The sequence below is a fragment of the Nocardia takedensis NBRC 100417 genome (assembly GCF_000308695.1).
Classification (GTDB): Bacteria; Actinomycetota; Actinomycetes; order Mycobacteriales; family Mycobacteriaceae; genus Nocardia; species Nocardia takedensis.
This window is the reverse complement of sequence record NZ_BAGG01000035.1, coordinates 1-56,969: the sequence shown is the minus strand read 5'-3', so window position 1 is coordinate 56,969 and position 56,969 is coordinate 1. Positions and strand designations below refer to the sequence as shown.

At 68.7% G+C, this 56,969-nt stretch carries 56 protein-coding genes and 1 tRNA gene (1 of these 57 running past the window's edge); 26 read left to right on the top strand and 31 right to left on the bottom strand.

Translation table 11 applies throughout. From position 1 onward, the window contains the following. The 5 genes in view from drmA to ON30_RS08450 are tightly spaced (at most 28 nt apart) and all read left to right on the top strand, a layout consistent with a single transcriptional unit that may run on beyond the window. Window positions 1-3,104, top strand: partial view of a DISARM system helicase DrmA gene (gene drmA, locus ON30_RS08470; protein ID WP_051029088.1) — the 3' portion only. Its footprint begins 712 nt before the window's first position; the window shows 3,104 of its 3,816 coding nt (coding positions 713-3,816); its start codon lies off the left edge, out of view; it ends in the stop codon at window positions 3,102-3,104. Further along, the gene (gene drmB / locus ON30_RS08465) at window positions 3,101-4,993 is read left to right on the top strand and encodes an MrfA Zn-binding domain-containing protein (RefSeq protein WP_040705559.1); all 1,893 of its coding nucleotides are present in this window, start codon (window positions 3,101-3,103) and stop codon (window positions 4,991-4,993) included. Before drmA ends, drmB begins: the two co-directional genes overlap by 4 nt. Continuing rightward, complete coding sequence (gene drmC / locus ON30_RS08460) at window positions 4,990-5,706, top strand: DISARM system phospholipase D-like protein DrmC (protein ID WP_218006242.1); 717 nt, start codon at window positions 4,990-4,992, stop codon at window positions 5,704-5,706. The genes drmB and drmC overlap by 4 nt, the downstream gene beginning before the upstream one ends. A gap of 28 nt (window positions 5,707-5,734) precedes the next feature. Then, window positions 5,735-7,249, top strand: coding sequence for a serine/threonine-protein kinase (locus ON30_RS08455; protein ID WP_157183662.1), 1,515 nt, complete (start codon window positions 5,735-5,737; stop codon window positions 7,247-7,249). Then, the gene (locus ON30_RS08450; RefSeq protein ID WP_306307341.1) at window positions 7,246-7,737 is read left to right on the top strand and encodes an alpha/beta hydrolase domain-containing protein; all 492 of its coding nucleotides are present in this window, start codon (window positions 7,246-7,248) and stop codon (window positions 7,735-7,737) included. The genes ON30_RS08455 and ON30_RS08450 overlap by 4 nt, the downstream gene beginning before the upstream one ends. 39 nt (window positions 7,738-7,776) lie before the next feature. Here ON30_RS08450 and ON30_RS37235 read toward each other — a convergent pair whose 3' ends face one another. Then, complete coding sequence (locus ON30_RS37235) at window positions 7,777-7,893, bottom strand: alkyl sulfatase C-terminal domain-containing protein (protein ID WP_083911240.1); 117 nt, start codon at window positions 7,891-7,893, stop codon at window positions 7,777-7,779. 181 nt (window positions 7,894-8,074) lie between these two features. Here ON30_RS37235 and ON30_RS08445 point away from each other — a divergent pair, with 181 nt between their 5' ends. From ON30_RS08445 to ON30_RS08415, 7 genes are all read left to right on the top strand, one after another. Beyond that, complete coding sequence (locus ON30_RS08445) at window positions 8,075-8,443, top strand: ArsR/SmtB family transcription factor (RefSeq protein WP_040705553.1); 369 nt, start codon at window positions 8,075-8,077, stop codon at window positions 8,441-8,443. Next, window positions 8,440-9,189, top strand: coding sequence for an aquaporin (locus ON30_RS08440; protein WP_040705551.1), 750 nt, complete (start codon window positions 8,440-8,442; stop codon window positions 9,187-9,189). The genes ON30_RS08445 and ON30_RS08440 overlap by 4 nt, the downstream gene beginning before the upstream one ends. After that, entirely contained in the window at window positions 9,186-9,596 is a 411-nt protein-coding gene (locus tag ON30_RS08435) for an arsenate reductase ArsC (protein WP_040705549.1), read from the top strand. The genes ON30_RS08440 and ON30_RS08435 overlap by 4 nt, the downstream gene beginning before the upstream one ends. A 70-nt stretch (window positions 9,597-9,666) precedes the next feature. Continuing rightward, window positions 9,667-10,005 carry a hypothetical protein gene (locus ON30_RS08430; RefSeq protein WP_040705547.1) on the top strand — a complete coding sequence of 113 codons (339 nt, stop codon included), beginning with the start codon at window positions 9,667-9,669 and terminating at the stop codon, window positions 10,003-10,005. Then, entirely contained in the window at window positions 10,002-10,502 is a 501-nt protein-coding gene (locus tag ON30_RS08425) for a MerR family transcriptional regulator (RefSeq protein ID WP_083911239.1), read from the top strand. Before ON30_RS08430 ends, ON30_RS08425 begins: the two co-directional genes overlap by 4 nt. Window positions 10,503-10,959: 457 nt before the next feature. Then, a complete protein-coding gene (locus tag ON30_RS08420) occupies window positions 10,960-11,292 on the top strand; it encodes a YnfA family protein (protein ID WP_040705545.1) in 333 nt (110 codons plus the stop codon). Between the two features lie 219 nt (window positions 11,293-11,511). After that, the gene (locus ON30_RS08415) at window positions 11,512-11,724 is read left to right on the top strand and encodes a hypothetical protein (protein ID WP_040705543.1); all 213 of its coding nucleotides are present in this window, start codon (window positions 11,512-11,514) and stop codon (window positions 11,722-11,724) included. Between the two features lie 779 nt (window positions 11,725-12,503). Here ON30_RS08415 and ON30_RS08410 read toward each other — a convergent pair. Continuing rightward, window positions 12,504-12,890 carry a YbaB/EbfC family nucleoid-associated protein gene (locus ON30_RS08410; protein WP_040705540.1) on the bottom strand — a complete coding sequence of 129 codons (387 nt, stop codon included), beginning with the start codon at window positions 12,888-12,890 and terminating at the stop codon, window positions 12,504-12,506. A 116-nt stretch (window positions 12,891-13,006) separates the two neighbouring features. On the opposite strand from ON30_RS08410, the gene ON30_RS08405 reads away from it, so the two are divergent. From ON30_RS08405 to ON30_RS42225, 4 genes are all read left to right on the top strand, one after another. Continuing rightward, window positions 13,007-13,330 carry a hypothetical protein gene (locus tag ON30_RS08405; protein ID WP_040705538.1) on the top strand — a complete coding sequence of 108 codons (324 nt, stop codon included), beginning with the start codon at window positions 13,007-13,009 and terminating at the stop codon, window positions 13,328-13,330. Beyond that, window positions 13,327-14,538 (top strand): WXG100 family type VII secretion target, encoded by a 1,212-nt coding sequence (locus ON30_RS35990; RefSeq protein ID WP_051029087.1) that lies wholly within the window; start codon window positions 13,327-13,329, stop codon window positions 14,536-14,538. Before ON30_RS08405 ends, ON30_RS35990 begins: the two co-directional genes overlap by 4 nt. A gap of 58 nt (window positions 14,539-14,596) precedes the next feature. Continuing rightward, complete coding sequence (locus ON30_RS38925; protein WP_157183661.1) at window positions 14,597-15,091, top strand: hypothetical protein; 495 nt, start codon at window positions 14,597-14,599, stop codon at window positions 15,089-15,091. Window positions 15,092-15,402: 311 nt separating this feature from the next. Beyond that, complete coding sequence (locus ON30_RS42225) at window positions 15,403-15,750, top strand: tetratricopeptide repeat protein (RefSeq protein WP_373282516.1); 348 nt, start codon at window positions 15,403-15,405, stop codon at window positions 15,748-15,750. Here the strand turns inward: ON30_RS42225 and ON30_RS08390 are convergent. Beyond that, a tRNA-Ile gene (locus ON30_RS08390) sits at window positions 15,710-15,783 on the bottom strand. The two genes, ON30_RS42225 and ON30_RS08390, sit on opposite strands and share 41 nt — an antisense overlap. 105 nt (window positions 15,784-15,888) lie before the next feature. Between ON30_RS08390 and ON30_RS08385 the strand changes: the two genes are divergently transcribed. Further along, on the top strand, window positions 15,889-16,320 hold the full coding sequence (locus tag ON30_RS08385) for a nitroreductase family deazaflavin-dependent oxidoreductase (protein ID WP_040705534.1): 432 nt from the start codon (window positions 15,889-15,891) through the stop codon (window positions 16,318-16,320). A 438-nt stretch (window positions 16,321-16,758) separates the two neighbouring features. On the opposite strand, the gene ON30_RS40495 is transcribed toward ON30_RS08385, so the two are convergent. Beyond that, window positions 16,759-17,154 (bottom strand): hypothetical protein, encoded by a 396-nt coding sequence (locus ON30_RS40495; RefSeq protein WP_083911238.1) that lies wholly within the window; start codon window positions 17,152-17,154, stop codon window positions 16,759-16,761. Between the two features lie 116 nt (window positions 17,155-17,270). Between ON30_RS40495 and ON30_RS08380 the strand changes: the two genes are divergently transcribed. Together ON30_RS08380 and ON30_RS08375 are read left to right on the top strand one after the other, a co-directional pair. Continuing rightward, window positions 17,271-17,777, top strand: coding sequence for a UCP032817 domain-containing protein (locus ON30_RS08380; RefSeq protein ID WP_051029086.1), 507 nt, complete (start codon window positions 17,271-17,273; stop codon window positions 17,775-17,777). Window positions 17,778-17,847: 70 nt separating this feature from the next. Next, window positions 17,848-18,288 (top strand): hypothetical protein, encoded by a 441-nt coding sequence (locus ON30_RS08375; RefSeq protein WP_040705531.1) that lies wholly within the window; start codon window positions 17,848-17,850, stop codon window positions 18,286-18,288. Window positions 18,289-18,356: 68 nt separating this feature from the next. Here ON30_RS08375 and ON30_RS08370 read toward each other — a convergent pair whose 3' ends face one another. The 3 genes from ON30_RS08370 to ON30_RS40920 are packed head-to-tail and all read right to left on the bottom strand — an operon-like array spanning window position 18,357 to window position 22,154. Beyond that, on the bottom strand, window positions 18,357-20,129 hold the full coding sequence (locus ON30_RS08370; RefSeq protein ID WP_040705529.1) for an SDR family oxidoreductase: 1,773 nt from the start codon (window positions 20,127-20,129) through the stop codon (window positions 18,357-18,359). 31 nt (window positions 20,130-20,160) lie between these two features. Continuing rightward, complete coding sequence (locus tag ON30_RS40925) at window positions 20,161-21,264, bottom strand: PDR/VanB family oxidoreductase (protein WP_040705527.1); 1,104 nt, start codon at window positions 21,262-21,264, stop codon at window positions 20,161-20,163. Further along, on the bottom strand, window positions 21,261-22,154 hold the full coding sequence (locus tag ON30_RS40920) for a metal-dependent hydrolase (RefSeq protein ID WP_040705525.1): 894 nt from the start codon (window positions 22,152-22,154) through the stop codon (window positions 21,261-21,263). The genes ON30_RS40925 and ON30_RS40920 overlap by 4 nt, the downstream gene beginning before the upstream one ends. Window positions 22,155-22,385: 231 nt before the next feature. Here ON30_RS40920 and ON30_RS08355 point away from each other — a divergent pair, with 231 nt between their 5' ends. After that, the gene (locus tag ON30_RS08355; protein WP_040705522.1) at window positions 22,386-23,789 is read left to right on the top strand and encodes a WS/DGAT/MGAT family O-acyltransferase; all 1,404 of its coding nucleotides are present in this window, start codon (window positions 22,386-22,388) and stop codon (window positions 23,787-23,789) included. A gap of 42 nt (window positions 23,790-23,831) precedes the next feature. After that, window positions 23,832-24,572, top strand: coding sequence for a glucose 1-dehydrogenase (locus ON30_RS08350; protein ID WP_040705520.1), 741 nt, complete (start codon window positions 23,832-23,834; stop codon window positions 24,570-24,572). Here ON30_RS08350 and ON30_RS08345 read toward each other — a convergent pair. Beyond that, window positions 24,569-25,585, bottom strand: coding sequence for a YdcF family protein (locus tag ON30_RS08345; protein ID WP_040705518.1), 1,017 nt, complete (start codon window positions 25,583-25,585; stop codon window positions 24,569-24,571). The two genes, ON30_RS08350 and ON30_RS08345, sit on opposite strands and share 4 nt — an antisense overlap. A 152-nt stretch (window positions 25,586-25,737) precedes the next feature. Between ON30_RS08345 and ON30_RS40915 the strand changes: the two genes are divergently transcribed. Both ON30_RS40915 and ON30_RS08335 read left to right on the top strand, forming a co-directional pair. Beyond that, window positions 25,738-26,943: a DUF6745 domain-containing protein gene (locus ON30_RS40915; protein WP_063719845.1), complete on the top strand. Its 1,206-nt coding sequence runs from the start codon at window positions 25,738-25,740 to the stop codon at window positions 26,941-26,943. 18 nt (window positions 26,944-26,961) lie between these two features. Further along, the gene (locus ON30_RS08335; RefSeq protein ID WP_040705516.1) at window positions 26,962-27,402 is read left to right on the top strand and encodes a DUF8820 family protein; all 441 of its coding nucleotides are present in this window, start codon (window positions 26,962-26,964) and stop codon (window positions 27,400-27,402) included. Between the two features lie 347 nt (window positions 27,403-27,749). Here the strand turns inward: ON30_RS08335 and ON30_RS08330 are convergent, their stop codons facing one another. The 23 genes from ON30_RS08330 to ON30_RS08220 all read right to left on the bottom strand — a co-directional run bounded on the left by ON30_RS08330 (window position 27,750) and on the right by ON30_RS08220 (window position 52,803). Beyond that, window positions 27,750-29,234, bottom strand: coding sequence for an MFS transporter (locus ON30_RS08330; RefSeq protein WP_157183660.1), 1,485 nt, complete (start codon window positions 29,232-29,234; stop codon window positions 27,750-27,752). A gap of 2 nt (window positions 29,235-29,236) precedes the next feature. Further along, window positions 29,237-30,160 (bottom strand): hypothetical protein, encoded by a 924-nt coding sequence (locus ON30_RS08325; protein WP_157183659.1) that lies wholly within the window; start codon window positions 30,158-30,160, stop codon window positions 29,237-29,239. Then, window positions 30,157-31,122: a transketolase family protein gene (locus tag ON30_RS08320; RefSeq protein WP_051029084.1), complete on the bottom strand. Its 966-nt coding sequence runs from the start codon at window positions 31,120-31,122 to the stop codon at window positions 30,157-30,159. Before ON30_RS08320 ends, ON30_RS08325 begins: the two co-directional genes overlap by 4 nt. Continuing rightward, window positions 31,119-31,976, bottom strand: coding sequence for a transketolase (locus tag ON30_RS08315; RefSeq protein ID WP_040705512.1), 858 nt, complete (start codon window positions 31,974-31,976; stop codon window positions 31,119-31,121). Before ON30_RS08315 ends, ON30_RS08320 begins: the two co-directional genes overlap by 4 nt. Continuing rightward, entirely contained in the window at window positions 31,976-32,818 is an 843-nt protein-coding gene (locus tag ON30_RS35985; protein ID WP_169334892.1) for an NUDIX hydrolase, read from the bottom strand. Before ON30_RS35985 ends, ON30_RS08315 begins: the two co-directional genes overlap by 1 nt. Before the next feature lie 14 nt (window positions 32,819-32,832). Further along, the gene (locus tag ON30_RS08305) at window positions 32,833-33,591 is read right to left on the bottom strand and encodes a guanylate kinase (protein WP_218006241.1); all 759 of its coding nucleotides are present in this window, start codon (window positions 33,589-33,591) and stop codon (window positions 32,833-32,835) included. A 17-nt stretch (window positions 33,592-33,608) separates the two neighbouring features. Continuing rightward, window positions 33,609-36,338 carry a PEP/pyruvate-binding domain-containing protein gene (locus tag ON30_RS08300; protein WP_040705510.1) on the bottom strand — a complete coding sequence of 910 codons (2,730 nt, stop codon included), beginning with the start codon at window positions 36,336-36,338 and terminating at the stop codon, window positions 33,609-33,611. Between the two features lie 2 nt (window positions 36,339-36,340). Further along, on the bottom strand, window positions 36,341-37,213 hold the full coding sequence (locus ON30_RS40065) for a hypothetical protein (RefSeq protein ID WP_040705508.1): 873 nt from the start codon (window positions 37,211-37,213) through the stop codon (window positions 36,341-36,343). A gap of 6 nt (window positions 37,214-37,219) precedes the next feature. Next, on the bottom strand, window positions 37,220-38,107 hold the full coding sequence (locus tag ON30_RS08290; protein ID WP_040705506.1) for an isocitrate lyase/phosphoenolpyruvate mutase family protein: 888 nt from the start codon (window positions 38,105-38,107) through the stop codon (window positions 37,220-37,222). Further along, window positions 38,104-39,108 carry an SDR family oxidoreductase gene (locus tag ON30_RS08285; protein ID WP_040705504.1) on the bottom strand — a complete coding sequence of 335 codons (1,005 nt, stop codon included), beginning with the start codon at window positions 39,106-39,108 and terminating at the stop codon, window positions 38,104-38,106. Before ON30_RS08285 ends, ON30_RS08290 begins: the two co-directional genes overlap by 4 nt. A 2-nt stretch (window positions 39,109-39,110) precedes the next feature. Continuing rightward, entirely contained in the window at window positions 39,111-41,078 is a 1,968-nt protein-coding gene (locus ON30_RS08280; protein ID WP_051029082.1) for an AMP-binding protein, read from the bottom strand. Between the two features lie 53 nt (window positions 41,079-41,131). Further along, window positions 41,132-41,620: a hypothetical protein gene (locus tag ON30_RS08275; RefSeq protein WP_040705502.1), complete on the bottom strand. Its 489-nt coding sequence runs from the start codon at window positions 41,618-41,620 to the stop codon at window positions 41,132-41,134. Continuing rightward, window positions 41,608-42,591, bottom strand: coding sequence for a nucleotidyltransferase domain-containing protein (locus ON30_RS08270; protein WP_040705500.1), 984 nt, complete (start codon window positions 42,589-42,591; stop codon window positions 41,608-41,610). The genes ON30_RS08275 and ON30_RS08270 overlap by 13 nt, the downstream gene beginning before the upstream one ends. Continuing rightward, a complete protein-coding gene (locus tag ON30_RS08265; protein ID WP_040705497.1) occupies window positions 42,588-43,046 on the bottom strand; it encodes a type II toxin-antitoxin system RatA family toxin in 459 nt (152 codons plus the stop codon). Before ON30_RS08265 ends, ON30_RS08270 begins: the two co-directional genes overlap by 4 nt. A gap of 37 nt (window positions 43,047-43,083) precedes the next feature. Next, complete coding sequence (locus ON30_RS08260; RefSeq protein WP_051029081.1) at window positions 43,084-44,241, bottom strand: acyl-CoA dehydrogenase family protein; 1,158 nt, start codon at window positions 44,239-44,241, stop codon at window positions 43,084-43,086. After that, complete coding sequence (locus ON30_RS08255; protein ID WP_218006240.1) at window positions 44,238-45,512, bottom strand: class-III pyridoxal-phosphate-dependent aminotransferase; 1,275 nt, start codon at window positions 45,510-45,512, stop codon at window positions 44,238-44,240. The genes ON30_RS08260 and ON30_RS08255 overlap by 4 nt, the downstream gene beginning before the upstream one ends. 437 nt (window positions 45,513-45,949) lie before the next feature. Continuing rightward, window positions 45,950-46,726 carry a thioesterase family protein gene (locus ON30_RS08250; protein WP_040705496.1) on the bottom strand — a complete coding sequence of 259 codons (777 nt, stop codon included), beginning with the start codon at window positions 46,724-46,726 and terminating at the stop codon, window positions 45,950-45,952. Window positions 46,727-46,864: 138 nt separating this feature from the next. After that, window positions 46,865-47,560 carry a lipase family protein gene (locus tag ON30_RS08245; RefSeq protein WP_040705494.1) on the bottom strand — a complete coding sequence of 232 codons (696 nt, stop codon included), beginning with the start codon at window positions 47,558-47,560 and terminating at the stop codon, window positions 46,865-46,867. Continuing rightward, window positions 47,557-48,774, bottom strand: a complete 1,218-nt coding sequence (locus tag ON30_RS08240; protein ID WP_040705493.1) for a class I SAM-dependent methyltransferase — start codon at window positions 48,772-48,774, stop codon at window positions 47,557-47,559. The genes ON30_RS08245 and ON30_RS08240 overlap by 4 nt, the downstream gene beginning before the upstream one ends. 76 nt (window positions 48,775-48,850) lie before the next feature. Beyond that, complete coding sequence (locus ON30_RS08235; protein ID WP_040705491.1) at window positions 48,851-49,696, bottom strand: fatty acid desaturase CarF family protein; 846 nt, start codon at window positions 49,694-49,696, stop codon at window positions 48,851-48,853. Between the two features lie 17 nt (window positions 49,697-49,713). Beyond that, complete coding sequence (locus ON30_RS08230) at window positions 49,714-50,496, bottom strand: acyl-CoA thioesterase domain-containing protein (RefSeq protein ID WP_040705489.1); 783 nt, start codon at window positions 50,494-50,496, stop codon at window positions 49,714-49,716. Window positions 50,497-50,528: 32 nt separating this feature from the next. Then, a complete protein-coding gene (locus tag ON30_RS08225; protein WP_083911231.1) occupies window positions 50,529-51,821 on the bottom strand; it encodes a fatty acid desaturase family protein in 1,293 nt (430 codons plus the stop codon). Window positions 51,822-51,861: 40 nt separating this feature from the next. Beyond that, complete coding sequence (locus ON30_RS08220) at window positions 51,862-52,803, bottom strand: ParB/RepB/Spo0J family partition protein (protein ID WP_373282513.1); 942 nt, start codon at window positions 52,801-52,803, stop codon at window positions 51,862-51,864. A gap of 682 nt (window positions 52,804-53,485) precedes the next feature. Here ON30_RS08220 and ON30_RS08215 point away from each other — a divergent pair. The 3 genes from ON30_RS08215 to ON30_RS08205 form a co-directional block, all read left to right on the top strand. Then, window positions 53,486-55,315, top strand: coding sequence for an acyl-CoA dehydrogenase (locus ON30_RS08215; RefSeq protein ID WP_040705487.1), 1,830 nt, complete (start codon window positions 53,486-53,488; stop codon window positions 55,313-55,315). Next, window positions 55,302-56,279, top strand: coding sequence for a hydroxyacid dehydrogenase (locus ON30_RS08210; protein ID WP_051029079.1), 978 nt, complete (start codon window positions 55,302-55,304; stop codon window positions 56,277-56,279). Before ON30_RS08215 ends, ON30_RS08210 begins: the two co-directional genes overlap by 14 nt. Further along, the coding region (locus tag ON30_RS08205) for a zinc-dependent alcohol dehydrogenase (protein ID WP_169334891.1) at window positions 56,273-56,969 on the top strand (697 nt) is incomplete at its 3' end. The genes ON30_RS08210 and ON30_RS08205, both read left to right, overlap by 7 nt.

The following is a 56,969-nucleotide window of genomic DNA, read 5'->3' as shown; positions in this document are numbered from 1 at the left end:
CCAACAAAGACACGGCGTGGATCTTCCAGGCGGAACTGGCCGTCACCGCCATGGACGGCAACCGAGCCGTCTTCCTGCCCATCGATGATCCCGAGGACCAGGCGCGGGCTTTCGAGGGCGATCTCGAGGAACTGCACCTGCGGCTGCTCTACCGGAAGGAACGCCGGTACGCGGCCGGCCGCAATATCGCGGTGCACGCCGAGGTCCGCGAGGGCGATCGTCTCGCGCACGCGCTAACCACCACCTGGGTGCCGACCTACGATGTGCCCGCCACGGTGGCCCCCTCGGGCAAGGGCACGCCGATGGAAGCCGTCGAGCTGTCCATGGACCGACTCGCCACCGCGACGCCGGAAGCGCTCGCCACCGGACTGCGTCCGCTGGTCGAGCGCTACACCGCGTGGCTCGACGAACGCGAACGCGAAATCGACGGGCTGCCGGAATCTTTGAAGCCGGCCGCCAGCAAAGCAATCCGCGACGCTCGGACGGCCTGTAACCGGATCGCCGAGGGCATCGGACTGCTCACCGACTCGAATCGGCCGCGCCACGCCGAAGCGCTCGCGGCCTTCCACTTCACCAACGAGGCGATGGCGCTACAGCGCCGCAACACCGCGCTGGCGCCGCTGCGTGAGCACGGACTCGACTACGCCGAGGCCAAGGCGCAGATCGACGGGGAGGGCGAGCGGGCGGCCAGCTGGCGTCCGTTCCAGCTCGCCTTCGTCCTGCTGAACCTGCCCTCGCTCACCGATCCAGGGCACCCCGAACGCGCGGCGGACCACACCGCGCTGGTCGACCTGCTGTTCTTCCCCACCGGCGGCGGCAAGACCGAAGCCTATCTGGGCTTGACCGCCTACACCTTCGCCATCCGTCGACTTCAGGGACAGCTCGGTGCGGGAGCGGAGGCCCGCAGCGGACTCGCCGGAGTCGCGGTGCTCATGCGATACACGCTGCGCTTGCTCACGGCCCAGCAGTTCCAGCGCGCCGCCGCGCTCGTCTGCGCCACCGAGGTGATCCGTCGTCGCGAGCCCGACACCTGGGGGCAGGAGCCGTTCCGCATCGGCTTGTGGGTCGGGGAAAGCGTGGCGCCCAACTGGTTCGAGGGCGCGAAGGAACAGATCATCGAGGCCAGGGACTCCGGTAACGGGCGGCGAGCCAACGTGCTGCAAACCCTGAACTGCCCGTGGTGCGGCACCCAGCTCAACGCTCAGCGTGATCTGGACGTCGATGACGAACGCCGCCGCATTTTGCTGTACTGCTCGCGCGGTGAGGGTGGTGACGCCTGCCCGTTCGCCCGCCGGACGGCCCACGGCGAAGGTCTGCCGATCATCACGGTCGATGAGGAGATCTACCGACTGCTGCCCACCCTGGTGATCGCCACCGTCGACAAACTCGCCCAGCTGCCTTGGAAAGGCCAGGCGGGCATGCTGTTCGGACGGGCCGCGTCGCGCTGCCCGCGCCACGGCTACCGACACGACGACATGGACGCCAGGACGGGCTGCGCGACACGCCACAACAAGACCCACCAATTGCCCGGCGTCAGTGCCGAACCCGTGGTGCGGTTGCGGCCGCCGGATCTGATCATCCAGGACGAGTTGCACCTGATCTCCGGTGCGCTGGGCACCACCGTCGGTCTGTTCGAGGCCGCCGTCGCCGAACTCACCACCTGGCGGTTCGCCGAGCGGCTCACCGCTCCGAAGGTCGTGGCCTCGACCGCCACCACCAAGCGTGCGCGCGAACAGGTGCTCGGCGTATTCGGGCGTGAACTCGCGGTTTTCCCGCCGCAGGTGCTCGATGTCGCCGACACGTTCTTCTCCGAGCAGCAGCCGATCACGAAGAAGCATCCGGGCCGCCGCTATCTGGGATTGTGCGCGCACGGTGTCCGCATGAAATCCGCCGAGATCCGGCTCGCCGAGATCCTGTTGCTCGCCGGCCAGACCCTGTTCGATCGCTACGGCGCGGCGGCCGACCCGTACATGACGATGGTCGGCTACTTCAACGCCACACGGGAATTGGCGGGCATGCGTCGCTACCTCGACGACGACGTGACGACGCGTGTCCGCCGCGGCCGGACCCGGCCGCGGCTCTCCGATCGGCTGCACGTGCGTTCGGCGATGCTGTCCATCCAGGAATTGACCTCGCGCATCTCCTCGGGCGACATCAGCGACGCGCTCAAACGCCTCGAGCACCAGTTCGACCCCGACCTCGACACCTCGGCGCGCCGCATTGCGGCGCCCGCCGAATACGGCAGACACCGCGAAGCGCTGCGCGCCGCGAGGTCCGGCGAGCGGGTGCCGCCGCCTCATCCCCTCGCGGAACGGTTCTCCCAGCGCGAACGCGATGGTCTGCGCCCGGTGGACGCGGTGCTGGCGACCTCCATGCTCCAAGTGGGCGTGGACGTCTCCCGGTTCGGTCTGATGGTGATGACCGGCCAGCCCAAGAACACCGCCGAATACATCCAGGCATCCTCGCGCGTCGGGCGTGATTCCGAACGGCCCGGACTCGTGGTGACCCTCTACAACTGGTCGCGGCCGCGGGATCTGGCCCACTACGAGGACTTCGAGCACTACCACGCCACCTTCTACCGGCAGGTCGAAGCGCTGTCGGTGACGCCGTACACACGCCGATCCATAGATCGCGGCGCGACCGGGATGTTCGTCGCCGCTGTCCGCAACGCGATCGAGAACTACTCGCGCAACCCCGACGCCTACGACGTCGATCTCGACGGTCCGGTCGTGCGGGACATCCGGGAGCGGATGCTCGCCCGTGCCGAGGCGGTGAACAGCGTGCGCGGTCGCAACTACCTGGACGAGCAGCTGAAGATGATCGGTGACCGCTGGGCAGGCCCGGAAGGACAGAACCACCCCTCCGTGCGCTTGGGCTACACCGACGGAACATCGAACAGACAGCAGCTCAAGGGACTGATCAGGCCCGCGGGCACCGGCGCGTGGGAACCGATGACGGTCGGCATGTCCATGCGGGAGACCGAGAACGAGATCAACCTGCTGTTCCCCCGCAAGGAGGCGCTGTTCGCGCCTCCGTTCGGTGCGCCCGGCTGGTTTCTGCCCGCGTCGTCGGAGGGTGAGGACACCGAGGAGAACGACCGATGACCGACAACTTCGACTACTTCCGGCGCGTCGGCAGCGTCCGGCCCAGTCATCTGATGTTCACCACCGGCGTCGGTGCGCTCGTGGATCTGCCGAACTTCTCGGTCCTGGTCAAGGGTCTCGACGAATGGGATCTGCGGAAATCGCCGCAGGAGCCGATCACCGAACCCCGGCTGTTGAAGAAGGCGAACGACATCCTGGGCCGATCGGTCAGAAGACTCGAGCCCGCGCCGTGGATGGAAGGGCTGGACAGCAACCCGAAAGGGCCCGCCTCGGCGGTAGGTGTTCCGGTGACGCCGTTCCCGGCCTGGTTCCGGTGCACCTACTGCAATGACCTGGCGTCGCTGGACGGGCACGCCTTCGACTTCGAGAACCTCAACCCGCGACGGCCGCACGAAGCGCGCTTCGTGCACGCGAGATGCGCGAAGCGGGGAAAGAAGCCGCTGGCGGTCACCGCACGCTTCCTTTTGTCCTGCGCCAACGGACATCTCGACGAATTCCCCTATCGCGAGTTCGTCCACCACGGGGTTCCGTGCCCGAATGCCACCCACCCTCGGCTCCAGATGGAGGACCGGGGCGGCAACCTCGGCGCGGACGTGAAGATCACCTGCAGGCATTGTCCGGCCAACCGCAATATTCGCGAAGCGATGGGATCTCGCGGCGAGCAGAATCTGCCGCCCTGCCGCGGCAGGCATCCGCATCTGAGCACCTTCGACGCCAATTGCGCCAAGCCGCTGAAGGTCATCGTGGTGGGCGCGTCGAATCAGTGGTTCGCCGAAACCCTGTCGGCGCTGGCGGTGCCGTCCACCGACAGCAGCAGGCTCGACGATCTGATCGAGAAGCATTGGGACGCGCTGAGCGGGCTGCCCCGCGCGATGTACCCCTACGGACGCACCCAGGTCCCCGCGTTCCGGGAACTCGTTGACTGGACCGACGACGAGGTCGAGCAGGCCGTGGAAAGACGGCGCGCGAAGCTCGCGGGCGACACCGGCGGCGACGAGGAGGACGGCGATCTGCGTGGCGCCGAATGGCGAGTCTTCGCAGCGGACAGGCTTCCCGAACCGAATGCCGATTTCGCGCTGTACCGCGACGTCGACGGGGTTCCGAAACCGCTCATCGGAATCTACGACGATGTCATCCAAGCCGAACGATTGCGCGAGGTCCGCGCATTGATCGGATTCACCCGCTTGGACGCTCCCGATCCCCAGGATCCGAATCTGGTGACCAGGGTGCCGCTGGCCAGGTCGAGGCCGGAATGGATTCCCGCCAGCGAAGTGCGCGGCGAAGGCATCTTCCTCAAACTCCCGGAAGACCTGCTGCGTGACTGGGAACGACGGGTCGAGAACTCCGAGACGATGGCACGCCACCGCGAAGCGTACGAACGCTACCGCGCGAACCGTTACTCCGATCGCATCGCCGGGGCGTTCGACCCCATGGCGAACTGGCCCGGCTTGCGCTTCTACGCCCTGCACACGCTGTCGCACCTGATGATTCGGACCATCGCCCTGGAATGCGGTTACAGCTCGGCCTCACTGTCGGAACGCATCTACTCCGGCGACTCCGACGGCGAACCCCGCAGCGGCATCCTCATCTACACCGCCGTTCCGGACGCCGAGGGCACACTCGGCGGCCTGGTGTCGCTGGCCGAACCGGATCAGCTGGTGCGGCTGACCCGGCGCGCTCTACTCGATGCCCGCAACTGCTCCTCCGATCCGCTGTGTGCGGAACGACTGCCCAGCTTCCCCTCCGATGTCCTGCACGGCGCCGCCTGTCACATCTGTCTGTTCGTCTCCGAGACGACCTGCGAACGCGGCAACAAGTTCCTGGATCGCCGATTCCTCGTCCCGCTCGGCGATCAGCCGGAATTGGCACTGTTCCCGGATCTGCCGTGAGTCTCGAGGACGCCGCCGCTCGCCTCGGTCCCGTGCGCCTGCGCACGATCGCGGACCGGATCGCCGAGGACGCGCCGCCGATCGTCGCCGTCGAGTCGGTGATCGGTTACCCGGCCGAGGCGCAGACCGTGATCGACGCGATGCAGGCGCACACCAACGCCGAAGCCGCCGCGTATCTGCGCGGTTTCGCCGCCGCGTTGGACCATCCACGGCAACGGGTGGAGTCCGTGTGGAGCGGTCCCTCGGCGCACGGCGTTCCGGTGCGTGCCACCGCGCGCGTCCTCGTCGAGGTGGTCGAACGCGCCGAAGCGGAGTTGTTCCTGACCACCTACTCGGCGAAACCCCACGAGCCACTGCGCGACGCGCTCACCGCCGCGACCGCTCGCGGCGTGCGTGGTGTGGTCGTCGTGGAAACCTTGCAGGGAGCCGCCGGAGCGATCAGCGGGGACGAACCGGCGATCGCTTTCCACGGCACGGGAATGCAGTTGTGGCACTGGCCCGCCGGTTCGAGGGAGCGGGGCGCGAAGATGCACGCCAAGCTGGCTGTCGCCGACCGACGCGAGTTGTTCGTCACCAGCGCCAATCTCACCCAGTCCGGCGTGGGCCAGAACATCGAGGCCGGTGTTCTCATCAGTGGCGGGTCGGCTCCCCGGCGCGCCGCTGAGCACTTGGCCGCTCTGAAAGCATCCGGAGTGCTGAAACGTTTGCTGTGAGGCGATCGTCTGTGTATGAGATGAACTGGTGCGTACACAGATGATCGCGGAGCGCTACCGCATCGACACGCCGCTGGGGCGCGGCGGAATGGGCGAGGTGTTTCGGGGAACCGATCTGCTGATGGACCGTCCGGTCGCGATCAAACTCGTCCGTGCGGATCGGATCGGCGACGAGGAATCCGCCCGCCGATTCCTGCGGGAGGGCCGAATCACCGCGCGACTCGATCACCCGGGTGTCCCAGTGATTTTCGAACAGGGTCGCATCGATGATCCGGCGAGTCCGCTGCACGGTCGGCTGTATCTGGCCATGCAGTTCATCGAAGGAATCAACGCGGACGACCTCGCCGCCGAACACGATCCCCTGCCGATCGGCTGGGCCGCCGCGATCGCCGCGCAGGTGTGCGCGGTGCTGCACTACGCCCACCAACGCCGGGTGATCCACCGCGACATCAAACCCGGCAATCTCATGATCACACCGGACGGCTACGTCAAAGTGCTCGACTTCGGTCTGGCGACCGCCCTCGGAGATCCCGGTCAGTCCGCGATCAGCATGACGGGTGTCCCCATCGGCACCACGCTCTACATGGCGCCGGAGCAGTTCGGTGACAACGACCGGATCGGGCCCGCGACCGACCTCTACGCGCTCGGACTGGTCGTGCATCGTCTGCTCGCCGGCGCGGCATTGTTCGAGAGTCGTTCTTTCAGCGAGACATTGAGGGATCAGATCCTGACCGCACCGACCCCGCTGCGAGCTCTGCGCCCGGATACGCCACCGGAGATCGAGGAGTTGGTGCTCACCCTGCTGGCCAAAGATCCCGATGATCGCCCGAACAGTGCCGTCGAGGTATTCCACCGCTTACTGCCGCACGCCGAGAACCTGCCGGAACTCCCGGGCGCGGTCGGCGCGGAAATGACACCCGCGCGCATGTACGCGAGCATAATTCCACCGCGAGCGCACGGCCCAGCCGCGCCGCCGTCCGTGACGCCAGGAGACATCGATAAGGCACGACGACAGGCGAACGGGCTCGCTCGATCGTCCCGGAGCGACGAGGCCGTCGAACTCCTGGTCACCACGGCCCACCGCGCGGCGACAGCCCTGGGGGCGGACGATTCCACCGTCCTCGCCGTACGACGTGACGCGGCCGATCTGCTCATGACCAACGGACGCTACGGTGAGGCGGCGCGCTCCTACGCGACCCTCGTCGGCGACCTCACCCGGCGCGACGGGCACGACGCCGAAACCGTGTTCGATGTCCGTCAGCGTGAAGCGGACTGTTTGATATTCGCCGCCGAACCGCACTTGGGACTCGCCAAACTCCGGGATCTCCTCACGGACCAGACAACGGTGTATGGCTCGTTCGACACTCGCACGCTGGAACTGCGGCGTCGTCTCTGCCTGTTGTTGGAGGGTATGGGCCGGGAGAGGGACGCCGTGGTCGCGCTCCAGGACTTGATTACCGAGGTCACCGGGCACCATGGACAACAGCATCCCTTGACGAGGACATTGGCCGATGACTTGGAGCGCATGCGTCGGACGCGCTGATCCGGCGAGCCCGACTACCTCACGCGGGCGGTCGTGGATGGTGTAGTTGTCGGCGTGCGCGGCACCTGGGATCTCCTGCGCCCACGTACGCTGCGATCGCGCGACTCCACGACTGGGTCGGCACCGGCCTGCCGGCACCCTCCACAGCGCGAATCACGGTGTCGGACGGCCGATCCCCGGTCATCGTCACCGATGATGACGGCATCGCGCGCGGCGGCGTGCGTACCCCGTGGGTCGACACTCCCCTCGCCGTCACCTCGGGCCTGAACACCGAGAGCGACCGCATGGCGACACTGTTCGGGTCCGGCGAACTGTTCGACGCCGCCCACCTCGCCCGCCGGTATCCCGGTGGCCGCACCGACTACCTCACCGAATTCACCGCGGCACTGGACCGGGCGATCGGTGCCGGTTTCCTCGTGAGCGCGGATCGACAGGAGATCCTGGACCTCACGACGATCACGGCCGGATGGCGATTCGACGCGGAATGAGGCGGCAACCCACCACGCACCTCGTACGCGACGGCACGGTCACGGCGTGACTATCGCGAAGTCCGGGTCGGGAGCGTCGAGGTAGCCGACGAGTTCGCCCAGCTTGCCCGCATCCCCCTCGACGGTCACCTCACCGTTCGCGATCAGCTCGTCCATGTCCGCACCCGCCAACAGAATCCGATGCAAGGTCTGTCGGAATCGGCCACCGCCGACGCGGACCCGAGTTCGCGCTCGGCGCGGCGTTGGGCGGCCGAGAGCACCGGACTCACTGCCGCCGACAGTGGACTATCTCGCGCGCTGACTTGCGCACTGTTTCGACATCCATCAATATCGATCTATGTCTAAGTCGGAGCTGGTGATCACACCGGTCCAGGAATGCGTGCCAACGCCGCTGGTCGGTGCGGCGCTGTCGGCCGAGGAGGCCGCGCCGTTGGCCGGGGTGTTCAAGGCGCTGGCCGATCCGGTGCGGCTGCGCGTGTTCAGCTCGGTCGCGGCGCGGGCGGGTCACGAAGCGTGCGTGTGCGATCTGTCCGAGGGGATCGACGTGACGCAGCCGACGATCTCGCACCATCTGAAAGTGCTGCGCGAGGCCGGGTTGCTCAGCAGCGAACGGCGGGCGTCCTGGGTGTACTACCGGGTCGAGCCCGCGGTGCTGCGGCAGGTTTCGGCGTTCCTCGCCTCGGCGACCCCCGAGGACGCACGGTGAGCGGATCGGCGCGGCGGGTGGTCGCGGAGTTCGTGGGCAGCGCGCTGCTGGTCGCGGTGGTGGTCGGTTCCGGGATCGCCGCCCAACAGCTCTCCCCCGGTGACACCGGATTGCAGTTGTTGCAGAACTCGACCGCGACCGTGTTCGGGCTGGCGGTGTTGATCCTGATGTTCGGCCCGGTGTCGGGGGCGCACTTCAACCCTGTTGTCTCACTCGCGGATTGGTGGCTCGGCCGCAGGACCGGCACCGGCCTGCAAGGTGGCGAGCTGATGGCCTACATCGCCGCGCAGGTCGCGGGATGCTCGACGGGAGCGGTACTGGCGAATGTGATGTTCGAGGTGGGCGCGTTCCAGGTCTCGACCCACGACCGGGTCAGCGACGGCCATCTCGTCGGCGAAGTCGTCGCCACGGCCGGGTTGCTGGCGGTGATCCTCGCCCTCGCCCGCACCGGACGCGCGGGGCTCTCCGCGGGCGCGGTCGGCGCGTATATCGGTGCGGCGTACTGGTTCACCAGCTCGACCTCGTTCGCCAACCCGGCGGTCACCGTGGGGCGAATGTTCTCCGACACCTTCGCCGGAATCGCCCCCGGCTCGGTGCCCGCGTTCATCGGCGCACAGCTCCTGGGCGCGGTGCTGGGAGCGGGGTTGATCATGTGGCTCTACCCCGGAACCGGCGAGTCGGCGGACAACGTCGTCGTCCCGCACGAGAATCCGCCACGCACCGTTGAAAGGAGCACTGCCCCATGACATCCAAGCCCAGTGTGCTGTTCGTCTGCGTCCACAACGCGGGCCGCTCGCAGATGGCCGCCGGTTTCCTCGATCATCTGGGCGGGGGCGAGATCGAGGTCCGGTCGGCGGGCAGCGCCCCGGCCGAATCGTTGAACCCGGCCGCCGTCGCCGCGATGGCCGAGGTCGGGATCGATATCACCGCCCAGTCCCCGAAGATCCTCACCTACGACGCGGTGGAGACCTCCGACGTGGTGATCACGATGGGGTGCGGAGACACCTGCCCCGTCCTGCCGGGCGTGAGCTACCGCGACTGGCAACTCGAAGACCCGGCGGGCAAGGGCGTGGACGCGGTGCGCCCGATCCGCGACGAGATCCGCGCGCGGGTCGAGGCGCTGATCGCCGAACTTTTGCCCTCCCGCGCCTGACGGCATGGCCGTCTCGCGGGAGGATTTCGGTGTTGCATCCGGTACCGGGGTACCGGCTTACCGTGAAGACATGACCGATGACCTGCACGAACAGATGACGAACCTGTCCGCGTGCACCCTGCCCACCGCCGAACGCCCGACCCGCCTCGCCGAATTCGACCAGTTCTTCACCCACTCGGTGACCGCGACCGCCCGACCGACCCCGACGCGCCTCGAACTGCGGCTCACCCGCGACGGAGACGCCGAGTCGATCGGACGGGACCTGACCGCACGCGAATCGGCCTGCTGCTCGTTCTTCACCTTCACCTTCGTCACCGATCCCAAGGGGACGATGCTGCGCATCGAGGTGCCCTCCCAGCACGTCGACGTGCTCGACACCCTCGCCGCCCGCGCCGAGGTCCGACGATGAGCGCCGGATTGCGCAGCGGCGAATTGGCGGCCGCGGCGGGAGTGAACGCGCAGACCCTGCGCTACTACGAACGCCGCGGCCTGCTGGCCGAACCGGACCGTTCCCTGGGCGGACACCGGCTGTATCCGGAGCAGGCGGTGACGGTGCTGCGCGTGATCAAGGCCGCCCAGCGACTCGGATTCACCCTCGACGAGGTCGCCGAGTTGGTGAACGCTACGAGACACCGGCGCGCCGAGACCGGATTGCAGGCCCGCGCCGCCGCGAAACTCGCCGAGATCGACAGCAGACTGGCCGAACTCACCGCGGTCCGCGACACCCTGCGCGCGGCATTGGCGGCCGGTTGCGACGACCTGGTCACGTGCAGCGAAAGCCCTTGCTGTCCGGTTCCTTTCGATTCCAGCGGTGGGCAGCTTGCCCGCACACTGCCCCTCGCTGGTGGATGCCGATCGGGCTCGGGGCAGCGCTGTGCGCAGTGTGCTGCTCCGCTCCGATCCTGACCGCCGCCGGAATGCTGGGCGGCGGCGCGGTCCCGACCGGAACGGGGTGGCTGGAGCCGCTCGGGTTCGTCCTGGTCGGGGGCGGGGTGGCGGGGCTGAAACGGTCGCGCGGCCATTCTGCTTTTGGAACCCGCACGGACGCGGTAACCGGTTGCTCAAGCGATCGCGGCGGCCCGGCACGCCAGGTACCGGCCACCCGGACGCGGTAACCGGACACCGCGGCGGCCCGACACACCAGATACCTACCGCCCGGACTCGGCAACCGGTCACAGCGATAGTCGCAGCGGCAGCCCGGCACGCCGAGTGCCGACGGCCCGGACGTGGTACAAGGCGCGACCACGGCCCGGAACGCCAGGCACCTGCCGCCCAGCCGCGGCTATCGGTCGCGCGGGTGTGCGATGCGACCGCGCGAGCACCACCACGGTCTCGCCGCATACCACACCGTAGGCTGCCGACCATGACCGTCGTCCGTTCCGTCCTGTTGTTCGTGCTGGCCGCGGTCGCCGAGATCGGCGGCGCGTGGCTGGTCTGGCAAGGCGTCCGCGAACATCGGGGATGGGCGTGGATCGGCGCGGGCGTGATCGCACTCGGCCTGTACGGGTTCGTCGCCACCCTGCAACCCGACGCGCACTTCGGTCGCATCCTGGCAGCCTACGGCGGAGTGTTCGTCGCCGGATCCCTGCTGTGGGGTATGGCCCTGGACGGCTTCCGCCCCGACCGTTACGACGTCACCGGCGCGCTGCTGTGCCTGGCGGGCGTCGCGGTCATCATGTACGCGCCCCGCCCCTGACTCGACCTCGGGGCATCCGCGCTCGGACCGCGCCCCCTCGACATCCCACAGCAACATGCGACGCAACCCCCGTAGTGGTGCTTGCCTCATTCGTGGGCACGAACGGAACAGACTCTCCCCTACCGTCGCCGCACAGGCCGCGCTCATCACCCGGCCGGGAAGTCGGCCGTCACAACGTTTCCGACCTATCTTGTCGGTGCCCTTGTGCACCATGTCGGCATGGAAAACGCAACGCCCGCCGAGAAGCCCTACCAGGACACCTACTTGTCCGTACAGACCCTGAGCGAGCAACTGGCCGCGTACTGGGCCGACAACCGACTGATCGCCCCCGACGGCGTCGACATCGACGAACTGATGACCCAGGTCGACCTACACCTGTTCGCCGCCGAATCACTACCGCGGCCCGAATTCGGCCGGGTGCAAACCCGATAACCAAGAAATGGGCGGACCGCGAATCCACCGATATCTACGCATAGGGCGATCGCGCGTCGGCTCGGACGAGGAGATCAGCAACGCGGAGCGAGTCTTCGATGCCGAGAACGGAACTCACGTCTACGTCTGGTCAGCACATTGCACTCGGCGACGTGAACCTGCGCGTGCTCATTGCCCTCATGCCGGCATCGACTTCGCGTCAGCAGTTGTACACCCATCTCGGCTGCCTGACCGGCCGGCTACACGCGTCCATACCGCTGGGTCAGGCGCTCGAAGAATAGGCGGCCCGGACCGTAAAGGTCCGACCCCGCCGAAGGCTCGGCCCGGACCGTTGTTCTGATCCGGAACCACTTCGATCACGAACGGCGCGATGGCCCCGGCGGAATCACTGGGGCAGGAACACCGAAACCATCGACATCGAGTTCGCAGCGCCGGGCGACACGCCCGACTGGGGGAACCTCTACTCCTCCGGCAACCCCGTTGCCATCGCCTGGTACTTCATCGCCCCGACCCTCGCCTCGGCCCTCGCGGTGTACCTGTCGAAGGAAGCATTGCGACCGGGGCAACGCAGGCCAGATGGCTCTGCGGATAGCCGTGCAAGAGCAACAGGGGCGGACCGTCCCCGCACAGCCACAGCGGCCCCCAACCCGTGACGGTTCACTGGACCATGAGCTGGCCGAGTTGGTCCGCCGGTACTTGGTGGCGGTCGACGAGCGAGACAAATAGCGGCGCATCGGCGTCCGGTGTAGCCGGTCGCCGGTGTCGGTGATCGGCCGCGCTCAGCGAAACCACCCCTGGTTGCGGCGTTCGTTGAGTTCTATGAGCTCGTCCTCGCTGAGCTCATCTTCTGGAACATGCTGCCGCGCAGTCATCCTCACCGGATTCGGTGCGGGCTGTTCGGAAGCGATTTCGATCGACTCGACCGCTGCGGCTATGCGTGGGTCCGCCGTCAGTTCGTCGAGGCGTTCACGCACGTTACTACGGGCCTTGTCCAGGGCATCGTGCGCGAGAGTGGTGATGAGCTTGCCGAGTTCGACCCCGTAGGGCGTGACGCTCTCATCGATGCGAACCGCTTCGAGCGTTCCATCCGCCCGGACATCGACTGCCACGCCGTATCGTGACTCGGTGAATCGGTCCGTGAGCAGCGCACGACGCACGGCGTTCATCCGATCGGTGATCGGGTCTGTATCACTGTTGCTCGGATATGGCGGCACGGCACACTCCCGATGTCGTCGGATGGTCGTGTTAGCGTAGCGAAATCGCCGATGGGGAGAGGATCGCGATGGCCGACGACCTATACGTAGAGCAAGCCGCACTCGAAGGAATGATCGGAGCGTTCGACGGCTCCCAGGGGGTCCTCAACGCCTTGCCGACCGAGGGCTTCATCGCTGCGATCGAGCCCGCGTTGCCGGGGTCGGGCCTGGGGGCTGCCTTCATGAGGGCCGGTGTTCGGGCAAGGCTCAGCGTACGAGGAGTTGCCGTGCAGCTCAGAGAGATCAACGACGCCGCGACCGCGAGCATCGCAGCTTACAACGCACAACAGGCGGCGCAATCGAAGTCACAGGGCGAGTTGGCCGAGGCCGGCCCGCTGGATGGGCCTCGATGAGTTCGCTACCTCCGACGAAGTCGGAGATCCGTCAGTGGAACTTCGATTCGCTGACCGAGCAGGGTAACGAGTGGGCCCGCGGCGCGGAGGCGGTTACGACCGAATACAGCGCCATCAATCAGCAGCTCGCCGACTCTCCTGGATTTTGGCGTGGCGGGGCCGGGGATGCCATGCGCGTCAAGGGCGAGGAAGCCAAGACCTCGCTGTCCAAGGTGGTAACGGCCTTCGACAATGCTCAGCCAGCCGTCGCCCAGATCGTCCAGATCCTTGGTTTCGCGAAGTCATCAGCTGTGAACGCTATCAAGGCTGCCGAGGATGAGCGATACACCGTCGCCGACGACGGGGCAGTCAGCTATTCCAACGATGTTGTCTCGTGGCTGGCCGCGGAGAAGGGTAAGTCGCTCGAGGTGGCGAAGGCTGCCCTCGACCAGGGGCAGCGTCAGCACGAAGACGCGATCAAAAAGTCGCTGAGGGAGGCGGGCGATGCTGCGAGTTCCGCCGGTGAAGCCATTATCAAGGTTTTCTCCGACGTTCCCATTCCACTCGGCGCAGACCTCGAGATGATTCTCTACACGTACCAAGTCAACCCTGATCAGCAGAAAATGACAAAATGGCCCAGTGAAGATTTTGTCAAATGGGTAAACCGGTTCAATCCCGGCTCGGACATCGCACAGAAGGATGTGACTGTCAGCGAGGCGGAGATGTTGAACAATTTAAGCCTCATGGACCAGTACAAGTTCTATCAAATCAGCGAGGACGCCAGCGACACCGCGGAGCGCCTGTTTCCGGACAGGAAGGTGGAGAACCAGTACGACGGAAATTTCCAGGACAACCACGCCGACGCTTTCCGGCACGCATACTGGAATGCCATGCTGACCGAGGAGTTCGGCGCGGAGTGGACCGAGGAATACACATCCAAGCATGAGGGCCGAGAAGACAACCGAATGAGTCGCGAAGCCATGGACCTGTACAACAACGAACTCGGCCGAAGAATTGCCACTGAGAATCCAGGACTCGGTTCGGCTGGATTGCAGAACAAGATCATCGAAGCATGGAACGCCGGTGATGGGGTCGTGATCGATCAGAACGGCAACCTCGCCCGGCCGAAGGGAACCACTCTCGGGTACGAACCGCCGACCGCGTTGATCGATCAGCAGCAATCACTGCCAGGGTCCCTGATTCCGGACAACAAGCCGTCTCCCAAATGACCACCTGGGCCGACGTGCGTCGAAACCTCCTAGGAGTGTGGTGCGTACCCGCAAACGAATGAGAGCCCTGCTGCTGGTCTCCGTAGCGAGCGTAGCCTTCACCTCGGTCGCCGGGTGTGGTTCCGCATCGGACGGTGAACAAATCACCGTTCAGGACGGGAACCCCGCGTTGACGGCGGCTTTCGCTCAACTTCTGAACGAAAGGCGAACCGCCCGGCTCGGCGATCTCGTCGCATCATCCGGTGCTCAAATCGGTCCGTGGGATCGCATGTACAGCTTCAGCTCCCCCAATACCAGCGACAAACTCAATCGAACCCTGGGAACGAACGGAGCAGTGTGGACCGGGCTGCATACCCACTCCGAATCTACAACGCAGGTATTCGTGCACGATGGAAAAGTCGTCCTTGCCTATGACGACAGGCAACGGGGCCCGATCGTCGAGCGGCTGACCTACGCCACACCGGACTCGACCGTGAGTCCGAAGTCGGCCGTATCCAAAGGCATCGGCGGCGACCAAACTATCTGGTACCTGGAGGTGCAGGGATTCTCGTGAGCGCACCCGCTGCCCAGAAAGTGTCTCCAAGGGAGCCGGGCCGACTGCCGGTCGGTGAGCGCTTCGGTTGATGTATCCGTAATCGCAGCTGGCGACGGCCAGGTGCAGATGGTGGGTTAGTTCCCGGGTGCGGTCGCCCGGTCGAGCCTAGTGTGGGTAGGGGCCGAGTTCGGATTTCGAGCGGCGATGCACGGGGGTGGGGTGGTGAGTCATTCGATGACCTCGCGGGTGGTGGTGCCGACGGCTGTGACGGCGATCGTGTCGACCGGGCTCGCGGTCACGGTGAATCTCGCGACTGAGGTTCGGGATTCGTGGTGGTTGTGGTTGGCCTTGGCGCTCTCACCGCGTCGGGCTTCGCTGTGTCGCCGTACTCAGCCACCGGGCACTTCGATCGTGCGATCGACCTGCTCGAACGCACGCTTGCCGACCGCACACACATCCTGGGACCTGACCATCCCGACAACCGCGGCCTCGAGCGCCACCATCGGCAATGCGCTTCGTCGCGCAGGTTCACTGCACGAGACCACCCTCACCGACCTCGAACCGCGTCCCGCACCACCTCACGACCAACGCGGCGTGCCCTACAACCAGCGCTCAAGCCTGTGACCAGGGTGTTTGTGGGGCGGGCGGGGCTCGAACCCGCGACCAATGGATTATGAGTCCACGGCTCTAACCGACTGAGCTACCGCCCCTGAGCCGCGTCGAGCGGCGGTGGAAGCCTACCGGGTGGGGTGGGGCGGGTGCCAGTCGGTGGGGAATAGGGTGGGGTGGTCGGTGATGCTGGGAGAGGTGGGTCCGTGAGCAGTCTGTTCGTGAACGTTCTGAAGGTGCATCAGTGGGTTTACGAGAGGAGTGGGGGTTTGGTCGGGCATCGGGTGATGTTCGGGAATCCCACGTTGCTGTTGCGGACGGTGGGGCGCAAGACCGGCCAGAAGCGTACGGCGGCGTTGACGTACGGGCGGGACGGGGGCGACTTTCTGGTGACGGCGTCCAACGGTGGGTCACCGCGGCCGCCGGGATGGTTGGCCAATGTGAAGGCCGGACCGGATTGCGAGATTCAGGTTGGGCGGCAACGGATTCCGGTCACCGCTCGGGCTACTTATCCGAGTGATGCGGACTACGAACGCCGGTGGCGGATCGTGGACGAGGTGAATCACGGGCGTTACACCGCGTATCAGGAGCGGACGAAGCGCCCGCTCGCGGTGGTGGTGTTGACGCCTAGGACCTAACGGGGCGTTCGGCGACCCGGCGGTCGGCGTCGTCCCAGGCGGGTTGACGGGAATCGGTTGCGTCCCAACGGCTGTCGTGGGGCGACCTGCTCGCGAACTGGACCACGGCGAAGACGAGCAGGAGTACGACGGCGATCACGCCGACGACTATCAGTGTTTGCACGGAGGAACTGTAGCGTTCGCCGCACCACATCGGTGTGCCGCGTGGTGAGATGTCACAAACGGCACGGGTATGTAATCAGAGTGTGCCCCACCGCAGTTCGGGTTCCGGCGGCATCGCGGACCGGGTGGGGGCTGGTTCACCAGCGGTTCACCTGGGATATCGCCGTTCGGTTGCCCGGGAGGTGTGGGCGGCGGGCGCGGCGGGCGCGTTGTCAACGGGCGTGGACGCCGGGTTCCCGGTCGGACGGGCTCACCGGGGGGCGCGCACTTCGAAGCTCAGGATCCGCCACCGCAGCTGCTGCCGCCTCCGCCGCAACTGCTGCTGCTACCGCCGCCACAGCTACTGCTGCTCCCCCCACCGCAACTGCTGCTACCACTGCCGCCCCCGCAACTGCTCCCCCCGCCGCAGCCGCTGTTGTCGGATCCGCCGGAACCCCCGCCGCACCCTGGCGGGTAGTCCGTGCCGCCTCCGCAGCCGGAGTGGTGGTGATGGTGGGTTCCGTGGCTGCCCGCCGCCCACTGCCCTTGCTGACCGCCGAAGAAGCCGTTGCCGCCGCCCAGGGGGCTATTGGAGCCGACCTGTTTGACCAGGTAGATGACGAAGGCCACGATCGCGCCGATGAGCAGGGTGAACAGCAGCACGATGAGGACGATGCCGATCAGGATGGACATGTCGCGAATGGTAACGGTGTTCCTACAGGTCTTCAGCGCGGCGAACCGCCGGTAGCCCCGCGGTCGTACAGTGAGTCGTGGTGGTTTTTCGCTCTCGGGATCGGTCGCGGCGCCGGATGGACCTGGGTGAGGTCGACCGGGCGGTGGCGGCGTTGGCGCTGCCGGAGGCGGTGTTCAAGACGTGTCCGTGGGAGCCGCGCGAGCTGGTGGAGACCGGTTTGCGGCAGTGGTTGCGCTGTTGCGGCGCGGCGATGCGCGACGGGCAGGTGATCGGGATGCCCTCGCACGCGGTGGACGAGGCGTGGCACGGGTTGATCCTGTGCACGGAACGGTACGCGGCGTTCTGCGCGTCCGCTTACGGGCGGTTCTTGCATCACTTCCCCGACGGTGACGGGTACGTGCGACCGGGGGCGCGGCCGGGCGGGGGCGCGGGTTCGATGGCGGAGCAGTTGGGGCGCACGGTGGTGGCCTGGTCGATGGTGGCCGCGCCCGGGGAACAGGCCGTGTTGTGGGATCTGGACCGTCGGGTCGGGGTGGAGCATCCGTGGGGTGTGGACGCGGGGCGGGTGGCCGCGATCGAGGCCGAACTCGCACGGACAGCGGAGATCCCGCCGAGCCGTTGACCGGAGAGGGCCTTCCCGCGATCACGGTTCGTGGGACGACGCCGAGCCCACCAACGGTTTCGGGCTCGAGGTGTACGGGATCGGCGACGGTCTGCCCGCCGGCCTCGACACGATGGCCGTCGCGGGCTCGTGGCTGGGCAGGCTGGTGATGGATGTGTCGAATCAGGTGGCGAATCTGGGATTCCGCTTCGGCGACGTGCTGGAACGCTACGGTCTGCTCACCATGGCGCTGCCGGGCGTGGAGTTGCCGGGCGCGCCCGCGGCCTACCGCGCCGACGGTCAGGACCCGGTGGTGATGTTCGGGCTGACCGACGCCGAGGTCCCTGCCGCGGTCGCGGGCCCCTTGTCGCCGATCCGGCTGGTCAACGTCAAGTTGTTGACGATGGCCGAAGGCCGTTTCTGTGTGGAGAACGCCCGGGGCGGCACGTCCGCCCGCGACGAGTTGGCGCGCCGATTCGCCGAGCAGGGGCGGCCGCTGCGTTCCAGCCTGGACCGCCCCGCGGTCGTCTGACGCGAACCCTCCTCGCCCGACGCAAACCCTCCTCGCCCGACGCACGAACTCGGTCGCCCGACGCGGGCTCAGGTGAGTTTGACCCGCGCGGCGACGAAGCGCACGGCGGCGGGGGCGAGCCTGCTCAACTGGAGTTGGACGCGCGCCTCCGGGGTGACGGGGACGATGCTGCGGTCGCGTTCGACGGCTTTCACGATCTGCGCGGCGACCTTGTCGGGGGTGTAGCGGCGCTTGCGGTAGAGCTCGTCGTAGCGCTGTTGTTTGCGCTTCTCCTCCGCGGCGTCGACGCCGGCGAAGGCGGTGGCGTTGACGATGTTGGTGTGCACGACGCCGGGGCAGATGGTGTGCACGGAGATGCCGCGGCCGGCGAGTTCGCTGCGCAGGCAGTCGGAGAACATGTAGACGGCGGCCTTGCTGGTGGTGTAGGCGCTGAAGCCCTGCTGGGGGCTGTAGGCGGCCATGCTGGCGACGTTGACGATGTGTCCGCCGAGTCCGCGTTCGGCCATGGCGGCGCCGAAGGCGCGGCAGCCGTTGACCACTCCTCCGAGGTTGATCCGCATGACGCGGTCGAATTCGGCGGAGCTGGTGTCGAAGAAGCCGCCTGCTTGGCCGACGCCGGCGTTGTTGACGAGCAGGTCGGGGACGCCGTGGGCGGCGAGGACTTCGGCGGCGTGTTCGCGGACCTGGGCCTCGTCGGCGACGTCGAGGCGGTAGGGGTGGGCGAGTCCGCCCGCGGCGGTGATGAGTTCGGCGGTCTGTTTGGCGGCGTCGAGGTCGATGTCGGAGAGCACGATCTCGGCGCCGCCGCGGGCGAAGGCCAGTGCGGTCTCGCGGCCGATGCCGCTGCCCGCGCCGGTGATGACGAGCAGTTGGTCGGCGAAAGGCGCGGCGACGCGGCCGGTTTCGGCGCGACGCAGGCCGCGCGGCGGTTCGCCGCCGTCGAGGGTGTCGATGAGTTCGGTGGTGGCGGTGGCCAGCAGGTGCGGGTGCGAGAACGGCATCCAGTGGCCCGCGGGGACGTCGCGTCGCCAGAGACGGTCGGTCCATTTGGCCGAGTCGTCGTAGCCCGCGGGGCGCACGGCGACGTCGCGGCCCGCGACGATCAACTGCACGGGCACCTCGGTGCGGCGCTGCCGGGGCGCGAACATGCGGGGCAGGATGTTGGCGCGGTAGATGAGCAGGCCGTCGATGGCGTCGCGGCGGAAGGTCGGGCCGAGGGTGACGGTGTCGGGCGGGGTGTCGTTCATCAGTGAGACCAGGCGCTGCCAGCGCTTCTCCTTGGCGACGACGCGGAAGACGCGGTCGAGGCCGGGGGTCATGGAGAAGGCGGTGTAGCCGGAGGACATCAGCTGGGTCAGCGGCTGCCAGAGGTTGCGCGGGGTGGGGCGGGACAGTCTGGCGCGCACCCACTGGCCGAGGTGGTCGAGGTTGGGACCGGAGACCGAGGTGAACGAGGCGATGCGGTCGGCGGCGTGCGGTTCGCACACCGCTTCCCAGACCTGGACCGAACCCCAGTCGTGGGCCAGCACGTGCACGGGGCGTTCGGGGCTGACGGCGTCGGCGACGGCGAAGAAGTCGCGGGCCAGCGCGTCGAGGCGGAAGTCGGCGACCCGGTCGGTGCGGGTGGAGTTGCCGTGGCCACGGGTGTCGTAGGTGACGACGTGGAAGCGTTCGGTCAGCAGCGGGACGACCGCGTCCCACAGGCGGGCGGTGTCGGGCCAGCCGTGCACGAGCACCACGGTCGGGTCGGCCGGGTCGCCGTATTCGTAGACGGCGAGGTCGAATCCCTCGTTGTGGACGATCCGTTCCGTGCGGTCCGCGTCGATATCGATCGTCGTCATCGACTGTCTCCTGATCTGTGGGGTGCGAGTGTCAGAGGTCGAGTACCAGCCGTCCGCCCGCCGCGCGCGAGACGCAGACCAGCATGTCACCTTCGGCGTGTTCGGCCTCGGTGAGCACGGTCTCGCGGTGGTCGGGCGTGCCCGCGAGGACGCGGACGCGGCAGGTGCGGCAGAAGCCCTGGCGGCACGAGTAGGGCCGATCGGGTCGGCGGTCGAGGATGGCGTCCAGGGCGCTGCGGTCGGCGGGGACCTCGAAAGTCTCCCCGGTGGCGGCGATCTGTATCTCGAAGGGTTGTCCGTCGACGATGGGCGGCGGGGAGAACCGTTCGGAGTGCAGTTCGATGCCGCGGTCGCGCACGGCGGCGGCGATCGCGGCGGTCATCGGCGCGGGGCCGCAGCAGTAGACAGCGGCGCCGGGGCGCACGCCCGCCAGCAGGTCGGCGGCGTCGGGCAGGCCGTGTTCGTCGTCGGTGCGCACGCGCACGCGGTCGCCGAAGCGGGCGAGTTCATCGAGGAACGGGAGGGTGTCGCGGGAGCGGCCGGTGTAGACCAGCGACCAGTCCAGGCCGAGTCGGTGCGCGAGGCGGGCCATGGGCAGGATCGGGGTGATGCCGATGCCGCCCGCGACGAAACGCAGTGCGGTGGCGGGTGATCCGTGTCCGGGGACCGCGAACGGGAAGGCGTTGCGCGGGCCGCGCACGACCAGGGCGCTGCCGACGGTCAGGGTGTCGTGGACCTCGAGCGATCCGCCGCCGCCGTCGGGGATGCGCCGCACGGCGATGCGGTAGCCGCGGGTGTCGGAAGGATCGCCGCACAGCGAGTACTGACGCAGGCGACCGGAGGGCAGTTCCAGGTCCAGGTGGGCGCCGGGTCGCCAGCGCGGCAGTTTCGCCCGGTCGGGGGCTTGCAGCCGCAGGCTGAGGACGTCCTCGTCGCGGGCTTCCACGCGCCGGTCGGTGACTTCCAGCAGCAGGCGGCGGTCGTCGACGATCGGTTCGAGGGCGCGCCGGTTGACAATGGTCGACCAGGTCAGGCGCGCGGTGGCCACGGCGTGCAGCAGTCGCACGGCGCGGTCCTCGCGCTGTCGGCCGAACAGGTCCGCAGGGGGATGTTCGGGGACGGGGCGCGGGCTCACGAGGCCACGGCCCGCGCGGCGGGCGAGAGCGCGAGGTAGGCGACGGCTTGGGCGGTGGAGCCCACCGAGCCGGGGTCGTAACCGGGCCGCAGCGTCGAGATCGCGCTGCGCACCAACGAGGGCACGCTGGGCAGCGCGCCGCGCCACATCGCGGTGCTGATGTGGCCGAGCAGACGGGGGTAGCCGAGGTCGGGCAGGGCCGGGTCCTGGTGGATCAGGAATTTGGCGCCGCGGGCGACCAGGGTGAGGAAGACCGGGAAGACCAGCGCCATGACGGCGACGCGGCGCAGGTAGCCGACGCCGAAGTAGCAGGCGACGTCGTGGGCGACGTGGCGGTGTTCGACTTCCTCCGCGCCGTGCCAGCGGAACAGGTCGGCCACGCGCGGGTCGGCGTCGAAACCTTCGAGGTCGGCGTTGAGCACCCAGTCGCCCAGGTAGGCGAAGAAGTGTTCCAGGCAGGCGATGACGGCCAGGCGTTCGACCAGGTGTTGGTCGCCCGCGGCGGGGTCGGGGCCCAGGGTCCTGCGGAACAGGTATTCGGCTTGGCGCAGGTAGGGGGCGGGGTCGACGCCGTTGACGATCAGGACCTCGCGCAGCACCTTGTCGTGGGTTTCGGCGTGCATGGATTCCTGGCCGATGAAGCCGAGCATGGCTTCGCGCAGCTTCTCGTCCTTGACGTGCGGCAGCGCTTCGCCGTAGGCGGCGCAGAACATCCGCTCCCCTTCGGGCAGCAGCAGATTGAGCGCGTTGATGAGGTGGGAGGCGACGGGTTCGCCCGGCATCCAGTGCAGCGGGGTGTCGGTCCAGTCGAAACGGACGTCGCGGGCGTGCAGCGCCACCTCGCCGGGGTCGGTCTCGACGCGCGCGGCGCGTCGACGAAGTAGCTTCATCGGTACTCCTCGTTCTTTCGCGCCGAGGTCTCACCGGCGCGACCACACACATATTCCTGCGTGACTGTAGCAACGATCATACACATATATAGAACCTCTGGTAACACACAGAGCGTTCGTCATTCCGTCCGCGCAGGTGAACACCGTGATCAACAGCAGGCAGGCCCCTGACGTGCTCATTGTTCCCTCGAGGTGGGTGAAAACTGTAACGCGTTCTAGTAGAATCTCGCTATGGAACGATTGACAGGATTGGATGCCAGCTTTCTCTATCTCGAAACCCCCACCCAGCACCTGCACGTCTGCGCGCTGCTGATCCTCGACCCCGCCGCGAGCGAAACGCCCTACTCCTACGACACCTTTCGCGCCGAACTCGGCCGCAGGCTGTCGCTGGTCCCGCAGATGCGCAAACGCGTGGTCGAGGTGCCGCTCAACCTCGACCACCCCGTCTGGGTGGACGATCCGAAATTCGATCTCGACAACCACCTGCACCGCGTCGGCCTGCCCAGCCCCGGCGGCCGCGACGAACTCGCCGAACTCGTCGCCGACATCGCGAGCACCCCGATGGAGCGCACCCACCCACTGTGGGAGATGACCATCGTGGAAGGTCTGCCGGACGGACGGCTGGCGGTGGTGTGCAAATACCACCACGCCACCGTCGACGGCGTCACCGCCGCGGACATCCTGCTCGCGCTGTGCGACCTCGGCCCGGATTCGGTTCCCGCGACCGAGCCCAAGGACTGGGAGCCCGAATCGCAGCCCGCGGACTGGCGACTGCTCACCGACGCCGCGATCCGCATGCCCGCCAAGGCCGCCATCCTCGGCATGGTGCCCAAGACGTTGGGGATGCTGGCCGGCTTCGCGCACCGCAGGCGCAAGAACCAGCGCGGCATGGCCTTACCGCTCACCGCGCCGCGCACCCCCTTCAACCGCTGCATCGGCGCGCGTCGCCGAATCGCGTTCGCCGAGGCGAATCTGGACGCGATCAAGGAGATCAGGACCCGGTTCGACGTGACGGTCAACGACGTGGTGATGAGCGTGGTCGGCGGCGCGCTGCGCGACTACCTGACCAAGCACGACGAACTGCCGGACCGCTCGCTGATCGCCTCGGTGCCGGTGTCGGTGCACCGCACGACCCGCCATGACGACGGCATCAACAAGGTGTCCTCGCTGTTCGCCGAACTGGGCACCGACATCGCCGATCCGGCCGAGCGGTTGCGCGCGGTCGCGGCGGCCAATCGGGCGGCCAAGCGCGAACACGACGAGGTCGACCCCGATTTCCTGCGCGACCTGACGAATTTCGCGCCGCCCAACACCGCCCGCTTCGCCATCCGCCTGTATTCGCAACTGGGCCTGGCCGAACACCACCCGGTGGTGCACAACCTGGTGGTGTCGAACGTGCCGGGGCCGTCGGTCCCGCTGAACTTCCTCGGTCTGCGCATCGCGGGTCTGTACCCGTTCGGGCCGGTGTTCGACGGCGCGGGCCTCACCGTCACGGTGCTCTCGCTGGACGGCAACCTGGATTTCGGTCTGATCGCCTGCCGCGATCTGGTCCCCGACGTCGCCGTGCTGGCCGACGCCGTGCCCGTCGCCATCGATGACCTGCTGGTTGCCGCGCGCGAGGCCGACGAACTGTAACGTGTTCTACGTTCTGACATCGGCGAGCAGCGGAGGTCCGCGATGGGGCGGTTGACCGGCAAGGTGGCACTGATCAGCGGCGGAGCCCGCGGCATGGGCGCGGCGCACGCGCGCGCCATGATCGCGCAGGACGCGCGCGTGGTCGTCGCCGACATCCTCGACGAGGAGGGTGCGGCGCTGGTCGCCGACCTCGGCCCGAACGCCGCCTACGCGCACCTGGACGTGCGCGACAAACAGCAGTGGCTCGACGCGGTCGCCGACGCGGTGAACCGGTTCGGCGGACTGCACGTGCTCGTCAACAACGCGGGCATCGTCAACGGCAACCTGCTGGTCGATTTCGAACTCGCCGAATGGCAGCGCATCCTCGACATCAACCTGACCGGCACCTTCCTCGGCATGCAGGCCGCGGTGCCCGCGATGATCGAGGCGGGCAGCGGTTCGATCGTCAACATCTCCTCGGTCGAGGGAATGCGCGGCAGCCCCGGACTGCACGGTTACACCGCCACCAAATTCGCGGTGCGCGGGCTCACCAAATCCGCTGCCCTCGAACTGGCCCCGAAGGGCATCCGCGTCAACTCGGTGCACCCCGGCTTCATCACCACCCCGATGACCCAGGGCATCCCCGCCGACTTCCTCCAGATCCCGCTCGGCAGGCCCGCCGAGGCCGCGGAGGTCTCCGCCTTGGTCACCTACCTCGCCTCCGACGAGTCCTCCTACTCCACCGGCGCGGAATTCGTCATCGACGGCGGACTCACCGTCGGCGTCCCGCACAAGACCGGCTAGTAGGCGATCAGGGGCAGGTCGCGGACCGCGAGGGCGGCCAACGGCGGCAGCGCGGCGAGCACCAGGCAGGCGCTGATGTTGGTCCAGCGGTATTGCACCACCACACCGGCGAATTCGCGCAGGATCGCGGCGGGCAGGTAGTACATCGCGGTGTGCGAGCCGATGACCTCGGCGTCGAGACCGAGGGTGCGGGCCAGGATGGCGGTGCGCAGCACGTGGAAGTTGCTGGTGACCAACACCATGCGTCCCGCACCGCCGCGCTCGACCAGCAATCGCTTGGTGAACAACAGGTTCTCGTGGGTGTTGGTGGAACGGTCCTCGTGCAGGATCGCTTCCTCCGGCAGGCCGCGCTCGCGCAGATAGCGCGCCATCGCGTCGGCCTCGGCGACCTCCTCGTCGTCGCCCTTGCCGCCGCTGGTGACCACGAGTGGGCTTGCGCCCGAGGCGATCTCGTCGCGGTAGACGGTCAACGCGCGGTCCAGGCGTCCCGCCAGCAGCGGCGGGACATCGCCGCCGTCCAGGCCCGAACCGTGCACGACTATCGCGTCCATCCCGGATTCGTAGCCGAGGCGGCTGTAGAGGAATGCGTAGGTCAGGAAGGCGAGCAGCAGCATGCCGAGATAGCTGACCAGCAGCGTCGCCGAGGCGGTGGCGATCGCGGTCCAGAAGTTCCCGGTGACGAAGGCGATCACGAAACCCACGTAGGGCGAGAGGAATGCCGCGGCGACCACGAAGGGCAGCAGGGTGTGCACGCGCACGCCCTCGCGACGGATCAACTGCGCGCCGTTGACGATCAGCAGCATCGCGAACGCGAACATCAGCAGCGGGGCCAGCACCACCAGGACCAGCGCGAGCAGCGGTAGGACGTCCTGATCGCCCAGGGCGACCACCCACACCCCGGTGCACAGCACACCGAGCAACAGGAACACGCCGTTGCCGAGGCGACGGCGGTCGGAGTGGAAGCGCATCGCGAACACACCGAGCAGGCCGAGGCCGATGGCGAGCAGGATCACCCCGACACCGTAGCCGTTCGCGGCGATCGCCCGGCAACGTCGGTGCGAACACCCGCGGATCGGTGCGACTGTTGCGCGATCGGGCGCGGCCTGTCACCATCGGTGACCATGACTACAGGAAAGGCGGTCACCGCCACCCTCCGGTGAGCGCGGTGTCCCACACGTGGGTAGCCGCGAGCTACCATCCACTCCACGGTCACTCCCCCCTTCCCGAAGAACTGCTCGACGCGGCGTGCGTGCTGCGCGAGCGGTGGCTGCGGCGTGGGCTGTGCACCGATCCCTCCGATCGATCCACCGCGCGAGCGGCGGTCGCCGAACTGTATCGACTGATCGGCGAACCGGAACCCGAATTCCTCTGGGTTCCTTCCCCTCCGGCCGCCGTCACGGCGACCGCCGAGCACGGACTGCGCTGCGAGGTCTGGCAGCCGGGCGCGGATCTGCCCCACCTGCCGATGGCGGGCCGTCTCGCCACACTGTTCTCCGCCGCGCGGCACCGCATGGACCGGCGGATCGAGGGCAGCGGCAGCTCCTGCGTTCGCAAGGTCGTCTACCCGCGGCCGGTCAGGACCGTCGGTGCGCAGCTGCGCCGCATCGTCTACGACCCGCTGCGCGCGACCCTGGTCGACGGCGTGGTGGTCACGACCCGCACGCTGATGCCCGGAATCGCCACGGCGAGTATGGGTATCCCCTGGTACGGCCAACAGGAAGCCTATCGGTTCGGCTTCTACGACATCCTCCGCGAGATCGGCGCGACCCGCTACCGCGCCGAGGAGAACCACCTGCTCGACGTGCTCACGACACTGGCCGACACCACCGGTTGGTGGTGGTCCTACGAGCGGGTGTGCGTCATGGTGGAGCGGCCGCGTCTGTTGCACACCGAACCCACCCCGCAGGGCGCGTTCGGCGAACGACGACTGCACCACGACCGATCGCCCGCCCTCGAATTCGCCGACGGCGCGGCGGTGCACGTGCTGCACGGCACCATCGTGCCCGGGTGGGTGGTCACCGATCCCACCCCGGAACGGATCGGCCGCGAACCCAATGTCGAGGTGCGACGCTGCGCGATCGAACGCCTGGGCTGGGACGCCTACCTGGACCGGGCGGGGTTGCGCCTGCTCGGCGAGGCCGAGGACCCGGGCAATCCCGGACAGCCGTTGCGGTGCTATCGCGCGCCGGACGGTTGGGGATTCGCACACGGCAATCTCCTGGTCGCGGTGAACGGTTCGGTCGAGCGGGACGGCACCCGTCGCCGCTACGTCCTGGCCGTTCCGCGCGACATGACCGATCCCGTCCGGGCCGCCGCCTGGACCTACGGCCTCGAGGCCGCCGACTACTCCCGCCTGGTTCGCCGAACCTGAACTCCCCGAGGTGATCTCATGACATACAACACACTCGCCACCCTCACCGCCCGTACCGGACTCACCGTCCTCGACCATCTGGAACAGCAGGTGACCATCCCCGTGCACGACGGACTCCAAGCCCAGGGCGATCTGATGATCGTCCCGTTCGCACTGGTGGCCGCCGACATCCACCTGTTCCCGCAGGGCCGGTGGTCCACCGTGCCGACCCGTGGAACCGAGTTGCTGCGCGGCGCGGCGGGCGGCAATCCGCACACCCTGATTCCCGAACCGGGGCGGTGCCGGTGGACCAACGCCTTCACCGACCGCACCGGACTCGGGCTCACCCTGGTCGACACCGACGTCGTGGCCTACGTCCTGCACCCCGAACACGGCGCGACCGGACTCGCGCCTGGGCGCTATGTGATCCGCCGTCAGCGCGAACACGACGGACGCGCGGCTCGCTTCATCGCGGACTGAGTTGCGGCGCCGCTGATTCCGGTCCCGACGGCGCGGCCGACTCGGCGGCCCCCGACTTCTCGGAACGGCCCGCCTGTCCGGACGGCTCGGAATGCCGCGACGGGACCGCTCGGTTCTCTTCGTCCGATCCGGGACCTGTGGCAGTCATGTCGGGGACCAAAGGTGGTGAACCGCCGGTTACCGTTGCGGATCGCCAGGAGCGCAATAAGCTGGCAATCGATCCGCTACCCCGCATCGGCGGATCACCGACGCGATGGGCCAACGCACCGGAGCCCGAACAGCAATCGCGTTGCCGTGGTGCCGGGGAGGGCTGTCCTCCCTCCCCGGCACTCTGCGGGCAATCGTAGTCAGTCGGCGGCCGCCACCGCCGCCATATCGACCCGCTGTCCGCGACCCTCGTTGCGCAACAGCAGGATCGCCACCACGCCGAAAGCCGCGTACATGCCGCCCGCGACCCAGAACGCCTGGCGCAGCGCGTCCGTCGACATCGTGGGCGCGCCCGCGGCGTCGACGGCCGTCCGCGAGGTCAGCACGCTGGCGACCACCGCGATGCCGATCGCGCCGCCGACCGTGCGGCACACCGTGATCAGGCCCGAGATCAAGCCGGTGTCGGATCGGCTCACCCCGGCGACGACCACGATGCTGACGGTGATGTACCACAGCGGGGTGGCGATGCCCACCACGACGGCCGGTGCGACCGTGTGCAGCCAGACCCCGTCGCCCGAGATCCCGACGGCGAGCAGGGCCATGCCGCTCGCGCCGATGACGCCGCCGAGCACGACCGCCCAACGCGCCCCGAAGGCCGGCACCACGACCTGCACGAGCAGCGCGGCGAACAGGCCGACAGCCGACATCGGCAGCATGAGCAGACCGGTCTTGGAGGCCGAATAGCCCAGGCCGTTCTGGAGATACAGCGACAGCAGGTAGAACAGCGCGTAGAAGCCGGCGCAGCCCAGCGCCGCGACCAGGCTCGCGCCGATGACGGTGCGCGAGGACACGACCGGCAGGGGCACGAGCGGCTGTCTCGCGATCATCGCCTCGTGCACGAATGCGTAGGCCAGCAGCGCGAGCGCCACGGCGAACAACGTCAGCACCCGCACCGAAGTCCAGGCGTGCGAATCGGTTTCGGTGATCGCGTACACCGCGACGGCCACGCCGAGGGTGACCGTAGCCGCGCCGATCAGGTCGAAGGAGGCGGGTTCGCGGTCCGGGCGCAGGCTCGGCACGCACCGCGGGGTCAGCAGCAGCACGACCAGGCCGATGGGCAGGTTGACCAGGAAGATCCACCGCCAGCCCGGCCCGTCGGAGAGCAGGCCGCCGACGGTCACACCGAGGGAGGTGCTGATCGCGCCGGTCGCGCTCCAGATCGTGATCGCCTTGGCCCGACCCGCGTCGACCGGGAAGATGTCGGTGACCAGCGCCAAGGTCATGGGCGCCAGTACCGCGGCGGCCAATCCTTGCACGGCCCGCGCCGCGATGAGGATCTCGATGTCGGGGGCCGCCCCGCACACGACCGAGGCCAGGGTGAACGCGCCCAGTCCGATCATGAACATCCGCCGGTGGCCGAAGATGTCGCCGAGTCGGCCGCCGACGAGCATGAACCCGCCGAAGGTGATCAGGTAGGCGTTGATCGCCCAGGAGATGTTGTCGCCGTTCGCGCCGTCCAAGCCGCGCTGCATGGCGGGCAGCGCGGCGTTGACGATGGTGATGTCGAGCAATTCGATCAGGCCGGCCAGGCAGACCAAGACCAGCGCCAGTCGCTGTCTCCCGGTCCAGGGGCGGTCGCCGTCGTCCGCGGTCACCCGGTCGACGGCGTCGGTTCGATCAGCCACGATCACTCCCCCTGGTGGTGGTCGGCCGCCCAGCGGGCCGCGAGTTCGGCCACAGTGGCGGCGTCGAACTCGGCGACGACGTCGGGGAGGTCGTGCGGGATCAGCCCGGCCGCCAAGACGTGACGGTGGCGGTCCTCGGTCGCTCCCGCCTCGGTGACCGCGCGCAGCGCCGCGTCCAAGTCGAGGGTGTGGCCGTGGCGGCGGCGGGCCTCGAGCAGGGCGCGCAGGCGTTCGCGGCCCGCGGACGGCAGACCGGCGAGCAGGGTGTCCGCTTCGAGGTCTTCCGAACCGGCGAGATCCTCGAACACCAAATCAGGTTGCGCCGTGGTGCTTCCCAGGAGCGTGAGCGCCTCCTCCCCGCCGAGGACGTAGACATCGCGCAGCAGGTCGGCGGGTTCGTCGGAGGTGTGCACGAACGAGATCATCCGGTTGGTCATGCCCAGTTCGGTGCGCAGTTGCCCCGGACGGCGTTGCGCGGCGTCGGAGGAGCCCTTGTCGACGGCCAGTCGCGTGGTCAGCGGGATCTCCCCCGACCCGGGCACTCGACGCACCAGCAGACAGCGCGAGGGCAACCCCTGCGACAGCAGGATGTGCAGGCGCATCCGGTCGGTGGTCGCCTTCACCCACGGGTACTGCCACAGTTGGTGCGACCGCGCGGCGTCGAGTTCGGTGTCGAAATGGGCGACCACGGTCAGTTGGCGCCGGTCGAGGAAGCGGCGCACCCGCGTCATCCGCCCGGTGAGCAGTGCCTCCGGTTTCACCACCACCAACGCGAGGTCGAACAGGTGGCCGTCCGGGACGAGGGACAACGCGGTGCGGGCCAACGGATCTCGCGCGTAGACCTCGGCTTTGCGCGGCAGTCGTGTCAGGGCCGACCAGCGCTCGATCAGCGGGGCCCGCACCGCGGCGGTCGATGTCGGACTCATGCGCCCAGCAACGTGCGCGACAACTCGCGCAGGCGGTCGGGCCCGATCCCGTAGTGGGCGAGCACGTCGAGTTGCGCGCCGTTGACGATCGGTTCGTCCGGGATGCCCAGGCTGCGGAACGGCAAGGTGATCCCGTTGTTGAGCAGCGCGCCCGCGCACGCCTCCCCCAGACCGCCGTGCACGCTGTGCTCCTCGAGCACGATCAGCGCGCGCACCTCGCGGGCCACCTCGAACAGCGTCGCGGTGTCCAGGGGACGAACGGTCGGGACGCTGAGCACGGTCGAGGCGACGCCGTCCGCGGCCAGCAGATCCGCCGTGGCCAGCGCGACGGCGACGGTCTCGCCGGTGGCGACGAACCCGATGTCACCGCCCGTGCGCAACCGCGTGGCCGCGTCCAGGCGGACGGGGCCGTGTCCCTGCGGGTGCACGCAGGCCAGCGGACGTTTGCCCAGTCGGATGTAGACCGCCTCGGGCCGTGCGGCCGCCTGCCGGATGGCGGCCTCGGCCTCGCAGTTGTCGGCGGGCGCGATCACCGGAACGCCCGGCATCGCGCGCAGTGCCGCGTAGTCGGCGATGGAGTGGTGCGAGGCGCCCAGCGCGCCGTAGCTGATGCCCGCGCTGATCCCGATGAGCCGCACCGGATTTCCACCGTAGCTGACGTCGACCTTGATCTGTTCGAGCGAGCGCGCGGTGAGGAAGCAGCCCGGGGAGATCACGAACGGCTTCTTCCCGCAGGAGGCCAGGCCCGCCGCGACGCCGACCAGATTCTGTTCGGCGATGCCGACTTCGACCATGCGGTCCGGGAATTCGGCGGCGAAGGGCGCGAGTTTGCCGGAGATGCGCGAGTCGGCGGTCAACACCCGGATGTCGGGATCGCCCGCGGCCAGGTCGCGCAGGGTGCGGTCGAGCACCTCCAGATTGGGGATCCCCGAAGTGGGCGGGGCGTCCAGGATCTCGGTCATCGGTGGTTCCTCAGTTCGGCGATGCGCGCCGCGACGTCGCGCTGCGCGATGCGGTACTCCTCGTCGGAGGGCACGCGGTGATGCCAGCGGATGTCGTGCTCCATGTAGGAGATCCCGCTGCCCTTGACGGTGTCGGCCAGGATCATCGTCGGACGGCCGGGGACGGCGGGCACGGCCGACAGCGCCGCGTCCAGGGCGGCCACGTCGTGTCCGTCGACCTCGCGCACCGACCATCCGAAAGCGGCGAATTTCTCCGCCAGCGGTTCGGAGTTCATGAGTTCGGCCGTGGTGCCGGCGATCTGGTATCGGTTGCGGTCGACGATGGCGACCAAGTTGTCCAGTCCGTAGTGGGCCGCGCACATGGCCGCCTCCCACACCGAGCCCTCGGCGAGTTCGCCGTCACCGAGCAGCACGAAGGTGCGGTAGTCGAGCCCGTCCTGTTTGCCCGCGATGGCGATCCCGGTGGCGATGGACAGCCCGTGTCCGAGCGCGCCGGTGGACTGTTCCATCCCCGGCACCTTGCGGGTGACGTGGCCGATCAGGTCGGTGCCGAAGCGCAGGTAGGTGTCCAGCAGCGACCGGTCGAAGTAGCCCGCGCCCGCCAGCACGACGTAGAGCGCCTCGACGGCGTGGCCCTTGCTCTGGATGTAGCGGTCGCGGCCCGGGTCCTCGATGGTGTCGGGGGTGACCCGCAGGACGCGTTCGTAGAGGACGGTGAGGATGTCGACGCAGGACAGGCTGCCCGCCATGTGCCCGTTGCCCGCGTTGCGGATGAGATCGATGATGTCCATGCGGTACTGCGCCGCTTTGACAGCGACTTCCACATCATCGGCGATGACGGTTTCTGCGGCCATCAGACTCCCTTTCTGAGACCAAGGAGAACATCGTGAACGAGACGGTCGTCCTTGGTGATCCGGCGGTGCCGGATCAGGAAATCCAGGACGACGAGATTGCAGTCCGGCTTGAACCGGTCCGTGGTGGTGACGATGTCGAACAGATCGTCGGTGGAATACAGCTCGAATTCGGAGACCTCCGAATCCATCGGATAAGGCACGAAATCGACCGGCAGTTCCAGGTCGAAGACGTGGTCGACGTCACGGAAGATGACCTGCTCGTGTTCCATGAACATCGTCACCGCGCTGGCTTCGCACATCGCGTTCGCCAGTTCGGGTTTCACCCCGGCCTCTTCCCAGGCCTCCTTGCGGGCCACCGTCTCCGGTGCCATCGAGGTGGCGATGCCGCCCGCGGCCATCTGGTCGAGTTTGCCGGGGAAGGTGGGTTTGTCGGCGGCGCGGCGGCCGACCCACATCAGGATCTCCGCGCCGTCGCGCACGTAGCCGTTGACGTGCGCGCCGGTGTTGATCAGGCCGAAAAGCCTGGTGACGGCCCGTTCCATCTGCATGACGACAGGCCCGTTGGGGTAGGGGACGATGTCGTAGAGCTCACCGCGCCACCCCGTGACCACGCCGCTGTCACGCCAGCGCCCCCCGAGTTCGGCGAGCGCGACCGTCCGTTCCAGCGGAGTGCGCAAGTCGGGGTCGAGTTCGACGTACTCGGCGTTGAGCACGAATCCGCGCTCGCCGCGCAGCAGGTCGAGCAGATCCCGGTTGATCCAGCCGAGGTGGAAGCCGCCCGCGACGAAGGGCAGGTAGCGCCGCAGGTCGCGGGTGTTGCACAGCGCGCCCCAGTCGTACACCTCGCGACATCCCATCAGCTGTCGGTTTCGTCGATGTCGGTGAGGCGCCTGCCCGCCGGATCGTAGTAGAACAGCATCTGCCGCCGGTCCTTCATCGTTTCGTAGAGCGCGCGCAGGTCGGGATTGCGCGCGAGTTTGTGCTTCTCCGATTTGAGGATTCCGCGCAGCGTCTCCAGGGTTTCGTCGAGATCGTGATTGGTGACGTGGTAGTCGTGCATGTCCACATACGACAGGTCCTGCACGCCCATGTTGAATTTCAACTGCAATTTCGCGCCCTGGTCGCCGGGCCTGCCGGTGAGCCGATCGCGCAGCACGGCCAGCGAGGGCGGGGCCACGAAGACGCCGACGACCTGCTCGGGAAAGGCCCGCTGGAGATTCAGGTACAGCTGCGGGGTGTAGTCGAAGAGCAGGTCGCGGCCGTGCGCGATGGCGTCGAGCAGCGGCTGACGCGGGGTGCCGCTGTAGTAGCCGGGCTGCGGGTTGACCCACTGCGCGAGTTCGTCGTTCTCGACCATCTCCCGGAAGCGCTTGCGGGTGACGAACTCGAAGAAGTCCTCGTCGTCCACGCCGGAGGCCGGGTCGGGGGCGCGCCTGCCGCGGGTGGTGACGTTCTTGATGTAGCCGATGTCGGGGTCGGCCTTGCGCCACATCCGGATCAGCGTGCTCTTGCCCGTGCCGCCGGGGCCGGACAACACGAAGAACACACTCGACGAACGTCCGTCGAGTTCGGTCTCCATATTCGCCGCGACGGCCGCGGGCGGGATGATCGTCATCGCTCTCTCTTTCTCGTCTACGCCGAGCGCGACCCGGAGACGGGCGCGCTCTCGGTTGTGGGGTCGGGCGAGGACGGCGGCGTGCGTCGGGTGACCGTGCCGCGGGTGCCGTCGACCTGGACGAGCTCGCGATCACGCAGGACCGTGGTGACGTCCTTGATGCCGACCACCGTGGGAATTCCCAGCTCACGGGCGACGATCGCCGAATGGGACAGCACCGATCCGCGTTCGATGATCATCCCACGCGCGGTGGTCAGCAGCGGGGTCCAACCCGGGTCGGTGCGGACGGTGCACAGGATGTCGCCGTCGACGGTGGACACCTCGTCGGAGGCCGCGACCAGTCGGACCGGCGCGTCCACCACGCCCGCGCAGCAGCCGAGGCCGTGCAGGACCGCGGCGTCGGGGTCGGTGGGCGCGCCCGCGTCGACCGCGCCGGATTCGATCAACTGTTGCAGATACGGGGTGCCCCTGGTCTGGAAGCGGTTGGGCACGCTCGCGGACTCGTTGCGCGCGAATTCGGCCTTGCGCACCCGCACCGTGCCCGCCAGGTCGGTCGAGGCGGGCCGGGCCTGGATGTACTGCTCGATCTCGTCCACGGTCAGGAACAGGATGTCGCGGGGCTCGGCGAGTACGCCGAGTTCGGCCAGGCGCGCCCCGATCGCCGCGTAGAGGTCGCGGACCAGGGCGAAGGCCAGGGTGCGGCGGAAGCGCAGCGCTTCGCGGGCCTTGATCGCGGTGCGCGTCGCGCGGACCTCGACGGCGATGAGCTTGCGCCGGGCGCGCGGCGCCCGCCGGGTCAGGTCGGCCAGCGCGGCGGCGTGGCGTTCGCGCTCGCGGGCGGCCTGGGCGGCGCGGTCCGGCCCCGGGCGGTCGAGGTAGTTGCGGATCATCTCGACCACGAACCACGGGCGGTGGCGCACCGGCACGGCCTCGAGTTTGAGTTCACCGACGCAGCGATCACCGTAGCGGCGCACGTAATCGGCGACGGCGGAGGCGAATTCGGGGAAACGCGCGTCGATGTCGGCCAGCGCGGCGGCCGGGTCGCCGGTGGTGAGCGCGACGCGCAGGTCGGCGTCGGCGCGCACGCGGTCGGTGAGGTCGAGCAGCAGGCGGGTGGGCTCCATGGACTCCACGCCCTCGATGGCGCACAGCAGATCGGCGAGTTGCCGGTCCACCCGATCCTCCGGATAGTGCGCGACCAGCACCCGGCGCAGGTGCCCGGAGTACATCATCACGCGGAAGTCGTTGATGTTCGGGATGTCCCAGTGGTTCATCAACTCCGCGTACAGGTACTGGAGGGTGTCGTGGGCCTCGGCGATCGACATCGATGCCACCGCGTCGCGGTCGACGCTGTCGTAGATCCGCTGGAAGTAGTCGAGGAATTCCTCGATGCGCGCGTCCAGGGTCAGGTAGTAGCGGGCGATGCGGGCGCCGACGCGCACCTTCTCGGCGGACTCCTTGGCGTCGCGGCGGCGTCGGGCCAGCCGCGAGCCGTCGATCTCGGTGTGCCACATGACTTTCGCGTAGTTCTCGGTGCTGCGTTCGTAGCCGGGCAGTAGCGCGAACAGGCTCAGCCAGTTGTCCATCTGGTAGAAGATCCGCCCCTGGACGTAGGCGAGCAGATTGTCCGCCGCGGGCGCGAAATCGCCCCTGGTGCGGTCGGAGACGCCGAGGAAGGCGGCGAGTTGTTTGTAGACGCCCGCGTAGACCCGCGAGGAGAAGGAGAACGTCAGCGGGGTGGTGACGCCGTTGTAGCTCTCCTGGATGTTGGAGTTGTCGAAGACCAGCAGCGGCGCGGCCGGGTCGTCGTAGGAGGTCGTGGTGATGGGCCGGGCTTGCAGGATGTGCAGCGCGCCCCCCGCGTAGCTCCACTCGATGTCCATCGGCCGACCGTGCAGAGCGACGATCCGCGCACCCGCGGCGCAGATCTCGGCGACCTGCTCGGGGGTCAGCGCGCGGGCCTCGCGCAGGTCGGCGGGCACGTCGACCGCGGTGACTCCCCCGGCCGCGGCGCGCACCACCCGCACATCCTTGACGGCCGTGGTGACCGAGCGTTCCGCGCCGCGCGACCACACGTACTCGTCGGTGTCGCACAACCCGGACACGATCCCTTCGCCGAGGCCGTAGGCGGCGGTGACCAGGGATTCGGCGCGATCCCCGGTGCGCGGGTTCGCGGTGAACAGCACCCCCGAGACCTCGGCGTCGACCATCCGCTGTACGACCACGGCGACCCGCCCGCCCGCCACCGAACGGCCGATGCGCGCCGAATAACTCAGCACGCGGTCGCCGAAAGCGGAGGCCCACACGCGTTTCACACTCTCCAGGACCGCGTCCGCGCCGTCCTGGTACAGGTAGCTGTCGAGCTGACCGGCGAACGAGTGCGCGGCGGAGTCCTCGTCGAGCATGGAACTGCGCACCGCGAAGGGCCCCGTGCCGATCCGGGCGAGGATCGCCCCGGCCAGGTCGGCGTCGATCGGCGCGTCCACCACGGCGGCGCGCAGTCGCGCCGCCGCCGCCGGAACGGCTTCGGCGGCACCGGATTCCAGATCCAGCACGAGTTCGCCCAGCGCGGCGCGGATCTCGGGGGCGCGCACGTGCCGGTCGAAGGCGCGCGCATCGATCACCAAGAACTCCGGCACCTCGACGCCCGCCGCGACCAGCGACAGCAGTCCGGCCGCTTTGCCGCCGACCTCCGCGTGTGCCGCGGCGTGGCCGGACCACACGAATTCGACATCCGTCGACGTCATCGTCAACTCCCTGTGTGCAGGACGATCGCGGCGACGATCGCGTTCAGTTGGGTGGTCAGAAGCAGGGTCAGCCCGGCCCAGGCGCGGCTGCGGCCCGCGCGCGGCGTACCGGACTCGTCCGGCCACCAGCGCAGCATCAGGACCGCGAGCACCAGCGCGACGACCACGCCGAGGGTCGGATAGCTCAGGGGCAGCGCGCGGGACGCGCCCGCCAGGACCGCCGCGACGGCGGAGCAGACCAGCATGGCCGACAGCCACACCCGCAGCGTCGCGGCGCGCACGCCGGGGGCGAGCCATTCCGGTTTGCCCGCCTTGCGGCTGAGCACCCAGAACAGGTAGCCGGTCCACAGGCCTGCGACCAGACCGGCCACCACGACGCCGTCCACCGAGGCGTCGGTGGCCTGCCGCCACAGCAGGTACGGGTAGAGCAGGATCAACGCGACGGCGATGTCGCAGAGCAGCCAGACGCCGAGCGCGCCGCCGAATCGTCGGTCCGCGAGGTTGCCCGCCGCGCTCCACCCGGCGACCGCGAGGACGAAGACCCCGAGCGTCCAGTGGACCAGCGCGTTCGCGAGGGCGGTCACCGCGACCAGGGCGAGCGCGCCGATCAGCATCCCGCGCGCGGTGAAGGCGGGGGTCGGGTCGTCGGCGGCGTCGGTGATGTCGTCGGCCAACCGGTGTACCAGCAGCAGCGCCGCCACCGTCACCGCACCGCCCACCCAGGCCGCGGCCGGGGCGTGGTCGTCGGCGACCGCGCCGTAGAGCAGGAACGAGCACACCAGGATCGACAGGGCCGCCGCGGCCTGGGTCGGGGGGAAACGCTCGGCCAGATAGCGAGCGACGGGCGGGGCGGCGCGGGCGGTGTCGTTCGACATCTCGGCTCAGCCGTCGATATCGCTGGTCAGCAGGGTGTCCATGCCGATCAGGTCCAGGACCTCGCCGACGGGGATGAGTTGCTGTTCCATCTCGGCCGTGCTGGGCGCGCTGCTGAGCCGGGCGAAGACGTCGTCGACCACCCGCACCATCGCGCGCAGCGACTGGTTGGCGTAGATGACCATCGAGAAACCGCCGCGCTCGAGTTCCTCGACGCTGGCGGAGTAGTAGGTGGTCGGCACCGCCACCAGCGGCAGCGGATCGCTGCGCTTGTTCCACTCGGCGGCGAATTCCAGTACCTCGTCGGGTGATTTCGACTTGGAGTGGATCAGGATCGCGTCCGCGCCCGCCTCGGCGTAGCGCGCGCCGCGTTCGAGGGCGTCGGCCATCCCGGTCCCCGCGATCAGCGATTCGATGCGGGCGACGACCACGAAATCGGGGGTGGTCTGGGTGCTCTTGGCCGCGCGGATCTTCTGCGCGAACTCCGAGATCGAGGCCAACTGCTGGCCGGCGCTGAAACTGTTGCGCTTGGGGAACTGCTTGTCCTCCATGCAGATCCCGGCGATGCCGCGGCGTTCGTATTCGCGGGTCGCGCGCATGACCACGTTGACGTCGCCGAAGCCGGTGTCGCAGTCGGCGATGGTCGGCAGCGGCGTGGCCGCGTCGATGACCGCCGTGGCCTGGAGGAATTCGGTCATGGTCAGGATGCTGGCGTCGGGCAGGGCGTGGGCGGCCGAGATGGACAGGCCGCTGCCCCAGATGGCGTCGAAGCCGTGTCTGCTGGCCAGCAGGGCCGACAGGCCGTCGCCGACGCCGACGACGCGGGCGAGTCGGTCGCCGTGCAGCAGTCGCCGCAGTTGCGCGGACTTGGAGTCTTGTCCGTTGGTGAGTGTCATGCCATGGCCTTCCAGGGTTTCGGTCGCTGCTCCGCCAGGGGGGTGTTGGCATCGGCCCAGTAGGACACCGACCGGCTCAGCGGTTCGCCCATGTCCCGGACGACGTGATCGGGGGCCAGCGGTGTCCTGATCACCATGTAGGGGTGGAACTGCGAGAGCAGTTCGAGGACCCGCACCTGCCGCGGGCTCATGTGCTGTTTGGCGAAAGGCCACATGAACCGCTCCCATCGCTCGGGGTCGATGATCTTGGGCTGCTCGATGGCCGGGATGTCGCGGTCGGCGCGCCAACGGTTGAGCGAGTCGACCATGATGGTCAGCGCTTCGGGGAAGGTCATCGCGCTCGCGCCGCCCGCGAGGGTGAGCACGCCGGAGGGCCCCGAGTCGGCGACCTTCGCGGTGAGCGCGGCGAGATCGTCGACGGGGATGACGTCGAAATAGCTGTCCGGGAAACCGACCACCGCGGGCACGACACTGCTCGCCATGCCGCGCAGGATCGTGTACATCCCCGAGAAGCGTTGCGCGCGACCGTCTTCGCGGCGTCCGATGATCAGCGGCGGCCGGATCACGCTGACCCGCGCGGCCAGGTCCCTGGTCGCGCGTTCGGCGGCGGCCTTGGACCACTCGTAGGTGTTGCGGTAGTCGGCGGGATCGTCGGATTCGACGTCACCGCGCAACCCGGTCGCGTAGGCCGTGGAGATCTGGATGAGGTGGGTGTCGGGGCCGATCAGCGGGCGCAGCGCGGTCACCGAGTCGAGATTGGCCGTCACCGCCTCGGCGGCGCTCATCGTCCAGCGGGTGTCGGCCGCGGAGTTGACGATGACGTCCCACGGGCCCGCGAGGTCGGCGGGCGCCCGATCGCGGCTCATATCCCAGCGCACGGTGGCGCCCGCGGCGTCGGAGCGGCCCCGGCTCGCGCCGACGACGTCCATCCCTCGCGCGCGCAGCAGGTCCACCACCTCGTGGCCGACCAAGCCGGACGCGCCGGTCACCAGTACTCGCATGCTCATCCCCGCCCGTCGCGTACTTCGGCGACGAGTTTCAGCTCGTCCGCGCCCAGCAGGCGTTTGCACAACTGCCGCTGGACCTTGCCGCTGGTGGTCTTGGGCATCGCGCCCGGTTCGATCAGCCCGACGAAAGTCGGCCGGACACCGATCTCCTCCGCGACGGCGCGCTGCACCGTCGCGCAGATCGTGGCGAGATCGTCCTCGTGGGGATCGACTTCGCAGACGAGGCCGAGCCCTTCGCGGTCGCCGTCGAGCCCGAAGGCCGCGCCGCAGTGCTTGCGCACGGCGGGATGGGCCGTCTCGGCGACGAGTTCGATGTCGTGGGCGTGATAGTTGACGCCGCGCACGATGACGACGTCCTTGAGGCGACCGAGCACCACCAGTTCGCCGTCGATCAACGCGCCGAGGTCGCCCGAGCGCAGATAGGGCGTCCGGTCGGGGTCCTCGGCGACGCGCGCGCCGAAGACGGCGGCCGAATCCTGCGGACGCCGCCAATATCCGGAGGCGACGCTGTCACCCGCGATCCAGATCTCGCCCACCCGGCCGTCCCGCACGGGCACGCGGGTGTCCGGATCGATCACGCGCACATCGAATTCGGGGGCGGGCACACCGCTGGAGACGACCGTGCGCGCCGTCGGGCCCGGGTCGACGCGGGACACCTCGCCCTCGCCCAGCGCCGCGATGTCGAGGTCGAAGGTCACCGGAACGGCGGTGGGGACGGCGGCCGACACCATCAGCGTCGCCTCGGCCAGTCCGTAGCAGGGCAGGAACGCCTCGCGGCGGAAACCGCTCGGCGCGAACGTCTCGGTGAACGTCGAGAGCGTCTCGGCGACAACGGGTTCCGCGCCGTTGAAGGCGACCGACCAGCTGGACAGATCCAGTTCGGCGCGCACCTGCTCCGGAACGCGGTTGCTGCACAGGTCGTAGGCGAAGTTGGGCCCCCCGCTGGTGGTCGCCCGGTGCTCGGAGATCCCGCGCAGCCACCGTTCCGGGCGTTTGAGGATCGCGAACGGCGAACTCAGCACGGTCGGGAAGCCGACGAACAACGGCTGGAAGATTCCGCCGATCAGCCCCATGTCGTGATAGGGCGGCAGCCAACTGAACATCCGACTCGCGCGGGTGTGGCCGAAGGAATCGGCGATGGCGGTGGAATTGGCGAGCAGGTTGCGCGAGGTCAGCACCACGCCGCGCGGGGAGGCCGTCGAACCGGAGGTGTACTGGAGGAACAGCGGATCGTCCAGGCCCGCTGGATGCAACGGCCAGTCCGGGGCGGGGTCGGCGTCGAGGGACAGCCAAGCCGCCGTACCGAGCATCGCGCCCACCGTGTCGGCCGCCTTCGCGCGCAGACCCTCCTCGGCCAGGATCGCGACCACGTCGGCGTCGGCGGCGATGGCCGCCAACCGGGGCAGACTGCGGTTCAATTTGTGCGGGTTGGGCGGCGGGGCCGCGATGGCCACCGCGCCCGCGTAGAAGCAGGCGACCATCGCCACCACCAGATCCAGGCCGGGCGGCAACAGGATCATCACCCGTTCGCCGGGGCGCACCCGTCCGGCCAGCGATTTCGCCAGACCCGCCGCGCGCGCGTGCAATCCGCCGTAGGTCAGTCGCTGGTCCTGGCGTTCGTCGTGGGTGAGGAAGGTCAGCGCGAGCGTGTCCGGTTCGGTGCGCGCCCAGTTCGCCAGGACCTCGGCGAAATTCGCGGGCTGCGTGCTCGGGCGTGCCGCCAACCGCGCCACCAGCGCCTCCACGTCGGCGGTCGTCTCGATCGCGAGCAGTTCGTCCTCCGAGGCCGAGGCCATGTCGAACTCCGACTCCAGGACACCGGTCAGTTCCATGAGCCGCAGCGAGTCGTAGCCGAGTTCGCCGACCAGGTTGGTCAGCGGGCCGAGTTCCTCGTCCCCGCGCACGGGGGCCAGGGTCCGGATCAGGTCACGGACCCGGCGCTGGATGTCGCTGTCGTCGAGCATCTGTCGTCCGTCTTTCGTGTGTGGTTCTGGCTCGGAACGGGGTCGCGGCGGCCTCAGGTCGCGAAGTGCTCCCACGCGTAGCTCGTCAAACCGCTGCGGCGGCGCAGTTTCTCCAGGTCGCCCGCCATCCGCACGCTCGGGTAGAAGCCGGTCGGGGTGCGGAAACGCTGCATGACGATCGGCATCGCCTCCTCGGTCGCCGCGCACGCCCGCTCGCTCAGACTCCGTGCCAGATCGGCCTCGGCCCTGGTCGCGCCCCAGGCGCTCGGCATGCGGTCGAGAAGCTCGCCGTGCGGGGCGATGTCGCGGGCGATGCGGACCAGCAGCGCCGCGTCGTCGGGCGAACCCGCGTGCCCGGCGAGCACCGCCGCGACGTAGGCGGTGTTGAGGATGGTGTCGAAACAGCAGTCCACGCACGTCGCCCAGTCCTCGGCGGCGTAGGCGGCCGCCACGTCCTCGATCGAGTGCTGGAGCACCATGACGTGCGCCCAAGCGGCGCGCGTGCCCTCCTCGGCCAAGGCGTGAACACTCACACTGCGCATGCGCGGACCCTCTCGTCGAGTGCGTCCCGGTCCAACACCGGGACCACCAGCCCCTCGGCCACGGCGTCCAGACGCGTTGCCGCCGAATAGTTCTCGACCGTCTCGGGCGTGAGGTCGGCGGGATCGCCCGGCAGCATGCGGCGTCCGCCGAGCAGGGTCCAGCACGTCGCGCCCAGATCCAGTCGTTCCAAGTTGTCGGCGGCCCGCAGGGTCACCAGCGCGGGGTCGTCCAAGGCGGCGAGGCCGGCCGCGGCGAGGATTTCACGCATCGACTCCGGGCCGTCGCAGGTGAACGCGCGGCCCGCCAACTCCGGGTCGATGCCGCAGCGGCCCGCCCTGGTCACGATCCATTTCTCGCCGACGAACAGTTCACCCGCGGCGCGGGCCAGCACCTCGACCAACGCGCGTCCGGCGCGCTGCCAGGCCGCCGTGCCGAGGCGACCCGAGGCGCTGATGGTGCGGGCGGTGAAGGTCTTGAGGACCAGGCTCTCCACCGCGCCGCGCACCAGGGCGGCCTGGGCCACCGGGTAGTCCGCGGCGTCGAAGATCTCGGGGAAGGCGGGGTCCAGCGGACTCGCGTTGAGCCAGCGGCCGATCCGGCGCTGCATCTTCATCGCCGGCGCGGGGCCCAGCGCACACGAACTGCCCGCGAACGGCACCCGTTCCGCGGGCAGGTCGGCGATCACCCGCGCCGGATCGCCCACGTTGTAGTACTGGAGATCCACGCTGGTCTCGTTCAGGAAGAACATCATCGGCGCGTCGGAGGAACCTCGGTCGCACAGCACGATGACGTCGATGTCGCTGCCCCGGTTGCCCAGGCCGGCGGCCAGCGAGCCGACCACGTAGCCGCGCCCCGCGTCCAGCAGCGCGCCCAGCAGATCCCGCAGTTCGGTGACCGACGCGCCGACCCGGGCCAGGGCCTCGTCGGCGTCGTCCGCGGCGCGGCGGGCGGCGGTCTCGGGACTGGTCACGGCACGATCCCCGTGGAGACCCGGCCCTCGATCTCGCGCAGCATCGTCGAGGAGTTGTCGCGCAACGCGGTCGCGGCGACCGGGTTGAGCATGTCGGCCAGCAACGGGATGCCGATCTCGAATTCCACGAGGAACTCCACGCCGACCTGTCCGTCGCCGAGTTCGTCCACCTTCCAGTGCCCCAGGAAGACCTCGAGATCGCCGTCGACCTGCTCGAAGCGCAGGGTGCGGGTCGTCTCGTCGATCTCCTCGCGTTCGGTCCACTCCAGGATCGAGCCCTTCAACCACACCCGCCAGGTGCTCAGGCGATGGGTGTCGGCGGGGTCGTCGTTGTCGAGCAGGGTGACGTCCTCGACGTTCTTCATGAACGTCGGGTAGACGGTGATGTCCTTGATCGCGGTCCACACGTCCTCGACCGGCGCGGTCATGGTGTGGGTGACATGGACTTGCTGCATGGTGTCTGGTCCTTCGTCGTCGAAAGGGGGCCGTACCTCAGGCGGTGGGGTTGAAGCTCATCGGGTGGCCGAGGTGCAGCGCGCCCACGGCTTCGTCGCACGACATCAGATTCGGCGGATGGTGGTGCACCGCCAGGGAATCGATGGCCAGGCCCGCGGCGGCGTCACCGGCGGTGAACAGTTGCGCCCCGAGCACCGGGGTCAGGGCCGTGACCACCCGCTCACGGGTCGCGGACAGGCCCGCGCGCAACGCCATCGCCGCCGCCAGGCCGTTGCGCTCGCCCATCGTGGTGGTCTCCCACTCGTGGGCCAGTTGTCGGCACGCCGACCCCAGCAGATACAGCTCCCGAGCGGCCCGGCCGATCTCGAGCTGACGCTGACCGCCCACGGCCGCACCGCGTTTGCGCGCGCCCGCCACCGCGTACTCGAGCAGCGAGGTCAGCACGCCGTGGTAGGTGGCGCTGACCAGCGTCACGAACCACACGATGCCCGAGACCACCACCTCGTCGAAATCGTCGGGCGGCGCGCGGTGGAAGACCAGGCGGTCGTCGAGTTCGACGTTGTCGAACACCACGCGCGCGGTGTCCGAGCCCCGCATGCCCACCGACTCCCATGGCGCGCCCACGGTGATCCCCGGCGATTTGGCCGGACACAGGCCGACCACGCTCTCCCCGGTGCCGGTGACATTGGCGCTGAGGCAATAGATCTCGGCCGTGGTGGCCAGCGAACACGGGAACTTCGTGCCGCTGATCAGATAGCCCTTGGCCGTCGGGGTGGCCTGCGAGACGCTCTTCATGAAGTTCGGGCTGCCGCCCGGTTCGGCGAAGGCCGAGGCGACCAGGGCCTTGCTGTTGGCGATGCCCTCGAGCAGCATCCAACTGTCGTCGTGGTGGCGCTTCCAGTAGTCGACCATCACCCCGATGCTCAGCGAATGCATGTTGACCGCGATCGCCGTGCCCGGATCGACGCGGGCCAGCGCGCGCTGCGCGGAGGCGACGTCGAGCAGGCTCAGCCCGGCCCCGCCGAACAGTTCCGGGATGGCCAGCGCGCCGAATTCGCTGCGCGCCACCGCCCGGATGCGCTCGGCCGGATCGGCCTGGTCGAGCACCGGGATGGTCATCGGCGTCGACCAGCCCTGATCCAGGAACTCCCCCGGCGCGTCCTCGGTGCGGGTCGTGTCCTCGACCGCTGTCATCGGTTGACTCCTTCCGCGACCACCTGCGCGATCGTCTCGTCGAAGATCGCCACCGCGCGCTCGACGTCCGCGTCATCGGCCACGATCGGCGGCAGCAGCCGCAACGCCTCCGGGCGCCCGAGGCAGGGGCTGACGATCAGGCCGTTGGCGCTCAGGTCGGCGAAGACCCGGCCCGCGGTCTCGTCGTCCACGAAATCCAGCGCCCAGGCCAGTCCGCGACCGCGGACGCCGGTGACGATCGTCGGCCAGCGCGCGGCCAGTCCGTCCAGCCCATCGTGCACCCGATCACTCAGGCGCGCACCGTGTTCGGCGCGCGATTCGATCTCGGTGAGCGCGGCGAGCGCGGCCGCGCAGCCCAGCGGATGACCGGAGAAGGTGGCGGTGTGCACGAACGGGTCGGCCATCATCGCGGCGAACATCGCCCGGCTGCACACCACCGCCGAGACCGGCATGAGGCCGCCGCCGAGATGTTTGCCGTAGAGGATCGCGTCCGGGGCCAGTCCGGCCGACACCGCGAGCGAGACCTCGCCGCAGCGCCGCAACCCGACCTGGACCTCGTCGGAGATCACGAACACGCCGGCCGCCTTGGCCGCGTCGACCGCGCGGCGCAGGCCCGCCGCGTCCAGCGGGCGGATACCGCCTTCGCCCTGGATCGGCTCCACGATCAGCGCCGCCACATCCGGCCGCGCGACCAGCAGTTCCGCCTCGGCCAAGTCGGCGGCCAAATGCACGCCGGGTGTCAGCAGCGGTTCCAGGTCGCGGCGGTAGCGGGGGCCGCTGGTCACCGACAGCGCGCCCAGCGATTTGCCGTGGAAACCGCCCGCCAGCGCGACGACCTTGCGGCGTCCGGTGGCCAGCCGCGCGAATTTCAGCGCCGCCTCCACCGCGTCGGTTCCGTTCTGCCCCAACCACACCCGGGTCAGCGACGGCTGACCGGTCAACTCGATCAGACGTTCCGAGAGCAGGGGCGCTGCCGCGTTGGCCAGCACCCGCGTGCTCGACGGCAGCGTGGTGAGCTGTTCCTGCACCGCGGCGACCACCGCCGGGTTGCGATGCCCGAGCAGGGTGACCCCGTAGGACCCGAAATCCAGCAGGCGCCGCCCGTCGGACAGCGTCACCGTGACCCCGTCGGCGGACGCCTCGATCGCGTTGCGGCCGGTCAGCTTCTGCGCCAGGACCAGTCCGGGTGCCATGCGTTTGCGGGCGAGGCGGAACAGCTCGTCCGCGTCGGGACCGGCACGCTCCGCGGTCGCCCGGGAAGGGGCCCGCACCTCTGGATACATCGGCAGCACTCCGAACGATTGCTCGCCGACGACACACGCGCGGCGACCGAGATGATCAGGAAACGGTCGGATGATTCCCGCACGGACACAATGTCTTCCATGCGTTCCCCGGAATGCGAACCAACCTCTCAGGCGATACAACCGCACCGAGAGGGGGCGTGGCAAGGGCGGTCGCGGGTCGAGTTGTCAACGCGAACCCCGTGAATTGCGAGGGAACTCACCGTGCGGAGGAAGGGGAATCAGCGCGGGTCGCGTGGGATTTGCCCAGACCGACCGGTCTGGGTCGAGGGATACCGCGGAACTTCCGCGGACGTCCACCGCGCCGGGTGGCTCGCTTCTCGGCAACGGACACGCCGTCCGAACGCACACGGGTACCGGACGGGCGCACGCCCGTCCGGTACCCGAATCCGCTCGCGCGGGTGGAGCTAACCGATCGAGAACAGCGTCTGCAACGAATCGCCCACCGGCCCGAGCCGATCGGCGAGCACCGCGTGCGCCGACGCGCCGTGCCCCGCCGAGACGGTGGTCTTCGCGTCCAGGCGCAGCCACTCGTCGATCGGGTCACGGTGCAGCACGACGGTCAGATCGCAGTTGATGACCGGGTTCTTGCGCGGATGCGCGATCAGGCTGACGCCGCTGGCCGAGTCGACCAGGATCAACGTGCGCTGCCACGGACTCGTCGGCTCGTCGGCCAGCAGCGGGATCGTCGGCCGCGCCCAGGCCACGGCGGGACCGAAGGAGTCGAAACCGCCGGACTCGAAACGCCAGTCGATCGCGGACATGTACCCGTCCATGAACGCGCCCGGCAGATTCACCTCGCCCGCGGACTCGGGCGGTTCGGCGGGCGCCTCGTCGGTCCGCGCGGCGGGGAACTCCTCGGCCACCCGGGTGAGCAGCCAACCGCGCGCCGCGAGCACCTCGCGGCCCTCCACCGAGGCGCGCGCCTCGAGCAGTTCCACCCGTTTACCCGGCTTGACCGAGGTCACCTCGACGGTCAACTCCCCCACCGGAACGGGAGCCAGGATGTCGATCGACACCCGCCCCAGTCGACGCGGCACCTGCGATTCGTGCTGTTCGAGCGCGCGCACCAACAGCGCCGACGGCGGTCCCGCGTGCTGACTCTCCGGCCCCCACGGACTCGCCGTCATCGGGGAACTGTCGAAGGTGTTCTCGCCCGTGCGCGTGTAGAAGGCGTCCGCCATGAATCCTCCTCGTGCCGACCGATCGGCCGTCCGTGTAGTCGAAATATGTTCTGCCGCAATGGCAAGTATCCGCCACCGGGCGCGCGCCGGGTAGTATCGCCCGTCGGGGTCGGCATGTCACTCCCCGACGGGCGACCTTCAGGCCGCGCCCCGACCCCCGGCTTCGATGACATCACGCACCAGGCGCACCGCGTGGTCGCGGGAGGCCCGCGCCGTCACCAACTCCCGGTGGTTGCCCGGAATCCAGGTCACCGACGAGAAGCCCGCGGCGTGCACGGAACCGTCCACGACCAGGTCGTCCAGGCCGAACACGCTGCGCACCGTCATCGAGTCCGGCCACGGCCGTTCCAGATCCACCCAGAAGCCGCCGCAGCAACTGCCGCCGGTCAGGCAGGAACTCTTCACCAGACCCGGCACGCCGATGTCGCCGAAGCGTGAGGCCCCGAGGATGCGCCGTTTGGTGCGCGGCCCCAGACTGTCGACGCCGGGGACCGTCGGGACGCCGAGCGCCACCATCGCCGTGATGCTGTCGGGATTGCGCACCGCCAGCACCTTCACGAACTGGCCGCCGCGACTGTGCGCGAGCACCACCACCTCCGGATACCGCGTGCGCAACTCGGTGACATGGGCCAGCAACCGCTCGTAGGTGCGTTCGCTGCAATCCATCCCGAACCGGTGCACGAAGATCCCGGTCTCGTACCCCGCGGCCCGCACCTGGGCGCGCAACGGCAGCAGCGCGGCCCTGGGCGTGGAGAACCCGCCGACGATCAACACGAACGGCGACTCCCCCCGCGGACGCGCGGACGCGCCCGCGGAGAACAGTTCCTCGCTCACGAGACCAGCGCGACGGCCTGTCCGGCCAGTCGGCGCAACACGCCGGGCCGCGGGCCGCGGTCCCGCTTCTGCGCGACAAGGTGATACGCCTGGAGGCGGTTGGTCTTGAAGCAGTGCGCGCCCGCCCACAGGTAGACCCGGAACTTGCGGTAGGTGTCCTCGCCCCACCGCGCCACCACCTGGTCCTTGGCGGCGTCGAAGCGCTGCGCCCAGTGGTACATGGTGCGTTCGTAGTCGACGGTCTCGCGCTCCACCTCCACGACCTCGAAGCCGTACATCAGCAGTTCGCGGGTGACGTCCTGCAACGACATGAAGGTGTGGTGGCCGGGCCAGATGTACTTGCGGGTGAACGCCGTCATGGCGAACTTCTCTTTGGTGGCCGAGCCGTCCATGTACATCTTGCCGCCGGGCACCAGCATGTCCCACGCCTTGGCGGTGAACTGCCGGTAGTCCGGCAGATGTTCGATCACGCCGTAGATGACCACGTTGTCGAACTTCTGGTCGGGCTCGAACTCGAGGAAGTCGGTGTGCACCACCTGCACGTCCAACCCTTCCTCGGCGTACACCTTGCGCATGTAGTTGGCCGAGTCCTGCGCCAGCGTCACCGCCGTGACGTGCACGCCGCGCGCCGCGCAGTACCGGCCGACCCCGCCCCAGCCGCCGCCGATGTCGAGCAACCGCATGCCGGGCTTCAGGCCCAGCGCGTTCCACATCCGCTCCAACTTGTGCTCGGCGGCCTCCTCCAGCGTCTCGTCCTCGGACTCGAACAGACACTGGGAGTAGAACCGCCACCGGGTGTCGATGAAGGTGTGGTAGAAGTCGTCGCCGAGGGTGTAGTGGAAGTCGATGGCGTCCTTGTTGACCTTGGTCGCGGGCGCGATCAGATCCCAGGCGAATTTCGCCGCGGAACCGACCGTGAGCCCGCCGGGTAGGTGGGTGCGCAGATCCATCACCGCGTCCATGTCGCCCTCGACGTCGATCTCGCCGTTGACGTAGGCCGCGCCGATCGCGAGTTGGGTCGGCTTCATCGCCAGCGCGGCCTCGGTCCGGAAGAAGGCGGTGAACCGCGGCGCCCCCGCCCCGAAGCTCAGCTCGGACCCGTTGGGCAGGACCACCTTGCAGTCGACGAACTTCTCCGACAGCAACTTCAGGATGGGGTACTCCGCGCTGGCGCCGGACAGCAGTCCGGCGGTGCCGACGGTTTGCACGGTCATGACAACACCTTTCGGAAAGGGGGAGAAGGACGGCTCGTCGTCGAACCGATTCGGGTCGGTGGGCTGATCCGACCGCTCAGGACTCGGAGACCCAGCGGCCGAACCGACGACGCCACAGCCGGTCGTTGATGCGCGGCAGCACACCGCTCGAGGCGTTGACCGCCCGCTCCAGCAGGCGGAACAGCCCCGCCCGGCCCAGCGTGCGATCGGCGACGCCGTTGACCAGGCAGTAGTGCGAATCGTGTTCGCGCGAATGGTGTCTCATGTGATGTTTGTTCGACAGCAGGATGCCCGCGTCCTGCAAGGTGGCGACCACCTTGCCGGTCTCCGAGCGGTGCCCGATCTTGTGGAACTCGAGCGACAGGGTCAACAGCACCGAGAAGCTCAGACCGGTCGCCATCGCGAAGTACACGCCCGCACCCGGTGTGCCGCCGGCCCGGCGCGCGGCCAACAGCGTCGGGGCCACGCCCGCGAGGCTGAACCAGGACAGGATGCCGACGTCCTGGGCCAAGCCGTAGTTGAAGATCCGCTGCGGGTAGATGTGGTGTTCGCGCACGATCAGCACCATGCGCCGCACCCCCGGCATGTCCTCGTCGAACCAGGTGTCGAAGGCCCAGTGCAGAACGCCGCTCATCAGATCCGCCACGTATCCGCCGACCAGCAGACCCGCCGTCGCGGGCAGCACCCGCGTGACGGGTCGGCGACCGCGCCCGCGCACCAACTCCACGGCGACGGCCGCGCAGACCCCCGCGTTGATCAGCGCGCCTGCCGCGTGCGTGGCGATCTCGCGGCGGGTGTACTCCGGTTGGGCGAAATACTCGCTGCCCGGGGCCGGATCGCGCGGGCCGGTCCACTTCGGGCCGGCCGGAATCCGGTCGGGGATCGCCTGTTTCCCTGCGGTGGACACCGATAGGTCACTCATGACACACAGTCCTCACTTCACGCGACAGAGGCCAACATCGTCTGGGTGAGCACGCCGGCGGGCCCTCGATGGTCACCGATCGCGGCGCGCGCGGACGCGCCGCCGCCCGCGACGACGGAGGTGACCGCGTCGAGGCTGATCCAATCGGGATCGGGATCGCGGTCCAGCACCACCGTCAGATCGGTGTTGATCAGCGGGAATTTCAGCGGGTGGTAGGTCAGCGAGACGCCGTAGGTCGAGTCGCCGACGATCAGCGTGCGCTGCCATCCGCTCGGCGTCTCCCCCGGCACCAGCGCCACGCGCGGCCGCGCCCAGGCGCGCGCCGGACCGAACTCACCGAAACCGCCGGACTCGAAGAACCATTCGTTGGCCGACATGTAACCGTCCATGAAGGCGCCCGGCAGATCGATCTCCTGGGCGACCGGTCGCACCGCCGACGGCGCGGCGGGCTCGTCCACCACCGGGAACGATTCGTCCACCCGGCGCAGCAGCCAACCACGGGCGACCAGGCACACCCGGTCCTGCACGCTCGCGGTCGCCTCCAGCAGCGTCACCCGCTTGCCCGGGCGGACCACGCGCACCTCGACCCGCACGGGCAGCAGCGGCAGCGGCGAGAGCATGTCGATCCCGACGCGGGCCACCCGGAACTCCTCGCTCGGCCGAGCGTTCTCGAGGGCCCGCACCAGCAGGCCCGAGGTCGGTCCCGCGTGCTGGGTCGTCGGCCCCCAGGGGGATCGCGTCCACGGCGTGGGCTCCCAGACCTCCGGTGCGGCCTGCGTGAAGAAGGATTCGGTCTCCACAACTCCCCTAACTGGATCGGGCCTCGACGGCTCTATCGGAATGCGGAAGCGTCCGAACCGGCGGTCCGGACGAGTCGTTCGTCGACGACGGTCACGCGGCGCTTCCGCGCGGTGCGCAACGCCGTGCGCAGTCCCACGTAGCCGCCGGAACCCGCTGGAGCGGTAGTGATTTCAGTCCCCGACCACCGCGAGTCCGCGAATCGGCGTTCGGAGGACGTCTCCGGCGCGTCGTGCACGGTGCGGCGCAGCCAATGATCGGGCAGTGCGAGCTTGTGGATCGTGCGGAACGCCGAGAAGTACTGCCGCCCCAGCGATCCCGTGGTGTACGGGAGGTCGTACCTGTCGCAGATCTCGCGGACCCGAACGGCGATCTCAGCATATCGGTTGCTCGGCAGATCGGGGAACAGGTGATGTTCGATCTGATGGCTCAGATTGCCGGTCAGGAAATGCAGCACCGGCCCGCCGCTGATGTTGGCCGAACCGAGCAACTGCCGCAGATACCATTCCCCGCGCGTCTCCCCCGCCAGGTCACGGGCGGTGAACTTCTCCGCGCCGTCCGGGAAGTGCCCGCAGAAGATCACCAGATACGCCCACACATTGCGCACCACGTTCGCGATCGTGTTCGCCGACAGTGTCTTTCGCCACGCGCGACCGGACAGCGCCGGGAACAGCACGTAGTCCTTGAGCAGTTGCCGCCCCGCCTTGCGGGCGAACTCGCGGTGCGGGCCGGAGGCGATCTCGAACCTCGGCACCCCGAGATGCCGTTTGGTCAGCTTCAGATCGTGCAGCGCGATCCCCCACTCGAAACTCGCCGCCAGCAGCACGTTCGCGGCCGGCTGGAACAGATGCTTGGGCGTCCAGGGTTCGTCGCGGGTCAGTCGCAGGATGCCGAACCCGACGTCGTCGTCCATGCCGACGATGTTGGTGTGCACGTGATGGGAGTAGTTGTGCGCGTGCTTCCAGTGCGCGGAGGTGGCCGTCATATCCCACTCCCACGTCGCGGAGTGGATCTCGGGATCGTTCATCCAATCCCACTGGCCGTGGCTGATGTTGTGCCCCAGCTCCATGTTCTCGACGATCTTGGCCAGCGACAACGTCGCGATGCCCGCGTAGCGCAGTGCGCGGCGACGGCCGGCCACCAGCAGCAGCGCGCGCCCGGAGATCTCCAGCGCGCGTTGCGCCGCGATGGCCCGGCGGATGTAGCGAGCGTCGCGCGCCCCGCGATCCTCCTCGATCTCACGGCGCAGGGCGTCGAATTCCGCGCCGAGCAGGTCGACGTCGGTGTCGGTCAGGTGGGCATAGACCTTGATATCGGTGATCGCCATACTTCGACCCTTCCGGGGGACGGTGTGCGGCCCGCGAGCCTCACGCCATGGCCTCGGGCAGTCGGCCCGGTCCGTCCGTGTCCGCCGCGGCGGCGCGGCGGTTGAGCATCACCGCGAAGCGGTGCCAGTCGTCGGCGCAGTACTCGGCCAGCGCCGAGATCGCGGGCACGCAGTGCGCGGGGACATTGGCGGCGATGGCCTCCCAGGTGGTGTCGTCCATCGCGCATTTCTCCAGCACCCGCAACAACATTCGGCCCGCCTCGGTGTAGCGCACCGAGGGATCGGTGGCCAACCGCGAGATCGCGGTGTCGCGATCGATGTCGGCGCGCGGGCCGCCCCCGGGCGCTTTGCGCAGATGGCGGCGAGCCAGATTCGCGGTGCTCGGCGCACCGCCCTGCTGCTGTCGGCGACCGCGCGCGGGCACCGGGTCGTCGGCATCGCGCAGGCGTCGCCGCACATCCTTGGCCGTGGTGAGCGAGATACCCGCCGCCGAAGCGACCTCGCGCACCGAGACCTCGGTGTTCTCGGTGAACAGCTTGGCCGCCAATTCCCTTCCGGCCGAACAGTCCATCGGCCGGACCACGCCGTCGCTGCCGACCGGCCGCCGGGCCCACCGCGGATTCTCCGCGGTCGACCGACCCCGGTCCGCGCCGCCCGCCTCGGTGCGCCGGATCGCGCCGACGGTCTTGTCCGACAGGCCGACCGCCGCGGCGATCCGCCGGTCCGACCACTCGCCGTACTCGGCCAGGATGCGCCGTGCGGCGGCCTTGCGGTCCGCCAGCGACAGCGGCAGGCCGTGACTGCTGTTGAGCACCACCGAGAGCACGAACGCCGAGCGGGGATCCCCGTCGAAGAACCGGCAGCCGATCGCCGCGCTGCCCCGCCGGATGGCGGCCTGGTAGCGGTGCGCGCCGTCGATCACCGTCATCGTGCCGCGGTGGACGGTGACCGGCGGCAACGCCAGTTCCGACTGCGCCAGCACGGTGACGTGGTCGATATCGATTCCGCGCGTGCGCGGTGAATCGGTCAGCCGGAGGCGGGAAATGGGGACGTCGACCGGGTCGGACAGCTGGGTGCCGCCCAGAATTTCATCGACGACGGACCTGACGACACCATTCTTGTGACCGCGTTGCGAGATTGCGATTAGATGGTCCAACTCGTCCCTCTCATACCTACCCAGGGTATGCGCCTCGATGCGACTCCCCAACGTACACCAGCATTCCCCCGTGGCGTCTCGACCGGCAGCTAATCGTCTGATGACTGCGCGACCGCATGGTCCTCGAAACGCTCACCCGAGACTCTGGCCCATATTTCACTGTGACCGCACCCAATGCAATGTCCGGTGACACAGCAACCAATTGTCGGTTACATCGCCGCCGGCGCGCCACCTCTGGTTCGGGCAGGTCAACACTGATGTCAAGGGGGTTCTAACCCCCGATAACCCCCCTAGACCGGACTGAACCGGACAAAGGTTCGACTAAGTCGGACACACATCGCGAATCGCGACCTCGCCTTGCCCTGCCCGCAACCACAGGGTTATACAGGTGCACGGCACGGGTGCGACGGCTGTCCGCCGGGGCGGCCCGACGAGTATCGTTCGGGGATTACCGGATATTTCCGCGATTCGGATACAGGAATCGCCTTACCGGAAAGACAGGGGGCCGATGAGCCATTACATCGCCAATGTTCGGGATATCGAATTCGAACTGTTCGAGGTATTGCGGATCGGCACGCTGCTGGATGCCGGACATTATGGGGACATGGACAGCGGTACCGCGTCGGACATACTCCGCGCGGTCGCCGAATTCGCCGAGGGCCCGCTCGCCGACAGCTACGCGGAGGCGGACCGGAACCCGCCGGTTTTCCTGCCCGACGAGCATCGGGTGCTCGTCGGCGACCCGCTCGCCAAGACCGTCCGATCGGCCAAGGAATCGGGGTGGTGGCGATTGGGCATGGCCGAGGAGATCGGCGGCGCCCCCGCCCCCGCCGCGATTGTCTGGGCGGTGAACGAAATGCTCTGGGGCGCCAATGCCTCGGCGACCTTCTTCTTTCTCACCGGACCGACCATGACGAACGTCCTGCACGCCCTCGGCACCGAGGAACAGCGACGCTGGGCCCGGCTGGCAAACGAACGGCAGTGGTCGGGCACCATGGTGCTCACCGAGCCGGACGCCGGATCCGACGTGGGCGCAGGCCGCACCAAGGCCGTGCGGCAACCCGACGGCACTTGGCACCTCGAAGGGGTCAAACGATTCATCTCCGCCGGTGACGTCGGCGACACGGCCGAGAACATTCTGCACCTGGTGCTGGCCCGACCCGAGGGCGCGGGGCCGGGAACCAGGGGACTGAGTTTGTTTTGTGTGCCGAAGTATCTTTTCGACCCCGAGTCCCTCGCACCGGTTGCCCGCAATGGCGTCTTCGCGACGAATGTCGAGCACAAGATGGGGCTCCGGTCCGCACCGACCTGTGAATTGACCTTCGGCGGACACGATCTGCCCGCCGTCGGTTATCTGATGGGCGAGACACACGCGGGCATTTCGCAGATGTTCGAAGTCATCCAGCACGCCAGGATGACCATCGGCGTCAAATCCGTCGGCACCCTGTCGACGGGTTATCTCAACGCGCTCGCCTATGCCCGAACCCGAGTCCAGGGAGCCGATCTCGCGCACGCCGCCGACAAGAATGCGCCGCGCATTCCGATCATCGGCCACCCGGAGGTGCGGCGCAGCCTGCTCGCGCAGAAGTCCTATGCCGAAGGGCTGCGGGCACTGTATCTCTACGCCGCCGCGCAGCAGAACGCCGATGTGGCCGAACATGTCTCGGGGGCCGACGCCGAACTCGCCGCCCGGGTCGCCGATCTGCTGCTGCCGGTGGTCAAGGCCACCGCCTCCGAGCGGGCCTACGAATACCTCGGCGAGGCGCTCCAGATCTTCGGCGGCTCCGGCTATCTCCAGGACTACCCGCTCGAGCAGTACCTGCGCGACGCCAAGATCGACTCCCTCTACGAGGGCACCACCGCCATCCAGGCGTTGGACTTCTTCTTCCGCAAGATAGTTCGCGACGGCGGCGTGGCCGTGAACCACGTACTGGACGGGGTGGCCGCCACCGCCGCCGAGTGCGCGGCGGCGTTCCCGGAGCCCGCCGAACGCCTGCGCGCGGGGGTCGAGGACGTCCGCGCCACCGTCACCGCCGCCACCGGGTTCGCCTTCGCCTCGCAACAGGACCCGCGCGAACTGTATCGGGTCGGCCTGGCGAGCACGCGCCTGCTGCTGGCCTTCGGCGACCTGCTGATCGGCTGGCGACTGCTGGCCCGAGCCCTCGTGGCGCGAGCGGCGCTGGCCGGTGACGCGGGTCGCGACGAGCAGTTCTACCGCGGCAAGATCGCGGCGGCGACCTTCTTCGCGAACAACGTCCTGCCCACCCTCGCCGCGACCAGGACGATCCTGTCCGATCCCGACCTCTCCCTGATGGATCTGCCCGATGCCGCCTACTGAGATCACGCCCACCGGACCCGCCCGCGAGCGGGTCCTGGTCCTCGACCCCATCGACGCGCACGCGCTGGCCCTGCTGGATCAACGCTACGACCTGACCGTCCGGCATTCCCCGGCCCCGGACGACCTGCTCGGCCTGATCGCCGAGACCGACGCCGTGATCCTGCGCAGCGGCGTGCGACTGCCCGGCGAAGTGCTCGAATCCGCGCGGAAACTGCGGGTGATCGTGCGCGCGGGGTCCGGCACCGACAACATCGACCTCGACACCGCCCGCGCCCGCGGGATCGGGGTGTTCAACGTCTCGGGCGGGTCCGCCGCCGCGGTCGCCGAACTCACGATCGGGCTGATCCTCGCGCTGACCCGCAAGATCGCCTACGCCGACCGGCGACTGCGGGCGGGCAGTTGGGACAAACCCAGCCTGACCGGCGTCGAACTCGGCGGCAAGACCATCGGCATCGTCGGGCAGGGCCACATCGGCTCCGCGCTGGTCCGGTTGGCGCACGGCTTCTCGATGAATGTCGTTGCCGCCGTGTCGAAAACCTCCGAGCAGCGCCGAGAACGACTGGCGGCCGACGGTGTTCGTCTCGTCGATTTCGCGGAACTGCTCGAGGTGTCCGACATCGTGGTGCTCGCGCTCCCACTCACCCCCGCGACCCGGCATCTCCTCGGCGCGGAACAGTTGCGGCGCATGCGCTCCTCGGCCGTACTGGTCAACGTCTCGCGCGGTGGCGTCGTGGACGAGGCCGCCCTGCACGCGGCCCTGCGGGCAGGTGACATCGCGGGCGCGGCGCTGGACGTGCTCACCGCCGAAGGACAGCGCCCCGCGCTGGCCGACCTCGACAACGTCGTGCTCACCCCGCACATCGGCGCGATGACGGCCGAATCCCAGCGGCGCATCGGACAGATCGTGGTCGACACCCTGACCACCGCGCTGGCGGGCGGCGAACCGGAGAACCGCGTATGGTGACCGTCCCGTCCGAGATGTCGGCGGCGGTGCTGGTCGCCGACCGCGAGATCGCCGTCCGACGGCTCGAGGTGCCCGCACCCGCGCCCGACCAACTGCTGGTCCGGGTCGCCGCCTCCGGGATCTGCGGCTCCGACGTCGCCACCTACCGCGGCCTGCACCCCTACAAGCGGCCGCCGGTCGTGCTCGGGCACGAATTCTGCGGCCACGTCGTCGCGGTGGGCGCGGACGTGCGCGACCGCGCGGTGGGCGACCTGGTCACCTCGGCCGCGTTCTCCTGGTGCGGGCGGTGCGCGCAGTGCCGCGCGGGCGCGGTCAACCTGTGCCGGGCGCGGCGCAACCTGTGCCACCTGGGCTGGCACGGCTCCTACGCCGACTACGTCCTGCTGGACCGCACGATGACCTTCGCGCTGCCCGCCGACCTGGACCACGAGGTCGGCGCGATGGTCGAACCGCTGTCCATCGCCGCCCACGCGGTTCGGATGATCGACCAACCCGCCGGGAAGTCGGTGGTCGTCCTCGGCTCCGGCACCATCGGGCTGAGCTGCCTGCTGGTGGCGCGCACGCTCGGCGTCGGGCCGACGGTGTGCGTCGACATCGGTTCGGCCAAAGGCGAACTCGCCACCTCGGCGGGCGCGCACACCTACGTCGACGCCCGGTTGGCGCCGCCCGCCGAAGCCGTTCCCCGCGTCC

Bases quoted from the DNA above. Each gene is read 5' to 3' on its own strand.
- drmB (WP_040705559.1), top strand. From the start codon at position 3,101: ATGACCGACAACTTCGACTACTTCCGGCGCGTCGGCAGCGTCCGGCCC.
- ON30_RS37235 (WP_083911240.1), bottom strand. From the start codon at position 7,893: ATGGACGAGCTGATCGCGAACGGTGAGGTGACCGTCGAGGGGGATGCG.
- ON30_RS08445 (WP_040705553.1), top strand. From the start codon at position 8,075: ATGTCTAAGTCGGAGCTGGTGATCACACCGGTCCAGGAATGCGTGCCA.
- ON30_RS08435 (WP_040705549.1), top strand. From the start codon at position 9,186: ATGACATCCAAGCCCAGTGTGCTGTTCGTCTGCGTCCACAACGCGGGC.
- ON30_RS08430 (WP_040705547.1), top strand. From the start codon at position 9,667: ATGACCGATGACCTGCACGAACAGATGACGAACCTGTCCGCGTGCACC.
- ON30_RS08425 (WP_083911239.1), top strand. From the start codon at position 10,002: ATGAGCGCCGGATTGCGCAGCGGCGAATTGGCGGCCGCGGCGGGAGTG.
- ON30_RS08420 (WP_040705545.1), top strand. From the start codon at position 10,960: ATGACCGTCGTCCGTTCCGTCCTGTTGTTCGTGCTGGCCGCGGTCGCC.
- ON30_RS08415 (WP_040705543.1), top strand. From the start codon at position 11,512: ATGGAAAACGCAACGCCCGCCGAGAAGCCCTACCAGGACACCTACTTG.
- ON30_RS08410 (WP_040705540.1), bottom strand. From the start codon at position 12,890: ATGAACGCCGTGCGTCGTGCGCTGCTCACGGACCGATTCACCGAGTCA.
- ON30_RS08405 (WP_040705538.1), top strand. From the start codon at position 13,007: ATGGCCGACGACCTATACGTAGAGCAAGCCGCACTCGAAGGAATGATC.
- ON30_RS35990 (WP_051029087.1), top strand. From the start codon at position 13,327: ATGAGTTCGCTACCTCCGACGAAGTCGGAGATCCGTCAGTGGAACTTC.
- ON30_RS38925 (WP_157183661.1), top strand. From the start codon at position 14,597: ATGAGAGCCCTGCTGCTGGTCTCCGTAGCGAGCGTAGCCTTCACCTCG.
- ON30_RS40495 (WP_083911238.1), bottom strand. From the start codon at position 17,154: ATGTCCATCCTGATCGGCATCGTCCTCATCGTGCTGCTGTTCACCCTG.
- ON30_RS08380 (WP_051029086.1), top strand. From the start codon at position 17,271: ATGGACCTGGGTGAGGTCGACCGGGCGGTGGCGGCGTTGGCGCTGCCG.
- ON30_RS08370 (WP_040705529.1), bottom strand. From the start codon at position 20,129: ATGACGACGATCGATATCGACGCGGACCGCACGGAACGGATCGTCCAC.
- ON30_RS40920 (WP_040705525.1), bottom strand. From the start codon at position 22,154: ATGAAGCTACTTCGTCGACGCGCCGCGCGCGTCGAGACCGACCCCGGC.
- ON30_RS08355 (WP_040705522.1), top strand. From the start codon at position 22,386: ATGGAACGATTGACAGGATTGGATGCCAGCTTTCTCTATCTCGAAACC.
- ON30_RS08350 (WP_040705520.1), top strand. From the start codon at position 23,832: ATGGGGCGGTTGACCGGCAAGGTGGCACTGATCAGCGGCGGAGCCCGC.
- ON30_RS08335 (WP_040705516.1), top strand. From the start codon at position 26,962: ATGACATACAACACACTCGCCACCCTCACCGCCCGTACCGGACTCACC.
- ON30_RS08325 (WP_157183659.1), bottom strand. From the start codon at position 30,160: ATGAGTCCGACATCGACCGCCGCGGTGCGGGCCCCGCTGATCGAGCGC.
- ON30_RS08320 (WP_051029084.1), bottom strand. From the start codon at position 31,122: ATGACCGAGATCCTGGACGCCCCGCCCACTTCGGGGATCCCCAATCTG.
- ON30_RS08315 (WP_040705512.1), bottom strand. From the start codon at position 31,976: ATGGCCGCAGAAACCGTCATCGCCGATGATGTGGAAGTCGCTGTCAAA.
- ON30_RS08305 (WP_218006241.1), bottom strand. From the start codon at position 33,591: ATGACGATCATCCCGCCCGCGGCCGTCGCGGCGAATATGGAGACCGAA.
- ON30_RS08300 (WP_040705510.1), bottom strand. From the start codon at position 36,338: ATGACGTCGACGGATGTCGAATTCGTGTGGTCCGGCCACGCCGCGGCA.
- ON30_RS40065 (WP_040705508.1), bottom strand. From the start codon at position 37,213: ATGTCGAACGACACCGCCCGCGCCGCCCCGCCCGTCGCTCGCTATCTG.
- ON30_RS08290 (WP_040705506.1), bottom strand. From the start codon at position 38,107: ATGACACTCACCAACGGACAAGACTCCAAGTCCGCGCAACTGCGGCGA.
- ON30_RS08285 (WP_040705504.1), bottom strand. From the start codon at position 39,108: ATGCGAGTACTGGTGACCGGCGCGTCCGGCTTGGTCGGCCACGAGGTG.
- ON30_RS08280 (WP_051029082.1), bottom strand. From the start codon at position 41,078: ATGCTCGACGACAGCGACATCCAGCGCCGGGTCCGTGACCTGATCCGG.
- ON30_RS08275 (WP_040705502.1), bottom strand. From the start codon at position 41,620: ATGCGCAGTGTGAGTGTTCACGCCTTGGCCGAGGAGGGCACGCGCGCC.
- ON30_RS08265 (WP_040705497.1), bottom strand. From the start codon at position 43,046: ATGCAGCAAGTCCATGTCACCCACACCATGACCGCGCCGGTCGAGGAC.
- ON30_RS08260 (WP_051029081.1), bottom strand. From the start codon at position 44,241: ATGACAGCGGTCGAGGACACGACCCGCACCGAGGACGCGCCGGGGGAG.
- ON30_RS08250 (WP_040705496.1), bottom strand. From the start codon at position 46,726: ATGGCGGACGCCTTCTACACGCGCACGGGCGAGAACACCTTCGACAGT.
- ON30_RS08240 (WP_040705493.1), bottom strand. From the start codon at position 48,774: ATGACCGTGCAAACCGTCGGCACCGCCGGACTGCTGTCCGGCGCCAGC.
- ON30_RS08235 (WP_040705491.1), bottom strand. From the start codon at position 49,696: ATGAGTGACCTATCGGTGTCCACCGCAGGGAAACAGGCGATCCCCGAC.
- ON30_RS08225 (WP_083911231.1), bottom strand. From the start codon at position 51,821: ATGGCGATCACCGATATCAAGGTCTATGCCCACCTGACCGACACCGAC.
- ON30_RS08215 (WP_040705487.1), top strand. From the start codon at position 53,486: ATGAGCCATTACATCGCCAATGTTCGGGATATCGAATTCGAACTGTTC.
- ON30_RS08210 (WP_051029079.1), top strand. From the start codon at position 55,302: ATGCCGCCTACTGAGATCACGCCCACCGGACCCGCCCGCGAGCGGGTC.